Here is a 57,671-nt window from a genome sequence, read left to right as displayed (position 1 = left end):
GTTACAGTTCTTGTTTTCGTGTTTAAAACTGGGTCAATGAAATCTACTTTACCTTTAAACTCTTTATTAGGATAAGCATTGGTTGTTATCATCACTTCCTGTCCTTTTTTAAAGCGGTCAATCTGATTTTCATACACATCAAAGTTTCCCCAAACTGTGTTGAGATTGGCAATTTTTAATAAGGGTTGTCCTTGTTTGATGTAATCGCCTTGCTCTACCAATTTTTCTGTAACAGTACCCGAAACGGTTGCATAAACAGGAAAGTTTTCTTTTACTTTTCCTGTTTCTTCAATCTGGTTGATTTGATTTTCAGAGAGTTTCCATAATTTCAATTTATTACGGACTGCTTTGTATAAAGCAGGTTGAGATTCTTTTAAAGAAGCTGCTGTGATTAATTCTTGTTGTGCTGCATAGAGTTCTGGCGAATAAATGGTTGCCAATAATTGACCTTTACGAACTTCTTCGCCTGTAAAACTCACATTCAAACGTTCAATTCTTCCAGCGAAATAACTTACCTGTACTGCATTGGCTTCTTCGTTTTCGGCAATTTTTCCTGAAAGTTTTATGATTCCATTTTCTACTAAACCATTACCAACCACCGTGGTTTGAATGTTTGCTAAAGCCATAGCATTAGTGGTTAATTTAAACTGATCTGCTGTTAAACCATCTGCTCCACTTTCGGCAGGAATTAAGTCCATCCCACAAATAGGACAATCGCCTGGTTCAGGCTGCATAATTTGTGGATGCATAGAGCAAGTCCACATTTGATTGGTTTGTTCAACTTCATTGTGATTATGGTCTGCTTCTTCTTTTGATGAACCACCGAAAAGCAACCAACCCAATAATAGACCAACTGCTAATAATCCTAAATAGATTAATATTTTATTTGTTTTCATTTTCTAATCGTTTTATCATTGCTTTCATTTCTTCTATTTCCTTGCGTTGTGCTTCAATAATATCTTCTGCCAGTTTTTTTACTTCTGGGTCTTTTATATCTGCTCTTTCACTTGTTAAAATAGCGATAGAATGATGCGGTATCATTGCTTTCATCCAAAGGACATCACCAATTATTGGTGATTGTGCTCTTACTAACCCCAAAGCCCCTATAAACAGAATAAAACTACCTGCAAGAATTGCTATGTTTTTCTTTCTATCATTATACATTTTTCGCATAAAAAACCACATTATTACTGCCATTGTTGAAATCCCTAAACACGTCATATAGAATCGTGTTAGACTAAACCATACGTGGTCTATGGAATAGGTGTTTAAATACATTGTGATGTACATTGCTACAAATGAGCAAGCCAACATTATAAAGAAGGTTTTGTAATTTCCTTTGTTTGAGTGTTCTTTTGAATTTTCCATATTTTTTGATTTTATAGTTAAACTTTTTACTTACTTAATTTTAATATCCTGAATGCACCTTGTATCACCAATCCAAATACAATGATTCCTATAATTAAATCTGGAATACCAGAATGCAGCCAATTGACTAAAACGCCTGCTGTAATTACGCCAAGATTTATTATAATATCGTTAGAGGTAAAAATCATACTGGCACGCATATGTGCTTCTTGACTTTTAGATTTTTGTAAGAGGTACAAGCAAATGCCATTTGCAATCAAAGCAAATACTGAAACTATAATCATTGTTGAAAATACAGGTAAAGCTTCATAGCCTAAAAATCTACGTATTACCTCAACGATTCCGATAATTGCAAGTGTTATCTGAAAATAGCCTGCATATTTTGCAATCCGTTTCTTTTTTAAAACTGTACCACCAACCGCTATTAAACTCAATCCGTAAACAAATGAATCTGCCAACATATCTAAACTATCAGCAACTAATCCCATTGATTTTGAAATAAGTCCTGTACTCATTTCGATAATAAAAAATGCAAAATTGATGATTAGAACTGTCCACAACAGTTTGGATTGACTCCTTGTAGATTCAGTAATAATTGTGTCTGTATCTTCTGAACTGATTAAACTTTCATTTAATTTTAATTCATTTAAGGCATTACCAATTTCATTTACATTTGAATTATGATATAGTGTTAAGATTCTTTCTTCTAAATTAAAATCAAGTTGTTTGATACCATCTATATCAGATAGCTTCATCTTAATTAGATTTTCTTCAGAAGGACAATCCATTTTTGATATTTTGAAAACTGTTTTCTGCATATAATTAAATGTTTTTTGTTCTTAATCGTAATGCGTTACCTATTACCGAAACCGAACTAAAACTCATTGCTAAAGCTGCTATCATTGGCGAGAGTAGTATTCCGAAGAATGGAAACAACACACCTGCTGCAATAGGCACACCTAAAGTGTTGTAGATAAGTGCAAAAAATAGGTTTTGCTTAATGTTCTTCATTACAGCATTACTTAAATTTTTTGCTTTTACAATACCGTGTAAATCGCCTTTTACGAGTGTTATCATAGCACTTTCTATCGCTACGTCTGTTCCAGTTCCCATAGCAATACCGACATCACTTTTAGCCAATGCTGGTGCATCGTTAATACCATCACCTGCCATAGCAACTACTTTTCCGTTTTCTTGTAATTTTTCTACTTCTTTGAGTTTGTCCTCTGGTAACATACTGGCTTTAAAATCTGCAAGATTTAGTTCTGATGCTACTGCTTGTGCTGTATCGTGATTATCACCTGTAAGCATTATAACATCAATCCCTTTATCTTGAAGTGCTTTAATGGCTTTAGCACTTGTTTCTTTTATCTTATCGCCTATAACTACATATCCAACGACGGTTTCATCTATTGACAAATAAGAAACTGTTTTACCCTGTTTTTGGTAAGATTTAGCTTCGTCTTTCATTGTCGATGTAACATCTGCTTTAGCATATTCCATCATTTTAGGATTACCTAATGTTACTTTTTTATCTTTTATTGTCGCTTCAACACCTTTTCCTGTGACTGCACTAAAATCTTCGGACTTTAAAATTTCTGTGTTGTGTTCTTTGCCATATTTAACTGTCGCTTCTGCCAAAGGATGTTCACTATTGGTATTTAATGAAACGATGTATTGAAGTAGCTCATTTTTGTTTAAAGCATCATTAAAAGCTCCAACGGTTTCAACTGTTGGTTTTCCTTCGGTAATTGTTCCTGTCTTGTCAACGATAAGCGTATTTACCTTATCCATTTTTTCAAGAGCTTCAGCATTTTTAATCAATACACCATTTTGAGCACCTTTACCCACACCAACCATTACAGACATTGGTGTTGCTAAACCTAAAGCACAAGGACAAGCAATGATTAGTACTGCAATTGCATTGACAAACGCATACACATAAACTGGTTCTGGTCCCCAAATAGACCATACAATAAATGTGATAATAGAAATAAGAACTACAACTGGCACAAAATAGCCTGAAACTTTATCTGCTAAATTTTGAATAGGTGCACGACTTCTACTGGCATCATTAACCATATGAATGATTTGTGATAATAAAGTGTCACTTCCTACCTTTTCTGCTTTCATTAAAAAGGATTGATTCCCATTAATGGTTCCGCTACTTACTTTATCTTCTTGAGATTTGTTTACAGGAATAGGTTCGCCTGTAATCATAGATTCATCAATAGTTGTTTCGCCTTCAGTTATCACACCATCCACAGGAATTTTATCTCCTGGTTTCACTTTTAGAATATCATTAAGTTCTATCTCGTCAATACTGACTTCAACTTCTTCACCATCTACTATTTTTATGGCTTTATTAGGTGCTAATTTCAACAGTTCTTTTACTGCCGAATTGGTTTTACTATGTGCACGAGCTTCTAACAATTGACCTAAAAGCACTAACGTTAAAATCACAGTTGCTGCTTCAAAATAGACGTGAACTGCACCTGATTCTGTTTTAAATTGACTTGGAAATACGTCTGGAAAGAACATACCAAAAACACTAAACGACCACGCCACACCTGCACCAATCCCAATAAGTGTAAACATATTGAGATTCCAAGTCTTAATGCTTTTATAGGCACGCTCAAAAAACATCCAAGTCGCATAAAATACAACTGGAATGGATAAAGCAAACTGAATCCAATTCCAATATTTCTGTTCCATTATATCGTACAACGGATTGTTATTGAGCATTTCGCTCATAGCCATTAAGAAAATGGGCAAGGTAAATGCTGTGGCAATCCAAAATTTCTTTAATAGCTTTTTATACGTTTTTTCTTCTGCTGAACTATCTGCTTCCATTGGCACTAAATCCATCCCACAAATAGGACACGAACCTGCTTCGTCTTTGACAATTTCTGGATGCATCGGACACGTCCATTGTTCCTTTGAAGTTGCTGATAGATTTTGTTCTTCCACCAAATCCATTCCGCAAACAGGACAATCGCCTGGTTTATCATAAGTTTTATCGCCTTCGCAATGCATAGGACAATAAAATGTGCCTGTACCTTTAGGTTGCTTTTCCTTTTTAGCTTCTGAATGCTGATGGTGTTCACCTTGTTTATGAATGCTATATGTACCACCATCTTTTTTTAAGGCTTCTTGAAATGTTTCTATGGGAATATGTGATTCCATTTCTATGTTAGCTTCTGCCTTATCTAAATCGACTGTTGCTTTTGAAACACCTCCTACTTTAGAGAGCGTTTCCTCAACGTGACTGCGACAACCGTTGCAAGTCATTCCGTGTATGTGATATGTGTGTTTCATTGTTATAATTTTATTTAAAATCTAATTGAAAGTCCACCACCCCAACCATATCGGTTGTTATAATTCCCTTGAATTGAAAAATTTCGAGATAAGATGTACGATGCTCCAATTAACCATTGAGTTTCACCTTCATAAGAATTGTTGTTTTCTAAATCATTGACCCATCCAAAATCCGCTCTATACTCGTATTCTCCTTCGAGAAAAATTCTAGGAAAAATCAATAGTTCTCTGTCCAAACGTATTCTTGGGCGCAGTTGATGGTCCATACTCACATCCACATTAAATCTGTAAGGCGTGAAATATTTAACTCCAACTAATCCTACAGTATTAAATGTATCATAAGAATTTGGTGTAGAAGTTTCAGTATTTACACCTGCATACACACGTACCCAATCATTGAGATATCTGTTATAATTTACTTCTATCTCGGCATTTTGGTTATAATCAAACTCGGCACGTAGTCCAAATTCGTTACGAATGTTGCTTGACATCAATAAAAGTTCATTAAAGTTTGAACCTACACGTGCAGCTCCCCAAGAGTAATAATGGTCAGTTTCATCAATTAGTTTTTGAACTGGATAAGGTTTCATCCTTTCATCGCGTGGTGTATCATAGCTAAATACTCTTGCCATACCACCCATCATATGATATAACACGTGACAATGAAAGAACCAATCACCATATTCTTCGTTATAAAATTCGATGACCACTTTTTGCATAGGTGGTACATTGACGGTATGTTTTAATGGGGAACGTTCGCCATTTTCATTGATGACCCTAAAGTAATGTCCGTGTAAGTGCATTGGATGATGCATCATTGTTAGGTTATTCAAAGTAATTCTAGTAACCTCTCCACCTTTAATTTTAATTTTGTCTGTTTCCGAAAGTGGTATGCCATTCAAACTCCAAACATAACGTTGCATATTACCTGTTAGATTAAGTAAAAGGTCGGTTACAGGTATGTCTGCCTTATAAGTCGTGTTTTCTTTTGCCTTTAAAAAATCATAATTGAAATAGGTTTTACGTGTGTCATAATTAAATGAAGTGGTGTCCTTTTGCATCATCTTATGATTCATTGGCATCACATCCTTTTTCATTTCCATATTCATTTCATTCTCCATCTGTCCATCTTTCATATCCATATTCATCTTCATCCCATATTTCTGCATTAGGACTTCTGGTGTGTTACTGTTTTTATTTCCTACTAAAGCAGGTGCACCCATCTTCATATCCATTTTTGCCATTTGCTTCATCATAGCTACTTTATCTGGTCTGTCTATAACTGTTGCTGGATACAGTTTTCCGCTACCTAAACGAATGGACATATTACCAGAACCATCTTGTGCTGTTGCGGTAATTTCCAATGTGCCTTCTGGAATGGTTACAATCACATCATAGGTTTCGGCAATTGCAAAAAGAAATCGGTTTTTATATTTTGGTGTTACATCCACACCATCACTCGCTACAATCATCGGGTTACCACCACCAAAATCCAGCCAATAATAAGATGAAGCAGATGCATTAATAAAACGTAGTCGTACTTTTTCACCTGCTTTAAACTCTGGATATTCTGCAACTTTTTTACCATTGGCTAAAAACGCAGGATAGTAGATATCTGCAATATCTGCACCTTCCATTCTATCGCGCCAAAATTTGAATTGTGCGCCTAATGCATCTTCTTTTATAACTCTGCTTAATGGTACCGCTGTTCCTTTTTTAACCTGATACCACTCATTTCCTCGTTTAAGGTTTCGCAGTACATTTATTGGTTTTTCATTTGTCCAATCTGAAAGGACTACGACTAAATCCTTATCATAGTCCAAGGTCTTTTCTTTAGGATGAATGACTATTGAGCCATAAACTCCTTTTTGCTCTTGCAACATCGTGTGGGAATGATACCAATATGTGCCAGATTGGTTTATAGGTATTCTATATTGAAATGTAGTGTTTGGTTTTATAGGTGGCGTAGTTAAATAAGGTACACCATCATAAAAATTAGGAAGTATTAAACCGTGCCAATGTACAGAGGTTTCTTCATCCATTTTATTGGTTACGTTAATAATAGCGAGGTCACCTTCATTAAATTCTAATGTAGGACCTGGAATTCCACCATTAATTGTCATTCCTTTGGCGGTTACACCTGAAAGAGTTATTTCATTTTCTTCTATAGTAAGGTTATACTCTTGTATGTTTCGGCCTTCTTCTTTTCTATCTTGACCATTTGTACCAACTTGGGCAAATGCCATTGAAGTTAGAAACAAGAGAAATATTGTGTTAAATGTTTTCATTGTTTACTGAATTAAATAATTAATGATTGTACTTTGCACATAGTAGGTCTTCACAGATTCTATTTGGTTCATTTGAAACTTTAGCTGCAACTCTTGAATATCCAAAACATCATTAAAATCAATCGTTCCTGTTTCATAGCTTTTGATTAAAATGTCTTCTGCATCTTTGGCTTGCTGTAGGTTTTTGGTTTGGGTAGCATAACTTATTCTTGCAGAAATGCGTTCGTTATTCGCTTTGTCTAAAAGCGTTTCCAATGCATTTAAACGTTCCTGTTTTTGAGCAGTAATTTCCTGCTGTTGCAAATCATTTTGTTTGGTTTGGGATTTATATTTCTTATTGAAAATTGGGATAGATACCGAAACCATTGGCATTACAATATCCTTTCCGTTGTCGCTAAAATCCATATTTGGTCTTTCAGCAACATTGATATAATCTAATCCAAAACCAATCATTGGACTGCTTTCTTTTTGATTCAATAATTCTGATTGCTCTATGGATTGATAGAGTTTATCAAATTTTAGTAATTCAGGATGTAATACTAATTTTTCAAAAGTAATATCAAAGTCTTCTGAAGGTATCATTAAACTATCTACCACATTCACGGTAACATCATTATCTCTATTCAATAGATTATTGAAGTTAGTTTGTTCTGCTAAAAACTGTTGTTGCAATACATCTTTTAATTGTTGCATTTCGTTCTGACGCATTTGCAATCGCAACACATCTACTGCGGATGCTTTACCAACCTCAACAGAAGTTAATGCCAACGTCTCATAAGTTTCTAATAGTTTGATGTTTTCAGTTAAAACCTCTTGCTTTGCTTTGTTAGCGTATAGATTATAATAGGATTGTGATACCGAAGCCATTAGTTTTCGCTTTGCGATAACGATGTCCTCGTATTTAGCATCTGCTAATGAACTCACATAATTTTCTCTCGATGTAATGGTTCCAAACCAAGGTAACATTTGTTTAGCAGAGACCTTAAAGCGTTGTGCACCTGTTCGTGTTTCTGGCTCACTCACAAAATAACCAACACCAAATTCGGTATTAGGAATGGTGTTGACCTCGTTTACCTTTTCGGAAGCTCTTTTGTATTGTAACTCAAACTTTTGAATTTCTGGATTGTTTGTTAAGGCTTCATCGATAAGTATTTCTAATTGTTGAGCGTTCGCAAAAAGACTCAAGAAACAAGAGCCAAGAGCCAAGACGATTTTTATTTGTATTGATTTATATTTCATTTTGATGTTCTTTTAAGTTGAACTTCTGCTTTCCAGCTATACAATACTGGTACAACAAACAAAGTGATTAAGGCTATAAGCATTCCACCAAAACTTGGTATTGCCATAGGTATCATTATATCGCTTCCTCGACCTGTAGAGGTTAATACTGGTAATAATGCTAAAATGGTCGTAGCTGTAGTCATTAAACACGGTCTGATTCGTTTTTCACCAGCTTCAACAACTGATGCTCTAACCTGTTTTTTGTTTTCCGGTGTATTTCTACCGAATGTTTGAGTTAAATAGGTTGCCATAACTACACCATCATCGGTTGCAATTCCGAATAGTGCAATAAACCCTACCCAGACTGCAACACTTAAATTAATCGGGTGTATTTGGAATAAATCACGTAGATTTTCGCCAAAGAAATTAAAGTTTAAAAACCATCCTTGACCATACAACCAAATCATAATAAAACCACCTGCAAATGCTACTGCAATACCTGTAAATACCATTAATGACGTACCTACAGAACGGAATTGGAAATACAGAATTAAGAAAATGATGGCCAATGCTAAAGGCACAACAACCGACAAGGTTTTTTCGGCTCGCAACTGATTTTCGTATGTTCCTGTAAATTGGTAGTTAATACCTTTTGGAACTACTAATTCGCCACTATCTATCTTTTGCTGAATTAGAGCTTGTGCGCTTTCAACTACATTGACTTCGGCAAAACCATCTAGTTTATCGAACAATACATAGCCAACTAAAAAGGTATCTTCACTTTTAATGACCTGTGGACCTTGTTCGTAACTTATAGTTGCCAATTCGCTTAAAGGCACAGGACTTCCTTTTTCAACTGGCACATAAATCTGTTGTAAGTCTGTTGGGTTTGCTCGTAATTCTCTTGGGTATCGTACTCGTACACCATATCGCTCTCGACCTTCTACCGTTTGGGTTAAGACCATACCACCAACTGCTACTTTTAATACATCTTGAACATCTTGTATCGAAATGCCATAACGTGCAATTTTCTCTCTATCAATATCAATTAACAAATAGGGTTTACCAACAATACGGTCTGCAAAAACAGCTTCTTTTTTAACACCTTCAGCTTCCTTGATGATGTTTTCTAATTGCACACCAAACGCTTCAATCTGCTTTAAGTCTTGACCTTTTACTTTAATTCCCATAGGTGCTCTCATTCCTGTTTGAAGCATTACCAATCGGGTTTCAATAGGTTGTAGTTTAGGTGCAGAAGTGACACCAGGTAATTTCGTGACTTTTACGATTTCATTCCAAATATCGTCCGGTGACTGTATTTCTGGTCGCCAATTACGGTAGAACTCGCCATCATCGTCTGGAATGAGTTGTTCTTTTGCTTTAAGAGATTGCCACGCTTCACGCTGTTCCGCTCGCAATGACATTCCGTTTTTTAACACATATTCACCATCATCATTGACTTTATAGCGTTGGCGTACTCCGTTTTCATTCAGCATATATTCTGGTTTATACTGAATGATATTTTCATACATCGACAAAGGTGCTGGGTCTAACGCTGATTCTGTTCTACCTGCTTTACCAACTACGGTTTCAATCTCTGGAATACTGGCTACTGCCATATCCAATTGCTGTAAAACACGTTTATTTTCTTCCACGCCAGAATGAGGCATCGAGGTTGGCATTAGTAGAAATGAGCCTTCATTTAATGAGGGCATAAACTCTTTGCCTGTATTTTTCATAATGAAAAAACCTGCAATTACAATAGCCGTTGGTACAGATAAAAACAATAACTTATTATCTAAACACCACCTTAAAATACGTGTGTAGTATTTTATAAATAATGAGAAAACACCTAATAAACCAAAGCAAATAACACTCACAAAAATGAGATTCCAAAAAATGCTTTTATCAACGCCTAATGGTCTCCAATATTCGGCTAACAAGAATACAATAGCTGATACCGAAATAATGATATTGATAAGATTAGCTTGCTTGTCTGTTATCTTACTTTGAAGATTGAGAAATGCTGTAATCCCAAACGCAATTAAAATTAATCCTAACCAATATCCATAGACTATGGCTACGATTCCCAATGCTATTAAAACACCATTTAAAACATATTTAAAAGTGTTTTTGATGTTTTTCTTTCTGAATAAAAATGCAGCAAACGGTGGAATTAAAAACAACGCTACTATTATAGAAGTTGTTAATGCAAAAGTCTTTGTGAAGGCTAATGGTCTGAATAGTTTTCCTTCCGCTCCAATCATTGTAAATACAGGAATGAAACTGATAATAGTTGTCATAACTGCGGTTACGATTGCACCAGACACTTCAGCTGTTGCGTTATAGACTACTGTGTTTATGGGTAACTTTTTATGAGATTCCTCGTCGCTCGTTCCTTGCTCTGTCGGAATGACATTTTCGTTTTCATCCAAATGCCTTATAATGTTTTCTGATAGTATGACACCTACGTCGACCATTGTACCAATAGCAATAGCAATACCTGATAATGCCACAATATTAGCATCAACACCAAAGAGTTTCATCGCAATAAACACCATTAAAACCGCTACTGGTAAAAGTCCAGAAATTAGTATGGAAGCTCGAAGATTAAATACCATAATGATAATTACCAGGATGGTAATTAAGATTTCTAAAGTCAATGCTTCATTGAGTGTACCTAAAGTTTCTTGTATCAGTTCTGTTCTGTCATAAAATGGGACTATTGTTACTTGGGAAGTTCTACCATCCGCCAATACTTTTGAAGGTAATCCTGCACTTAATTCATTAATCTTCTCTTTCACATTATTGATAACTTCCATTGGGTTTGCGCCATAACGAGCCACCACAACAGCACCAACAACCTCTGCACCTTCTTTATCTAATAAACCACGTCTTGTTGCAGGACCTAATGAAACTTTACCAATATCCTTTATCCTAATTGAAGTATAATCTTCTGAAGTGACTACTGCATTTTCGATGTCTGAAATGGATTTCACATAACCCAAACCACGCACTAAATATTCGGCTTGGTTAATTTCCAAAGTCTGTGCACCAATATCCTTATTACTTTCCTTAACCGCTTTTACAACGTGATGCAATCCAATATTATACTGACGCATTAGTTCTGGATTTACGTCCACTTGATACTCCTGAACATAGCCACCAATAGAAGCAACCTCTGAAACACCACTTGCAGAAGATAGAGCATATTTAACATAGTAATCTTGAATACTACGTAATTCGTGTAAATCCCAACCACCTGTTACATTACCGTTCTCATCACGACCTTCAAGTGTGTACCAAAATATTTGTCCTAATCCTGTGGCATCTGGACCTAACGCTGGATTAACACCTTCGGGTAATAAACCACTTGGTAAGGAATTAAGTTTTTCGAGAATACGACTTCTGCTCCAGTAAAATTCTATATCCTCTTCAAAAATGATATAGATGCTTGAAAACCCAAACATAGAGGAACTACGAATGGTTTTCACTCCAGGAATACCCAATAATGATGTGGTTAATGGATAGGTTATTTGGTCTTCTATATCTTGTGGGGAACGACCATCCCACTTGGTAAATACGATTTGTTGATTTTCACCTATATCGGGAATAGCATCTACTGCTACAGGGTTACTTGGCAAAAATCCTGTATCCCAATTAAAAGGTGCATTAACAGTTCCCCATCCAATAAAAAGGACAAGTAGTAAAACTGCAACGAGTTTGTTTTCTATTAAAAATTTGATGCTTTTATTTAGCATATGATTGATTTTAAACAATTAGACAATAGTGTTGTAAAAACACCGAATACAGTAAATTATCCTTACGACATTGCAGTCATAGGATAAAAGAGTCTATTGTTTAAAAATCAAATTAAGTATGTCTCGTCAATCTTGTAGAGTTGCCTTATGACGAGTGGTGGTTTGTATTCTTCGTAGGTAGATACATTACTGTCTAAACCTTCAAAAAGGTTAATGTAAGTATAAACAAATGAAGCGATGAATACTTGTTGCTCAAACGTGATTTTGTCAACTTGCAATTGTAATTCGTCTTGACCTTCAATTGCTAATTGTTTATCATCACAACAATTTTTCTTGGTAATAGAACATTCTTCGGTTGAAGGCTTTTCCATTTCCATTCCGCAACCTTTGGCTTTTTGAAAGATAGCAGATTCTACTAAAGTATCTCCACAATAATGCATATTCACAGTAAATGACATTGTAGAGAATAACAATACAAAAGCCATTAGTAAAGACACTATTTTATGAGATACTTTTTTCATTTATGTTACAAAAGTAACAAATTATAATGATTCTAAATAATTTTAACAATATTTAAGAAAAATAGAAATAACAATTATCGCTCTAAAACCTTAAAATAACTTTTATTTATACTTATAGCAATTTAACTTAAATCAGTTATTAATATTACTCTAGATTGTAGCCTTTACTTTTTTTATTTCCCTAGTTTTAATATTCTTATCGCCCCTTGAATTACTAATACAAAAACAATTGTACCTATAATCAAGTCAGGTTTAGAAGAGTCTAACCAGTTTACTAACAATCCTGCTGAAATAACACCTAAATTGATAATCACATCGTTTGAAGTGAAGATCATACTGGCTTTCATATGCGCTTCTTCTTTGCTCTTTGATTTTTGTAAAATGTAAAGGCAAATTCCGTTTGCGATTAATGCAAAAATTGAAACAATAATCATTGTTGAAAAATTAGGTAGTTTTTCCTCTCCAAAAAATCTTCTTAATACTTCAATAAAGCCTATAACAGCCAATGCTATTTGAAAATAGCCTGCTGTTTTTGCAATCCGCTTTTTCTTTATCACTGTTCCTCCAACTGCAAACAGACTAATTCCGTAAACAAAACTATCTGCAAGCATATCTAAACTATCAGCAACAAGGCCCATTGATTTTGAAATAATTCCAGTTGTCATTTCAATAATAAAAAAGGCAAAATTTATGATAAGAACAGACCAGAGTAATTTCTTTTGACTCTTGTTTTCTTCGAAATTTACTTGTTCAGTATCTTCAGTTGAAATCTTCTTTCCTCCTAAATTTAAATCAATAACTGATTTCTCAATGGAATCTATTTCACCAGTATGAAAAACTGTCAATTTTCGATTTGGTATGTCAAATTTCAAATTAGCTATCTCGGAAATTCCATCCAATTTCATTCGGATAAGATTTTCTTCTGAAGGACAATCCATTTTGGTAATTTCAAATATTGTTTTTTTCATAATATTTAACATCAGCTTTAATTCACATTTGCATTTCTAGGCTTTGATTCTGATTTTTAAAGATAGTTTAATACTTTAAAATTTAAATTCTCATATCCAACGCCTCACTTTTTTTGAATACTTTACGTACTCATTTTCAAACTCTTGTTCTAAAAATTCTTCTTCTAATCTGATTTGTGTATTTATGCTTATTGTCGATAGTGATATTATCAATAGTGTAAAGGCATTTGGAATGACAAAAAACAATCCAATATTCGCAATCATAATTCCAAGAAAGATTGGGTTTCTGGAAATTGAAAATAATCCTTTAGTCACAAGTTTTGTTTTATTCTTTTCATCAATTCCAATTCTCCACGAATTAGCCATTTGTGATTGAGCAATCCAAACTACAATTAGAGAAATAATTAAAAATCCCCAACCAATTATGGATAAAGTTTCATTTTCTATATACCAAAAAGGAAGCAAATATTTATACCACTCAATCTTAAAGGCGTAGATTCCAACAACAATCAACTCGATAAATGATATGGCGGTAAACACCTTTCCATTAAAACCGTGAGCATCATCAGTTTTATTAAAGGTGAATGGATTAATACCTGTTTTAGTTTTTAATAAAATTGACCTGATTATAAATACAAATAGAAAGTAAATTATAAAGAAAATGAATAAAAGCATTGATTCCTATATTAATTATGTTGATACAAAAATGATATAAAAACCAATGCAATGGAAGTGCATTTGTTATCCACTACACTTATCACATATACCCTTTACAACCAAGTTTACATTTTCTGAAATAAAACCATCAGGAACTGTTATTTTCGGAATTTTGTTTTCGGTTAGGCAAATAGTTTTGTTGCAGTTTGTACAATGAAAGTGCAAATGCAAATCAGTTTCAATTTCACAATTACAATCCTTTTCACACAATGCATACTTTGTTATTCCTGTGCCATCATCAATTTGATGGACAATATCTTTTTCCTCAAAAGTTTTAATTGTACGGTATAAGGTAGTTCTATCTGCTTTTTCAAAAGCATTTTCTATATCACTCAATGTTACTGCGACCTCTTTCTCAACTAGGAACTTATAAATTAACATACGCATTGCAGTAATGCGTATGTTTTTTGATTCTAAAACTTGTTCTATTGTTTCCATAATTAATCGTCTTCTTCGTTTCCAAATGGTTTGATTATGAGTCCTACACTAAAAATAAAACCATCTGTAGGTGCATATATTTCTGGGAAAACAGGATTTTCGTGCGGTGGTAAAACCAAAGGTGAAAACCTGCTTTGTCTTCTATCTGTAAAGTTTTCAAAGTTTACAAATACGCTACCTAATTTAAAGTTACGCATCACCAATAAACCCATAGTTACAAAGTCTGTAGTTTCTGTACCATTGGATAAGAATTGTTTTCCTGTATAAAAGGTTTCATAACCAATACGCCATTTTTCAGATTCGTACATTAAAACACTACCTGCGTTATGCTTTGCTGTTAATGGCTTTTGTGGATTGCCAGGTAAATAATTTAGTTTGGTATCAATAAGCGCATAGTTTAAAAACCATCTAAAGTCTTTGTAAGTAAACTTAATATTGGTTTCTGCTCCTTTGCTAAAGATTTCATCTGGTGCATTTTCAAACTGAAATAAACCGTTATCTGTAGAATTTAAAAGCAGTCCATCATTAATAGCAGTCACATAGAATAATTGGTTTATGGAAAAACCAATCTCATCCGATAATCGTGTTTGATAATTCACATCGAAATTAACACCATAAGAACGTTCTGCATCTACTGTAGATTTATCTATAGCAAGCACATTTTCAAAATTGATATACTCTGCTTCTTCTGTAAAAATATCAGGAATCTTATACCCTAAACCTCCACCAATTCTACTTGAAAATCCACTATTGTTTTTATAAAGTAATGAAATTCTTGGAAGTGGAAAGAAACCGAAATCCGTATTATAATCTGCTCTTAATCCTGTTTCTAATATCCAATTATCTGATAAATCATAAATATTATTTGCAAATGCGCCAAAGGTTACATCTTTTTGGTCTCTCTGTAGTGGTGCGTTATCATTTTCATCGAAATTTGAGGTATAAAGATTAGCTCCAACTATCCAATCCGTTTTTTCTGATGCTGTATTATATGTGATTTCAGTAAACGTATTTGTCTGTTTGCCATCAAAATTGAAATCCGGAACGGTTAAATTCCTATCGAAAAAAGAGACACTATTTTTAAACTCTACTGAACTAACGGAATCTAATTGTGTTTGATATACCAATTGACTGCTTAATCGTTTTGAATTGTTTTCTTCTGTATATTGATGAATACCTTCTTCACCACTTTCAATTTTGGTAATATCTCCACCAATTCTATCATCGTACGTTCCGTTTAATCCAAACCAAAGTGTTGTTTTATCTGATGGATAATAAAATAATTTTGGATTGAATGAAATTGATGTTGTTTTTGGTAGGTTACTAAAGCCATCATCTTCTGGGTCGTATGCTTTTTGGTAATGACCAGAACCATAAAGTGATACACCGAATTTTTCATTTCGTTTGCTATAAAATACATTGGCAGTACTTCCTAACGCTTGGGTTTGAGTTAGCATAATATCTAATGCAGGTTCTTCATCTGGTGTTTTAGATACCATATTTACTAATCCTGCAATAGCACCTCCACCATAAAGTGTTGACGAACTTCCTTTAATAATTTCAAATTGTTGTAAGTCTAAAGGTGGTATTTGTAAAATACTTAACCCACTTGAGAAACCACCATATAATGGAAATCCATCTCTTAAAAGCTGTGTGTACCTACCATCTAAACCTTGAATACGAATATTGGTACTCCCACTACTTAATGATGTTTGTTGCATTTGTATTCCTGTGCTTTCACGAAGCACCATAGAAATATTAGTAGGATTCATTATTGCTTTTTCTCCTAATTCCTCTGCACCTATAAACTCTATACGTGTCGGTATTTTTCTAACGGTTCTCGTACTTCTTGAAGATTGCAGTACTACAGCATCTAATTGATTACCACCTTCTTTTAATTTAAAGACTAACGCTGTATTACTTGGAATTTGAATTGTTGTCTCAAATGCTTCAAAGCCTAAAAAGGAAATTATTATTTGATGCTGACCATCTGGTATTTCTGTAAAAGTTGCAATACCATCAAAATCGGTTACTGCTCCTTTTTCTAATGCTTCAAAATAAACCGTTGCGCCCAATAAAGGCTCGTTTTCAGCTTCTGTTAGGATTTTTATTTGTATGTCTGATGTTTGTGCCTGTAACGATAGGCAAAGTATTAATATGAGCTTTATGCTCAATAGGTATTTATTCATTGAATTGTATTTGTAATTAACTAAATAATTGATTTAAAATCGATTTGTTTTAGCTGATTACTTGTGGCGGTTGCCAAATATTGGAAAGGAAGTTAAACCTATAAATAGGTTGATATGTAGAAATTAACTCCGATGAGATTTCAATATTGAGTTTTAAATCAAATGTCTTGATTGATTCGTAAGTAATGGACAAACCACAACAATTGCAGATACACGTAATAGGACAAGAATCGTCACTATCTTCTTGGTGGTTGTGATTAACACTTATCTCGTCTTGGTGTTGGTCTTCTTTATTTTGACCATCAGAACAAGGCTTTGCTGAAAGCAATAGTATAATTAATGATAATATGATTGTTACAAATTTCACAATTACAAAGATAAAAATTTAATGATGCAATGGTTGTGCAATTATTTTATTTAAGCGACAACCTTTGCTTTCTCCTTTAAAGTTTCAAGATGCTTTACCATATTGCTTTTACACCATTCTTCACGAGCTAATTTAGGTGCGTGACCTATCGCTTTGGTTAATTCCTCTGTCATTATAGCCTCAACAATATCTACATATTCTGCTGTGGTAGAAATACTATCGTGTATTGTAAATATTGGTGCATCTGGATATTCTATTGATATGCGTTTTGCTATAACATTTATCATTAAGTAACTCTCAATGCTCTGCAACAATCTTGGAAGTAATGATTTATCTTTACTCTTAATCTGTCTAAACACCTCATACACGTATGGGAACATCTCCTTAAACATCTTCTTTGGTTTTGCATCCTCTTGCCCCAAAAACCTATTATCTGTAAATAGCACTTGAAATACTGCTGTTTTTACTTCCTTACGGTTTGAGAATGTTTCCCCTAAACGTAGACTAAATTGTTGTTCTAAAAACTCATAAAGTGTCCCACTCACCACAAGATTTATATACTGACTAAACTCATTATTCATAAGGGTTTTATCAATATCTCCTAACATAATGTAAGAATCAGTATCGTGTACCTTGATGTGAGATATACTCAATCTATCATCAATCTTACTATCAACCTTATAATTATTACTATTAAAAGAAGAAAAAGGTAGGTTTTCGGGGTCGTCGAATCTGATTGATAACTCTTTTTGTGTATTTGGCTCATTTTTTTGCTCAATCCAGAACGAGCGACTCAACAATATAGTGCTTAAATAAGGTTGGCTATTTTTAATATCTATCGAAATTAATTTTTGGCCATCATACGTTACTGCATTTCTGATAACGCTTCGCATATTAGTAAGATTGGAATGGAACCGATATACATTATCATCGTGCAACAAGTAATAATCTTTACGACTTAATTTTTCTACGCTAATTTTTGCGTGATTTAACTGGTCAATAGGTCTTTTATATTTGACTTCGACCTTACCATAGTTATTAAACTTTTTGGATTGCCACAAAGATTTGTTGTCTTTCTTCAACACATATTCTTCGGCTAAAAACTTATTGACGGAATCAATATCAATTTCCAATTTTTCATCAAACCATTTTGTTAGGTAGTTTAGATGCTTAACTGAAACTGCTCTATTGTTACGCTCCACTTTTAGTTTCCTATGAAAAGTTTGGTCGCTTATAGAATGAATAGCTACTTCGCATCTGTATTCTTCAGTTAGTCTAAACCCTTTTGATTTTGACCCAACAAAGTATTGATTATCCGTTTCTATAATTTTTGCAACATTAATAAGATAGTTTAAGTACTCTTTATAGTTAGAGATTTTGTCCTGTAAGATTTTTGCACTTATAGATACAAAGTCATCATACATTAAATCTTTGTTGTAGAGTGTAAGCGCATTTATTAAGTGAATAACATATAATAGCTTATCTCTTTTATGTTTGTATTTCTTAAAATTAGGTGGATAATCATAAACAATTTGGTCTATGTCTAAATTCTCTGGTATGTATAATCTCATTAAGCACTCTTGTTTTGGGTTAAAATTCTAACTACATCGTCATACTCATAGTACATTGTTTTACCCATTTTGGTAAAGGGTAGTGTACCATTGATTCGTAAATTCTGCAATGTACCTGGTGAGATATTTAATAGCTCACGTACGTCTGCTGATTTTAACCACTTTTTTTGCTCGTTTTGGCTTCCTAAAATTGTCTTAAGTTCTGTAATGATTTCTTGTTTTAGAGTCTTTAAATCATCCTTTGTAATTACTTCAAATGTCATTCTATATAAAAAATATTAATAGGTATTAACTACCTGATTTCTAACATACAATATACGCCAAAATCACCTTTTTTAAATGAAAAGTTATTGACAGTTATTAACGAAATAGGTGAACTTTTTAACAAGAAACTACCTGTATTACAGGCAGTTTCACGTATAAATCTCTATTTTTAGATTAAATTGTTATTGGGCTATCTTATTGGTGTTTGGTCGAGTATTCTTATCAGCAAACTTTTGTTTTAAAATTGCCATATCATCACTTACTTTTCTATCCAATATTTTGGCATAATGCTGTGTCGTTTTAAGTGATTTATGACCTAACATCTTGCTTACAGATTCCATTGGCACACCATTAGACAATGTTACAGTAGTTGCAAAGGTATGACGAGCTAAATGTGTAGTTAAGTTTTTATTAATACCACACAAATCTGCTATCTCTTTTAAATAGGCATTAGACTTTTGATTACTCAATACAGGAAGTAACACACCTTTAGTAACTGCTTCTGGATGGTTCTCGTATTTCTTTATAATTTCTAAAGCGGTTGGAAGTAGTGGAATATTACTACGTGTATCGGTTTTAGTACGCTTTGTCTTTATCCACTTATCACCATCAATACCAAATACCAAATTGTCTTTTGAGAGCTTCTTAACGTCGCTATATGCTAAACCAGTAAAGCAACAGAATATAAAAATGTCTCTTACTTGCTCTAAACGATTAGTGTGTAATTCTTTTTCGAGCATTGTTTGTATTTCTTCTTCTGAAAGAAATTGACGTTCCACTTCTTTTAAACGGACTTTATAATTTAGAAATGGGTCTTTTTTAATCCAATCGTTTGCTATTGCAATACGTACTATCTTTTTAAAATTCTTGATATACTTAATTGTACTGTTATGTCCGCAGTTTCTTACGGTTTTTAAATAGAACTCAAAATCTGTTATATACTTGTGGTCTATTCTGTTTACAGGAATATCGCTTACATTGTATTGATGTTGCATAAACTCTTTCAGATGCTTACATACAGTTTTGTAACGTTCTAAAGTTCCTGCTGAAAACTCTCTACCTACTAATTTTTCAACTTGCTTGTTATGATTTTTAAAGATGGTGATGAGCGTTCTTTGTTTTTCTTCAACACCTAAAAACTTGTTTTTAAGGGTTTCTGTAGTAACCTCTTTGTTATCTTGAATTAAGTCTCTTTGGCTTTGATATACTTTTGTAGTTAGAGAATCTAAATAGGCATTTAGTTCTCGTATATCTTCTGTTCTTCCAATAGCTTTATTGGCTTCAACGCTCCATTTCTCAATCTCAATGGTACGTTTTGTACTAATCTCTGTACGCTTACCATCTATGGTAATACGTAGGTAAATAGGGCATTTGCCCTGTGCATCTACTTTACTCTTTTTTAAGTAGAATAATAATCCAAATGTTTTGTTCATTCTGGTGACCTTTAATTATACATTAATTTACAAAATATCGAGGTCTTTTAATTGATATATTATACTGATTTATAAACAGTTATAAACAATTAGGTGACCTAATTAAGGTTGTAAAAAGGTCACCTAATAGGTCACCAACAGAATGGTTTTTAATACATATTTTGATGTTTTGGGTAAAATAAAAAGTCCCATAAACATTGAGTTTACAGGACTTTCGTCGATTTTGAATAAATCTTGGCGGAGAAAGAGGGATTCGAACCCCCGGAGGTGTGACCCTCAACAGTTTTCAAGACTGCCGCATTCGACCACTCTGCCATTTCTCCAAGTGTCTCATCAGGTATTCCCTGAATGCGGGTGCAAATATAAAATCCTTTTTGTTCTAGGCAAAAGTTTTTCTATAGTTTTTTTAAAAAATTTTATTTAGTTCTTTTAATCATCAGTCTTTCAACATTTAAAAACGCTATTTTTTTTTGCTACCTCTAACGATTAATCATGATGCATTGTGTTAAAGAAATAATAGAAACCTCAATAACTAAGTGAGAATACTATAAATTAGCTGATTCATTATAAAATCACTATTTAAAGAACATACGATTACACGCTCTACCATAAACCAATACGCTTTATAATAGAGCAAAAGCGTAACAACTATTATGGAAAGTTATAAATTTAGGTATGTCCACTCGAGTTAAAACGATTAAAAACATGAAAAAAATTATTAGTATTGTTGGTATTATTTGTGCACTAGGCGCAGTTGTAAGTGCTGCAACGCAATTTTACATCCTAACCTATCCACCTGCCATTATCGCATTTCTCTGTGCTTTATATCTTATTTATATCTCTAAAACCGCACCTACAAAACCAAAAGCAATTCAATATATAATTTTATTAGTTATCATTTCTATCGGTTTAACTATATATAAAGGTACCATAGAGACTTCTGAAGACAACCATACAGAACAATTAGAACCAATTAATATAGAACAGGAAAACGAACCCGAAATAGATTAAATTTTTAAAATTTCTCTCTTTATGTCAGATTTTTTATGAATCATTTATATTATTTTTGTAAAAATCAATAAGTTACATGAAAGTTTTTTTTGCTTCTGTATTACTTTTTGTTGGTTCTTGTGCCACAATTAGACATAGTGAGAAAGTTAACAACCTTAAAAATAGCATCACCTTTGCAGATGAAACGGTTGTTAAAGCCTATTTAAATAGTATACAGTCTGAAGAACTGAAAACACATGTATTTGAAATTTCATCTGATAAGTATAAGGGTCGCATGACCGGAGAAGAAGGTCATAATTTAGTTTGTGATTATATCAGGAAACAATATATGTCTTACCATATTAATGCTCCGCAATCTCATTCAAATTACTACCAAACAGTGCCTAAAAACAACTTTCCTGATGAACTGAACGATTCTCAAAATGTTATAGCCTATATTGAAGGAGCCGAATTCCCTAACGAATTTGTATACATCACAGCACATTCAGATCACGAAGGAGTAAAAGATGGACAAATTTATAATGGTGCTGACGATAATGGTTCTGGCACTGCTGCAGTTTTAGAAATAGCCGAAGCTTTTAGTCAAGCCGTAAAAGAAGGAAATCGTCCAAAACGGAGTATCGTTTTTTTACACGTCACTGCAGAAGAAATAGGACTATATGGTTCTAAATTCTATACAAATCACCCAATATTTCCACTAGACAATGCCGTAGCAACGTTAAATATAGATATGATTGGCCGTGTGGATGACAGACATAAAGACAATGAAGACTATATCTATGTAATAGGTTCTGATAGAATAAGTACCGAACTACATTATATTACTGAACAAGCCAATACCACATTTACAAATCTTCAACTCGATTATAAGTATAATGACGAAAATGATGCCAACCAATATTATTATCGCTCAGACCACTATAACTTTGCACTAAATGATGTACCAGTCATTTTCTTTTTTAATGGAGAGCACCAAGATTATACGAAGCCAACAGATACAGCTGATAAAATTAATTATCCTTTATTAGCAAAGCGTACAAAGTTAATATTCTCAACGGCTTGGTATCTCGCCAATTCAAAAACACGTCTAAAGAAAGAAATTATCTGATGTTAATTTATGTTAAAACAAATTAATGCTGCCATTAAGCCTATTCAATTTTCGTAAATTTAGAGCTAATTTTATTTGAAAGTCAATACAATAATCACTTTCAATTTACACTAACTATCCAATCCTTTTCTTTACATGAAAAAATTACTACTCTTAGGTGTTGCATTTGCTGTTGTAACCAGTTGTGGCACCTCATCCAAAAGCAGTACCAACAAAACTCAGAATACTGTTTCTAAAAAAATTGACCCTTCTATCTATGCCTCTACGATTACGTCTTCTGAACTAAAAACCATGCTATATAAGTATGCTTCAGATGAATTTGAAGGTAGAGATACCGGAGAAAAAGGTCAAAAAATAGCGGTAGAGTACTTAAAACAAAAGTATATTGATATGGCCATCCCTACTCCATTAGGTGGTGACGACTATTTTCAGGAAGTACCACTAGAAAAACGAAAGGTTGCTGAAGCAAAACTTACTGTTAACGGAAAGACGTTTAAGAGTTTTGAAGACCATATTGTTTTAACTTTAACCAATTCTACAAAAACAACTTTAGATCATATCGTATACGTTGGCTATGGTATTGATGATGACCATTATTCCGATTATAAAAATATAGATGTAAAAGGAAAATTTGTTCTGGTAAAATCAGGTGAACCTAAAGATGCTGAGGGCAAATATATAACCTCTGGTACTACGGATGCTACAAAATGGACCAACGGACGTCAATCTATTTTTAGCAAAAGAGAAGCTGCCATCGCCAACGGTGCAAAAGGAATTATTTTAATGGACACCAATCTATTTTCAAGGTATTCCAGTTTTTATCAACGTCAGGCAGAATCTGGCATTGCAGGTCGCTTAGCTTTGAAAACTAATGAACCAGGAATTGTAATGTTAATGGTAAATGAAACTTTAGGAAAAGCCTTAAATAGCACTATTTCTGAAGATGCAACCCCTAAAGTGATTGAAACTAATATCACTTTAGACGTTGAAAATAAGTCAGAATCTATCACATCCGAGAATGTTGTCGCCTACATTGAAGGTAGCGAAAAGCCAGAAGAAATCGTTGTAATATCAGCACATTTAGACCATGAAGGCATAAAAAATGGTGAAATTTATAACGGTGCAGATGATGACGGTTCTGGTACTGTAGCTATTTTAGAAATTGCCCAAGCCTTTAAAATGGCTGAAAAAGCTGGTCATGGCCCTAAACGTTCTATTTTATTTTTACATGTTACAGGTGAAGAAAAAGGCCTTTTAGGTTCTAAACATTATACTGATAACGATCCTATTTTTCCATTAGAAAACACCGTTGCTGACCTAAATATTGATATGATTGGTAGAGTTGATCCTAGTCATGAAGACGAAACAAGAAACTACATCTATCTTATTGGAAGTGACAAGCTAAGTACCGATTTACATACTCTTTCGGAAGAAATGAATAAAAAATATGTAAATATGGAATTAGATTATAAGTACAATGACGACAACGACCCTAACCGTTTTTACTACAGATCTGATCACTACAATTTTGCAAAGAACAACATTCCTGTTATTTTTTACTTTAACGGAACACATGCCGATTATCATAAGCCATCGGATACACCAGATAAAATTGAATACGATTTATTAGAGACCAGAACCAAACTTGTTTTCTATACCGCTTGGGAAGTTGCTAATAGAGATAAGCGTCTCGTTGTTGACAAAGCCACTTCGAAGTAATAAAATAATTTTCATAAATCATAAAAAGGTCTTTCATTGAATGAAAGACCTTTTTATTAAAACACATATTAAAGACACAAAAAAAGCTTCTCTTTTCAGAGAAGCTTTGCATTTTGGGTGGAAGACCGGGTTCGAACCGGCGACTTTCGGTACCACAAACCGACGCTCTAACCAGCTGAGCTACAACCACCATTTTAAATTGGATTGCAAAGATAATTTATTTGTCATCTCTTGCAAATTGTTTTTGAAATTATTTTAAATCAAATAACGATTCTACAGCCACAAAACGTTCAACTGTATAGCCCTCAGCATGTTCCACACCAATTAATCTTCCTAAATTTCGAGCTCGATAATCTACACTATCAGTAAAGTTTTTGCTAGATATCGGAGTTTCAGGCTCTTTGCTATTGGGATCAAAAAATTGAGTTTTGTATGCTAATACAGATTTTTCCTTTTTTTCCATAAAACCAGAGACATCTACAACCACATCTGGAATAATATCTTTCCATTGTATATAATGATATACTACTTTTGGTCGCCATGGTTCTTGCGATTGTTTTTCATCATTATAAAATGTTTCAATTTTTTTTAAACCACTTAAAAAGCAAGCGTCACTGACCAACTGACTTCCTTTTGGGTGATCAATATGTCTATCGTCTATAGCATTACAGATAATGATTTCGGGTTTATAGTAACGAATCATCTTTACAATCTCTAACTGATGAGCTTTATCATTAGTAAAGAATCCATCGGCAAATCTCATATTAATTCTAGACTGCACACCTAATATTTTAGCAGCATTAAGAGCTTCTTCATCACGGGTTTCTGCTGTACCTCGAGTCCCTAACTCTCCTCTAGTTAAATCTATAATACCTACTTTCTTTCCCCTAGAAACTTCTTTTGCTAAGGTCGCTCCACACCCCAATTCAACATCATCTGGATGTGCTCCAATAGCCAAAATATCTAATTTCATATGTGTTTTAGTTTTTTCTAAGTATCAAAAATATTAAAAAGAAGGTAGATAATCACTTTCTTTTTAATGCGCAAACGGTTTCGATTGAATTTATTCTTTAATTTCTTAAAATTCTGTAGTCAAAATTGAAAAATTAGCAATACTGACAAAGTATGACTTTCGTCATAAATATTACTTCCTATAGCCTATACCTTTACCATATAACTAAAGATAACGTACTAATGACCTTAATGTTAGCCATATTAATTATTACTATTTCCTTATTCATTTGGGGAAAATTTACGCCAGATATTATAGCCTTACTTTCAATGTTAAGCTTGTTTGTTTTTGGCATATTAGATTTAACAGAAACACTTAGTGGGTTTAGCAACCCAACTGTAATTATGATTGCAGCCTTGTTTATTATAGGAGAAGGGTTGTCTCAAACAGGTTGGACTGCTTTAGCTGGTGAAAAGTTTATTAAACTAGCTGGTAAAAGCAAGATGAAACTATTATTATTAACCACTTTTGGTTCTGGACTACTATCTGGAGTGGTCAGCAACACCGGAACCGTAGCAACCTTAATGCCTGTAACCATTGCTTCTGCTTGGAGTATTGGAACGCTACCATCTAAAATGTTAATGCCAGTTGCTTTTGGTTCTAATACAGGTGGTTTATTAACCCTAACCGGTACACCTCCAAATATTATTGTAAACAACACCATGTTAGAGCATGGCTTGGAAGGTTTTTCATTTTTTGAATTTGGATTAATTGGATTACCTCTTCTATTATTAACACTACTTTATTTTAAATATATTGGTTATAGACTTTTACCAAGTAACAAAACAAACAACAAACCTGTAGATATTAATACCACACTTCATCAATGGATTGAGGCCTATAAAGTAGATGGCGAATATTATAGACTTAGGGTAAGATCTGTATCTCCTTTGTTGAATACGAAATTAGGTGATTGGAATTTTGAAAAAGAACACGGTATAACTATTCTTCGTATTAAACGAAGACACCCTAATCTTTTAAAAGGGAATACTCCTTTTATTGAATTACCAACAAATGATACAGAATTTATGTATCACGACATCATTACCGTTAAAGGTAGTACAGAAGCGATAAACGTTTTAATGATTAAATTCAGATTAGGATTACTCCCTTTAAATTCTTTAGCGAATGAATTGAAAACCAATCTCATTAATCAAGAAGTAGGTATGACTGAAGTTATTGTAACTCCTCAATCTGCACTTATTGGTAAAAACATAAAATCTAGTAACTTCTTTGAACGCTACAATGCTCAACTTCTCGCCACTTCTAGAAACGGAAAACCAATACATGACACCGAAATTAGAGTAAAAGCCGGTGATGCCTTTTTAATTAGAGGACAATGGAGTGCTATTGAAGAGTTACAAACACAATACGAACATTTAGTAATCTGTGGTAGTCCGGAAGGAATGGCGAAAACAGTAACCAACCTTACGGCGAAATCCTATATCGCTCTAGCGTCCTTAATTTTAATGATTGCTATGCTTGTTTTCGAAATTGTTCCTGGAGCTGTAGCTGCATTAATTTCTGCAGGTATAATAATGATTACAGGTTGTGTTCCTATGGTGAAAGCCTACAAAGGTATTAGCTGGATAAGTGTTGTTATGATTGCTGCAATGATTCCTATGGGAATCGCTCTACAAAAAACAGGTACAGCAGAACTGATTGCTAATGGCTTAGTAGACACGTTAGGAAGCTTACACCCAGTAGTACTTTTGGGTGGTGTCTTTTTATTGACTACAACGTTTAGTCAAGTCATTAATAACTCAGCTACGGCAGTCTTAATGGCACCAATTGTAATTATTGCTGCAGAAACACTCAACATCTCAGCAGCACCATTTATGATTGTAGTCGCGATCAGTGCTTCAACTGCATTTTTAACTCCTGTTGGGACCACAACAAACGCAATGGTTATGACCGCAGGCAATTACAAATTTAAAGATTACTTAAAGGTAGGCGCACCATTGCTTCTACTCTTCTTAATAACATCATTATGCTTAGTGCCATTAATATGGCCATTTTAAAACGAATGCGAAATTAAAAAATCTTATATCATGGAAACATTAGTAAACAATTCAATTATGAAAACCAGAGATCTCACCAAGTATGGACTAAAAGATACCAAAGCCCATTGGAATCTGTCTCCAGAAGAATTACAAGCCATTACTATCGAAAAAGGCATGGGAAAAGAAACGTCTAACGGCACACTCGCTATAAATACAGGTAAGTTTACTGGACGTTCCCCTCAAGATCGATTTATTGTAAAGGATGATTATACCGTTGATAAAGTATGGTGGGGAAAAACAAACAAGGCCATAGCTCCCAACAATTTTGACAAATTGCAAGAAGAAATCACAAACTATTTAAGCGGAAAAGAAATCTATGTTAGAGATGCTTATGTATGTGCTGATCCAGAATACAAAACCAATGTAAGAACCGTTACAGAATATCCGTGGTCTAATATGTTTACCTATAACATGTTCTTAAGATCAGAGGAGTCAGAATTAGAGAATTTTGAAGAAGAATGGTTGGTACTTTGTGCACCAGGTTACGAAGCTCCAGACCCTAACGCTTTTGGCTTACGTCAGGGAAACTTCTCCATACTTAATTTCACTAAAAAAATTGCTCTAATTGGTGGTTCTGCTTATACAGGTGAAATTAAAAAAGGAATTTTCTCTTCATTAAATTTTATTCTTCCTGTAGAAAAAAATGTATTACCAATGCACTGTTCTGCTAACGTGGGTGAAGATGGAGACACTGCTATTTTCTTTGGGTTATCTGGTACAGGTAAAACAACATTATCTGCGGATCCTAACCGAAAATTAATTGGCGATGATGAACACGGATGGACGGCAGAAAATAACATCTTCAACTTTGAAGGAGGATGCTATGCAAAAGTTATTGATTTAACTGAAGAAAAAGAACCAGACATCTTTAGAGCCATTAGACCAGGTGCTATTCTTGAAAATGTGATATTTAAAGATAATGGTGAAGTCGATTATATGGACAGTAGCATTACACAGAATACGCGTGTAAGCTATCCTATTTATCATATAGATAATATTCAAAAACCTTCATACGCAGAGAACCCAAAAAACATTTTCTTCCTTACCGCGGATGCCTTTGGTGTGTTACCTCCGGTTTCAAAATTAACACCAGGACAAGCTGCATACCACTTTATCTCTGGTTATACTGCTAAAGTGGCAGGCACTGAAGCTGGTATTACAGAACCAGTACCATCATTCTCAGCTTGCTTCGGAGAACCATTTATGCCATTACACCCAACGGTTTACGCAGAAATGTTGAGTAAAAAAATGCAAGATGCAAATGTCAACGTTTGGCTAATTAATACAGGCTGGAGCGCAGGACCTTACGGAGTTGGCTCTCGTATAAAACTAAAATACACAAGAGCTATGATTACCTCAATTCTTAAAGGTGAATTAGATAACGTAGAATTTGAACAACATCCAATATTTGGGTTGTTTATGCCCAAAACCTGCCCTAATGTTCCTGATAATATCTTAGATCCTATGAATACTTGGGAAAACAAAGGACAATACATTAGTAAATCTATTCAGTTGGCGCACTCTTTCCACTTGAATTTTGAAAAATTTGCTAGTGAGGCTTCAGAACAAATTATTGAAGGAGGTCCATTAATTGATGAACATCATCATTTACACGACCACATCTAAATATTTCCATGCCAATTAAGAGCCTAGAAATAGGCTCTTTTTTTATTCTACAATTATTATATTATGAGAATTACAATATTTTATTTTGTGTTATTTATTATAAGCATCAAGACATTAACATCACAGAACAACGGTGAAAACGAATTTGGTTCTTGGTACGAAATTACGAGTTCTAATAGAATTAGTAATAAGTTTAGTATCAGTGGTTCCTTTACCAGTTGGAATTATCAATTACCTGCTAAAAATTCCCATTTACTTTTAGGAATTGTTGGTCTAAATTATCAAATCAATCCAAAATTATCTGTTGGTGTAAGTTATGCTTACGGTGAGATAGAATCTTTTAACAAAATCAACGATATACCAGCTACAATAGATCATAGAATAATAGAACAAGTGGTATTCAATCACAAATCAAATAAAGTGAGTTTTTCTCACCGATTTCGTTTGGAACAACGTTTTTTAACTTACCCTCAAGAAAACTTATTAAAACATCGCATTCGCTATCGTTTTAAGATTAAAACTCCACTTAATCGTTTATTTTACTTGTCAACTTATGATGAAATTCATTTCAATTTAAATTCATTTGACTTTCAACAAAATAGAGCTTTTGCTGGTCTAGGAATTACCATAAACAAAAATATGACAACAGAGATTGGTTATGCCAGACATGCGTTTAAGACAAAAAGTTTCAATCGATTATCGCTTCAACTCAATCTAAAATGTGATTTTAACAAAAAAAAACACCGACTAGAATAGCGTTTTAATAACTCACCTTGTCTATGGCAAAATTAATATCACGTTTTAAATCTTTGACATCTTCTATTCCAACAGAAAAACGAATTAATTGGTTGCTAATCCCAACACTATCACGTTCTTTTTGACTCAATAAAGCATGAGAAGTTAAATGAGGAGATAACATGGTACTTTCTACTCCGGCTAAACTCATAGAGGATTTAATCAGTTTTAATTTTTTCTGAAAATCAAGCGCATCAATGTCATTCTGAAGCTCAAAAGATAACATTGCACCAAATCCATGCATTTGAGATTTAGCAAGTTCATGTTCTGGATGCGATTTTAAACCAGGATAGTATACTCTTGAAATTTTAGGATGCTGCTCTAACCACTTGGCTAACTTCATAGCATTTTTGGTTTGCGCTTTTACGCGCAGACCTAGAGTTTTCATGCTGCGTTCTAACATCCAAACCGTCATATCGCTTAGGCTACCTCCAAGATTTTTACCAACATTCCAAATACGCTTCATATGTACTTCTGAGCTTGCTACAGCACCTGCTAAGATATCACTATGACCTCCAAAATATTTTGTAGCAGAATGCATTACCATATCTATACCCAAATCCATAGGATTTTGGTTTACAGGAGAAGCAAAAGTATTATCAATAGACGTAAATATACCTTTCGATTTTCCTAGTTTGGCAATCCCCTCAATATCTGTAATTGTTAATAAGGGATTTGAAGGAGTTTCAATATGAATCAATGTCGTATTTGACTGAATTGCAGCTTCAAAATCCTCTACTTTATAACCATCGGTAAACGTATAGTCGATACCATATTTAGGAAATTCTTCTTTAATGAAATTTAAAGTGCCACCATATAAGGTATTCTGTACCACTAAATGATCACCTTGTTTTAAAAATGCTAAAAACATAGTACTAATCGCAGCCATACCCGAACCAAAAATCATAGCCATTTCTGTATGCTCTAAAGCTGCTATTTTCTTAGCTAAATGTTCTTGGTTTGGTGTATTAAAATAACGTGGATAACGTTTTACATCAACATCTAAAAACTCGTAAGACGAGCTTAAATACATTGGCGATACAGCACCTTTAAATTGTTCGTCCTTTACTTCTCCAATATGCGTACATATGGTATTTAATCCAAATTTCTTTTGAGACATAGCAAATAATTATGATGTATAAATTTAATGAAAAAGAATACAAAACCTACAGATATGTCTAAACAAAAATGGGTTGACCATCTCATACGATTATCAACCCATTTCCATTGCAATCGTATTGCAGTTATTTATAATACTTCTTGTATTTTCTATAAGAAAAGAATCCTATTATAGCAATGATACCAAGCGTAATCGCTATAAACTGAAAGCTTAAAATTTGATCACCACTAGCATATGAATGCAATCCGGAAAGATAGAAGTTAACACCAAAATATGTCATTAGAATACTAGCAAAAGCTAGAATAGACATAAAATTATATATCCAACGCCCTCTTAGACCTGGCACTAAACGCATGTGAATAACAAACGCATAAATCATAATACTAATTAAAGCCCAGGTTTCTTTTGGATCCCAGCCCCAATAACGTCCCCAACTTTCGTTTGCCCACATTCCACCAAGGAAGTTTCCGATGGTTAACATCACCAAACCTACAGTTAAAGCCATTTCGTTAATAATAGTAAGCTCTTTAATATTAATAAGCATGCGCTCTTTATTTTCTTTTGTAGTAAAGATCATTAAGAATAAGACTACGATTCCTAATATCATTCCTAAAGTAAAAGGACCGTAACTTGCTACAATTACAGAAACATGAATCATTAACCAATAACCTTGTAATACGGGTTGTAAATTTGCAATTGCAGGATCCATCCAATTCCAATGTGCAATCATTAATATCATTGAAGTTACAAAAGCACCTGCGGCTACCGTTAAACTAGAGGTACTAAATTTAGCCACTACAGATGCTGATTTGTCAGAAGCCTCAGATGTTTTCGGTTGATCTTTTCGTTTAGTAACTCCGACAATAAAACCGAAAAGCATGGTGGACCAAGCGACATAAATCATAGATTCATAAGCATCACTCCAAGGTGCATGCCCAGACAAGTACCATCTCCATATTAATCCTAAAGTGTGTAAAACAAATAATAAAGCTATAACACCTAATAAAACATTTATAGCTGTTTGAATCCATTTGCTTCTATATTTAAAAATCTGAATGATAATAAATACAAACAATAACGCACCTGCATACATGTACCAGCTAAATAAACGCTTAAAAATATCGTAATCGTTATATAAGATTTCGGCATTAATTTTATCATCGCTTAGCATAACTTCACTACCAAATTGTTGCTGCGTTTTTTTAATGCCTTTAAGTAAATTTTCTGCTTTAGAAAAATCACCTGTTTGCTTAGCATTATTCAACGTGACTAAATAAGCACTGAAACCATTATTAATAAAATTACCGTATAACGTATCTTCTATTTTCTCTCGATAGCCTTCCTCTCTAAATTCTAATGACGAAATCCATTTGTTATTCTCATCATTTGGCACAGGGAATATTTTGATAGAACGACCTTCAATAGCATTGTACAACAAATTAACTCTTGAATCGGCTTCCTTTACCTCTTTTTGAAATCCATTTGGGTTGGTTGTTTTATAAGCTTCTTCTAAGTATGGTGCTAGTTTATATCGTCCTTCTGGTGTAAAGAAGTCTACAAGTCGTGAGTATTTCTCGTCATAATCTAAACCTATTATAGACCTTATAGAATCGGCTTTTCTTGGTTTTAAATAGATAATGGGAACATTATACCATAGCATTGGACTTTCTTGAATCGATAAAAATACCTGATCAGCATCAAAATCTTCATAAACATCACTTTTACTTAATTTACGAAGCATTTCTGAAGCATAAGTATGCATAGGCATCATACGACCACTATAATCCTGAATGACCATTTTTGAAAACTTCTTCGCATGTTCCTTTGGCGTAATATGTACGCTTAAAATAGAATCTATTTGAGCCTTATCCGTTTTGTTTTGATGATTATGGCCGTCATCTTCTGAATGTACTTGAGCAAAACCAGAGATACTAATTAGAAGTAAAATCATGGTCATCATTTTAGCCTTCTTCTCTTTTATCTTAGCTAACCTTTTTCTGATATCATCAAAACGTGTGTTTTTAACAAATAGAATAGCCAACATTGACAGATATAATAGTATATATCCTGCGTAAGTTATGTATGTACCCCAAAGATCGTGATTTACAGAAAGCACAGTTCCTTTTTCATCCGGATGGAAACTTGCTTGAAAGAAACGAAATCCTCTATGATCTAAAACATGATTCATGTACACGCGATAATCAAAGTCACCATCTTCTTTATCAATAACAGTAATTTTACTTTCATAAGACGAATAGGCATTCTCTGTACCTGGATATTTTTCGGCAATAAAATCGTTGAGTTTAATTTCAAAAGGCAGCTTTAATATTTTTGGACCGTATTGCAGAGCCATTTCTAAACCACCAATCTGAAATTCTTTCATAGCCGTATAGTTGCCAGGTCCTCCAATAATACCCACTTTTTTAGTCTCTCCATTTGCAGATACATTAAGAATAAGGCCATCGGGATCTGCATCACTTCTTAAAAGTTCTGGCTTTCTCACTACTCCAAAATCTCCTTTTACAATAGGTTTTGGCATAACCAATTGCATATTGCCAATAATATATCTAGAACGTAAAATAAGAGGTTGTAAACTATCCTTTACTAATTTCCCTGTGGCACGTGTTGCCATGGTCATATACTCACCCTCGTATGGAGACTGTATAAACAATCCGTCTTCCGTTTCTGTGATATTAATAGCTCCTTCTTGAAACTTATTTAATGTCACTAAAACATTATGCAGGTTTGCAACTTGTCCGTCTTCTAAAAAGTGATTATGTGGTCCACTTTGTCCAGCTTCAACAATTTTTAAATAACGATTTCCTGTTTCGTTAGGGATAATATCTTCTTCTGCACCTTCAATAAATTCTTCAAGTTTAACTGTAACTTCTGTATCACCATATTGAAACGTTTTATCAAATTCATTATCTAATCGCGAAGAAAAATCTACTTCTTCTTCTATACGTCGCTGCTGTAATTGACCGTTAACTTTATAGTTACCCAATATACGACCACCAAGATATGTTTTTTGAGAAAAGAACTCGCTTTCAGTAGCGCCTTCTCTTATAGGCATCATCCCTTCGTAACCAATATAGCGTGTTACAAATGCGCCTAAAAGGATAAGAATAAATGACAAATGCAAAATTAAAGTTGCCCATTTCTCCTTTTTTAAAAGCTTATACCTAAAAATATTACCAATAAAATTGATTACAAAAAACACCATTATGGCTTCAAACCACCATGCATTATATATTAGCGTTCTTGTGTATGGAGTTGGCGAGGTATCCATATTTCTATCTAAAATAGTACCCGTTGCCATAGCAACGGCGAAGGCTATAAATAAAAAGGCAGTAAGTTTAGTAGAAAAAAGGAAATTAGCGATTTTTTTTTGCATAGCTATAGGCTTTTTTAAGCGGTGCAAAGATATGTTTTTTTAATTACTCAATGTTTCCATTTATATGCTAAAACATGTTAAAATTGCAGCTTTAAATCCGACTAACTTTTTACATTTGACTTGAGCATCTTATTTTGCTCAGCCATTAACTCTTTTAAATCGGATAGCAATTCTATATCCTTAGGTGTCGCTACCGTTTTATCTTTAGCATCTTGAGCTTTATTTTTAAGTCTATTCATAAATTTCACGATTATAAAAACGGTAAATCCTATGATTAAAAAATCTAAAAATACTTCTAACAATTTTCCGTAAGCTATAGCAACTTCGCTTGTTGTTATTGCTCCGGTAGCATCGGTTATTTCGTCGCGCAAGACGAATTTTCGGTTCCCAAATTTTACTCCATCTGTAAGTAAAGATAATGGAGGTAGAATAACTTGTTTTGCTAAGACGTCTATGACTTTATTAAAAGCTGCACCAATAATGATACCAATGGCCATATCCATCATGTTTCCTTTTACTGCAAATTCTTTAAATTCATTAATAAGTTTCATCTGTGTTTTTGGTTTTAGGGTTTAAAAACACAAATTTAGGAAGTTAGCATCTAAAGCCTAAGTATTTCTTGCTTCAAAAATATTCATGTACATAAAAGTTCCCATTTTACGCGCTCTACGTTTTGCATTTTCGGCGTAATCTCCTTCAAATAATTCGTTAATTGTTTCAAACCATAAATTTAACCAAAGGCCAAAATGCACTTCAGTAATACTGTGGTTAAAGGCGGCATCGACCTTTGTATGTGCCTCTAGTGGGTTGCCGTAATATTTTGTTTTTAAAAATAAACTCGATTCCCAAAACGTAGTAAGGCGCTCTAAATGTTCATTCCAATCTGTTATTGTGGCATTGAAAAACGGCCCTAATTTTTCATCTTTTCTGACTTTCTCATAAAATTTAGACACCAATAAAAATATATCTTCTCTGTTTTTTATATCAGTTTTGCTCATCTTGTTTTAATTGATGTAATTTTAATTTAACCATTTGACAGTGAAATAATTTACTAAAAATACTCTATTTCACTTAAATGCAAACGTATTATTTTTGATACTCAAAGTTATCTTTTTAATCTTATACTTATGATTTTAAAATAAGAAATCTTAGTATTTTTACACCATGATATCAGTTGTATTACTCGGCGCAGGAAATGTTGCCACGCATATATATAAAGCCTTTTCAAATTCTGAAAACATTTCGGTTACACAATGGTATAATCGCACACGTGCTTCTATTTCGTCGTATGCCAATGATGTGGATATTACAGACCAGCTAGAGGCATTAAAAGAAGCCGACATCTATATTATAGCTGTTAGTGATGATAGCATTGCGCAATTATCTTCAGACTTGCTATTTACCGATCGGTTTGTTGTGCATACCTCAGGAAGTGTGGCCATGCATGATTTAGATAAAAAGAATAAAATTGGTGTGTTTTATCCGTTGCAAACCTTTTCTAAAACTGCTGAAATTGATTTTACCGAAGTTCCGATTTGTATTGAAGTGTATGAAAAAGAAAATCTACAACTCTTAAAAGATTTAGCAAAAGCAGTTGGTTGCAAGCCTCACAAAATTACAACAGAACAACGACAAACCCTACACTTAGCTGCAGTATTTGTTAATAATTTCACCAATCAATTGTATAGAATTGGTCATGAAATTTGTGAGACTAAAAATATTGAGTTTCAAATCTTACACCCTTTAATTGCGGAAACCGCAAAAAAAATTCAACAAATGTCACCTTATATGGCCCAAACAGGTCCTGCTAAACGCAATGACAAAAAAACCATAAAACGGCAGCTAAGACTTATAGAAAAAGACGAACATGAGGCAATTTATAAAATGCTTACCTCTTCCATAAAAAAAACCCATAACATCTCTAGTGATTACAAGGTAAAAAGATGATAACATCTAATGCGACCTTTATTGAGCAGCAGTCTCCTTATTATAAACTTAATGAATCCTTTTGCTTAAATTTTGAAAAATTTAATGCATGGTCTTATGTATTGCATGGCAAAATTACAACTCCTAAACCATGGATTTTAGAGTATAAAAAGTCTACTTTTACATCCGATCGTTCTTTAATATCTTTAAAAAATAAAAACCTGTTTGTTTCTGTTATTTGGAAAACCCAAACAACGGATACTAAAACGTTTAGCATAAGAAGAAAACATTCTACTGATAATATTGTTGGTATATTTAATTCTAATTTTAAATGTCTTGAAAATCACAAAAACTATATTTTAAATGCAAAAAATCAATCTAAGACTATCCAAGAAGTTATTAAAACAGTTCATCCTTTATTAGTTTCAAATGAAGTATTTCAAATTTCACAAAAAAATGGAATTCTAAATATTGAGTTACGAACAGACCTTCATTATTTTAATATATTTAACCAATTAACCAAATTAAACCTTTGAAAACAAGCTTATGAGCGACGATAAAAGTTACAAAGAATATTTAGCAGACATTACCACATTTATTTTTGATGTTGATGGTGTACTTACTGATGGCACTATAACTGTAACAACCGATGGCGAAATGCTACGAACTATGAACATAAAAGATGGATTTGCTTTAAAAACAGCAATTGATGCGGGTTTTAACCTCTGTATTATTTCAGGTGGATCAAATGAAGGGGTTCGCAAACGTTTAGCTGGCTTAGGCATAAAAGATATTTTTCTAGGAGCACATCATAAAATAGAACAACTTAACAGCTATTTAGAGAGTCATGATATTTCTAAATCTCAGGTATTATATATGGGAGATGACATACCTGATTTTCCTGTAATGAAATTGGTTGGTATGCCGTGTTGTCCTCAAGATGCCGTCCCTGAGATTAAAGGTATTTCTAAATATATTTCTCATAAAAATGGTGGAAAAGGTGCCGTAAGAGATGTTATTGAGCAGGTACTGAAAGTGCAAGGCAAATGGAATGGTAATTTTGACGCTAAATATGACTAAATTGTACCTCGTTACAACTCACATCGTTTAATTTTAACATAATGTCTGGAGGAAGAAGGCACAGTACAGGATTTGGTTACATTGGTTTTGGTAATAGTCAATCGACTTTTAACCAAAAATCAGCGATTCCTTTTTCTAAATACAAGGAAAAACTAGACCTTGAAGCACATCTTCACTACAAAATGCATTTTTTGCATAAAGACTTAACTACAGAAGACAAACAGAAAATTAAAAACAAAATAAGACAGCAAGAGCTTAAACTATTTAGAAAAACAGCCATTATTAGCGTTATTGTATTTTTGATTATTGCTTTAATTGCCTATTACCTCATTACTAAAAGATTATCTCACTAAAATATTAATGAATTACTTTTTTAATTTAATCCGTTGGAAAAATCTACTTATAATTGCTTTAATGCAATATGTAATAAAGTATGGTTTGTTATTGCCTTTTCAAGAAAGTCATGGTGTCCTTATTACCTTAAGTGACTTTAATTTTTTTCTACTAGTATTAGCGACTGTTTGCATCGCAGCTGGTGGTTATATAATTAATGACATCTACGATATTGAAACTGATAAAATCAATAAACCGAAGCAGCTCATTATTAACAAACATATCTCAGAAAAAAACGCGACAACCTTATTCGTTGTTCTCAATATTATAGGTGTTGGCTTAGGCTTTTATTTATCTAATGGCATAGGAAAACCCACTTTTTTCGTTGTCTTCTTTATAACCTCTGCACTACTCTATTTGTACGCTTCGTACTTAAAACAAATTGCCGTTGTCGGCAACGTCATTGTATCAATAGTAGTAAGTTTAAGCATCTTATTAGTTGGCGTATTTGAGTTAATTCCGGTGATGAATGTACATAATAAAGCTGTTCAAACGACATTTCTAAACATTATAAGAGACTATGCTTTTTTTGCTTTTATGATTAATTTAATTAGAGAAATCGTAAAGGACTTTGAAGATATAGATGGGGATTATAAAGCAGGTATCCAAACTTTACCTATTGTTTTGGGAAGAGAACGCAGCTCTAAAATTCTATTTATACTTTCGTTAGTTCCTATATTTTCAATTGTGTATTATGTGATCACCTATTTGTTTAAACAGCAAATTGTTGTCGGTTATTTCTTGGTTTTAGTGGTCGCACCATTAATTTATGTAAGTATAAAAATCTTTAGCGCCAAAAACAAGACTGATTATAAACACATCAGTCTAATTTTAAAATGGGTAATGCTTGCAGGTATTCTATCTTTAATGCTCTATAAATTTATTATTCTAAAGTAAAATGTTAAACGATAAAATTAAGGACTTTAATATTATTTTGGCTTCAGCATCACCGCGTCGTCAGGCATTTTTAAAAGCCATGGATCTCAATTTTGAAATTAGACTAAAACCTATTGAAGAAATTTATCCTGAAAATTTAAAAAAAGAAGAAATCACAGATTTTTTATCAAAACTAAAATCTGAACCCTTTTTAGAAACTCTTCAGACTAACGACATTTTAATTACGAGCGATACTATTGTATGGCTAGAGGGTAAAGCGCTTGGCAAACCTAAAGATGAAGCTGAGGCTTTCCTTATGATAAAATCACTAAGCAACAAAACACACCAAGTAGTAACCTCTATCTGTTTTACACATAAGTCTATGCAAGATGTTGTTAATACTATCACTAAAGTTACATTTAAAGCCCTTACCGATGCAGAAATTAATCATTACATAAGCACTTATCAACCTTTAGATAAAGCAGGTGCATATGGTATACAAGAATGGATTGGAGCCATTGGAATCACAAGTATTGAAGGCTCGTATAATAATGTAGTGGGCTTACCTACACATTTACTTTACAAAACGTTAAATAGCATTGCGGACCGTAATTAGAACCTTATCTTTAGTGTAAACTACGATTAACTATTCTGTACTTCATTTTAGTAAGCTACAGGCACTAAAACAGACCTAAGCGTTATGAAAAGAATTACACTACTTAAACCCCATTATGCAATAGCCATATTGCTGATAATTATTACTTCTTGCAAAGAACATACTATTACGGCAACAGCACCAGAAACACATATAACATCTAAAACCGATGAATTACCTCCAAAAACACCATTGAGTTCAGATTTTAAAGAGTATTGGTATAACGGTGAAGCCGAAATTACATCGTATAAATTAGAGCAGGCACGTTACGGTGAAATAAGAAAAGGGACAGCTGTATTAGTTTTTGTTACGGAAGATTTTTTACCAGAACAACAGGTAAAAGCCGACAACTATAGTAAAAATAATATTCCTGTTTTAAAACTCAACGCTACTAAAAATTTTAATACCGGTATTTATCCGTATTCCATAATGCAAAGTACATTTTACCCTGTCGCTAACAATCAGCATGCTATTAAAATTTCGGCATCAATCCAAGAATGGTGTGGCCACGTGTATACGCAATTAAACAATCGGGAAGTATTCAAAATACAATCGCATTCCTATTTTCAAGGAGAGGCTGACCAAAACTTTAATCTTGAAAAAACTTGGACAGAAAATGAATTATGGACCAAGTTAAGGATTGATCCAAAAAGTCTTCCAGTTGGACAAATATCTGTGATTCCGTCTTTAGAATCCACACGTCTTCACCACAATGTATTACAACCTCAAGAAGCTATAGCTTCACTAAAAGCTGATCGCTATACGATATCATTTCCGGAGTTAAATAGAACATTAACCATACAATTCAATCCTAAGTTTCCTTTTAATATTGAAGGCTGGGAAGAAACTACCGTGAACACAACCAGTTCTAAATCCGAAACGTTAACAACCAAAGCAACTAAATTAGAAACTTTAAAATCTGATTATTGGAACAAAAAAACTAATGCTGATGAGAAACTTAGAGATACCTTAAAGCTACAATAGGCTCCACTTATTTTGTACTTTAAAATTAATGGCATCGCCAAATACACCTTACATGAAATTACTTATCAACACCTATCAGGACCAAATTATATATACGCTTGCACTATTAATTACGCTTTTTATTATAAGAAAGATCATTGTTATTACGGTCAAAAAAATAGGAACAAAAAGTGGCACTACTGAAGCTAGAGCAGGCTTAATTGGTCGTTACGTTACTGTAACATTGGTTTTATTAGCCATCTTAATAGAAGCTTTTATTCTCGGTGCAGAAACCCGAGACGTTACCCTTGTTTTTTCTTCAATATTTGCTGTGTTGGGTATTGGTCTTTTTGCAATTTGGTCTATTTTGAGCAATATTACATCTGGTGTTATTATGTTTTTCTCGTTTCCTTATAAGGTCGGTGATAAAATAAAGATTCATGATAAAGACGACCCGATTATAGGAATTATAGAAGATATCAGAGCTTTTCAAATTCATATTAAAGATGATTATGGTAACTTAATCACTTACCCTAATAATCTAATTCTACAAAAAGCCGTAACTTTAATACAGAAAGACGCTTTAGACGACAGTAGTATTTAAAATTTATGAGGAAGAAAACCGAAAAAAAACGCACACATAACTACAAAAAACACATAGGGAAAGCACCTGGTACTTTAGTGTACACTGGAAAAAAAGCGGAAAAAAAACTACTCATTGAGTCTTTTGATTACACAAAAGAAGCACTAACTGAAAATACACTTACCAATATCCAAGACGCTAAGTCATATAAAGAAACTAATTCTGTAACTTGGATAAATATTGATGGATTAAATGCTCTCGAAGAGATAGAGTCCATTGGAAAACAGTACAATTTACATCCACTTGTTTTAGAAGATATAGTAAACACTACACAACGTCCTAAAATAGACGAATATGATGATTACCTATTTATCGTCCTTAAAATGTTGTACTATGATAAGGATGAAAATGTGGTTATAGAACAAGTTAGTTTGGTCTTAGGACCAAATTATGTACTGTCATTTCAGGAATCTGAAGGTGATGTATTTGATACCGTTAGAGAACGAATAAGACATGGTAATGGACGCATTAGAGGTTTAAAATCAGATTATTTACTATATGCTTTAATCGATGCTGTTGTAGACCACTATTTTAGTATCATTGAAACGCTTGGTAATAAAATTGAAGATTTAGAAACAGACTTATTTCAAGGCCAAGCCAAAGACAATATTAATATTGAAGTACAACAATTAAAACGTGAAATTTTAAAAGTACGACGTGCTATATTTCCGCTTCGCGAAATTATAAATCGTGTAGAAAAAGGAGAACACCCTTTAATTTACGAACGAACGTTAACGTACTATAGAGATATCTATGACCATCTAATTCAGGTTTCAGAAAATATAGACATCTATCGCGAAATGATATGGAGTTTAATGGATATGTATATGACAACCATTAGCAACAAAATGAATGAAGTGATGAAAGTACTCACAATAATTTCAACCATATTTATTCCATTAACTTTTCTGGCAGGTATCTACGGAATGAATTTTGACCACATGCCAGAACTCCATTACAAATACAGTTACTTCATTCTTCTTGGTGTTATGTTTGTAATGTTCATACTAATGTTGGTGTATTTTAAGCGAAAAAAATGGTTGTAACTTTAATTTAATAAAATAGTCATAGAGAAAAAGGTGCTTCAATTTCTAAAAGGAATTTCTATGCTATAAAAGACAACAAATCACCTAAAAATTTCAGGTATTTAAATCGTTAAAAAAATCTAAAAGAAAGTATAGAGCTTACTATCTTTTCTATATTTGAAACACATCTAACTAGTCAACTCATGTTTCAACTTAGACTCTGTCTAGTGCTTTTTTTAAGCTCTATCGTTTCATTAAAAGCGCAACAACCAAAAACCTACAATTCTTCAGAAATTTACGAAGCTGTTCAAAAACTAAACGTTTTGGGATCGGTACTTTATATAGCCGCACATCCTGATGATGAAAACACGCGTTTAATTTCGTATATGTCTAACGAAGTTAAGGCACGTACGGCTTACTTATCTTTAACTCGTGGAGATGGAGGTCAAAACCTTATTGGTCCAGAAATTAGAGAACTTTTAGGTGTTATAAGAACACAAGAATTATTAGCTGCAAGACGTGTAGATGGTGGCGAACAACGCTTTTCTAGAGCCAATGATTTTGGCTATTCAAAACATCCGGATGAAACCTTAGAAATTTGGGACAAAGATGAAGTTTTAGCAGATGTTGTTTGGACTATTAGAACATTTAAACCCGATGTTATTATTAATCGATTCGACCACAGACGAGCAGGAAAAACCCATGGTCATCACACCGCTTCAGCAATGTTAAGCATGGAAGCGTTTGATCTGGCAGATAATAACGATGCCTACCCAACACAACTTGAATACACAGCAACTTGGCAACCCAAGCGTTTATTTTACAACACCTCTTGGTGGAGATATGGAAGTCAAGAAGCGTTTAATAAATTAGACAAAAGCAATATGCTCTCATTTGATGTTGGAGTCTACTACCCTTCTAAAGGCATGTCTAATAACGAAGTGGCTGCCTTAGCTAGCAGTCAGCATTTGTGTCAAGGATTTGGTCGTTTACTACAACGTGGTTCTCAACAAGAATACATTGAATTTTTAAAAGGTGAAGCACTAAATGATAGTGACAATATTTTTGAAGGTATCGATACGTCATGGAACCGTGTCGCTGGCGGAAAAGCCATTGGAACTATTTTAAAATCTGTAGAAACTGATTTCAATTTTAAGAATCCTGCCTCACATCTACCTCAACTATTAGAAGCCTACAAACTACTTCAATCTATAGAAGATGAGCACTGGAAAGCCATTAAAACCAAAGAGCTAAAAACTATTATCGAAGCTTGCACAGGCTTATATCTCGAAGCTTCTGCAAATACACCTAATGCAGCACCCAATGCTGTTGTTAATTTAGAAATGGAAGTGGTAAACCGAAGTACTACAAATATTAATTTAGTGTCCTACACACTTTCCGCATTACACACCGGAGTCACTAAGAATATGTCTTTAGTATCTAATCAAAAACTAAATTTTGAAGAAAGTATCACCATTCCGAGTAATAGTAACTACACAACACCGTATTGGCTAAATAAGCAAAGCACCTTAGGAATGTACAGTGTAACCGATCAAAATTTAATTGGTTTACCGGAAACTCCGAGAGCCGTTTCCGTAGATTTTAATCTATTAATTGAAGGTACTCCTTTAACTATTACTAAGCCTGTCGTTTACCGCTATTCTAAGCCAGATAAAGGTGAATTATATCGTCCTTTTGAAATTATTCCTGTGGCTTCCGCTCGTTTAAGTGATGACGTTTATATCTTTGAAAACAACCAGCAAAAAGACATCGAAGTAACTGTAAAAGCAGGTAAAAATCATATTGAGGGTTATGTAGAAATGGCATATCCTAATGATTGGCAAGTATATCCTAAAAAGCAACGTATTGCAATTACTAATAAAGGAGATATTCAAAAAGTAATTTTTACAGTAATTCCTCCAAATAACCAAAGCGAAGGCTTAATAACACCAATGGTAAACATTGATGGCGAAGTATACACCGACGAGATTATAGAAATTGATTACGCTCATATTCCATACCAAACCGTATTAATGCCAAGTAAAAGTAAAGTGGTACGTTTAGACATCAAAAAACAAGGTAATAATATTGGCTATATTGAAGGTGCCGGAGATGTGGTTCCTGAAAGTTTAAGACAAATTGGTTACGACGTTACCGTTATTGCACCCGAACAAATTTCACCAGAAAACCTTGACGACTTCGATGCTATTGTAGTAGGTATTAGAGCTTATAATATTCTAGAAGATCTTGTATTTAAACAACGTTTTTTGTTAGAGTATGTAAAAGAAGGTGGTAACTTAATCATTCAATACAATACCAATAGAGGTATTAAAGTCAATAATTTAGCTCCATACGACTTGCATATTTCTAGGGACCGTGTTACCGATGAAAATGCTGAAATTCGCATCTTAGAGCCCAATCATCAGATTCTGAATTATCCAAATAAAATAGACCAAAACGATTTTGAAGGTTGGGTTCAAGAACGCGGCTTATATTTTCCAGATAATTGGTCCAAAGAATTTACACCATTGTTGGCATCAAATGATAAAGGTGAAAACTCAAAAGAAGGAGCACTGCTTGTTGCAAAATACGGTAAAGGAAACTATATTTACACAGGCCTCAGTTTCTTTAGAGAATTTCCGGCAGGTGTTCCTGGTGCCTATAGACTTTTTGCAAATCTGCTTTCTGCTGGTAAACAAGACGAAGCGTCATTAAAAAACTAGCCAATTTAGATATAACACCTTACAAACCTAACCACTAACTAATGAGTAAGCCAAACCAACAACAACCGAAACAAAAATGGAGTAAAATGTACACTGCGGTATTAATTGCTAATGCGCTTTATATCATCATATTTTACTTTATCACAGCTTCATTCGCTTAAAACAATAAAATGCAGCAAACTTTAGATTGGATTGATTGGACAGTTTTAATAGTAACGTTAGCAACCATTGTGGGCTACGGAACTTGGAAAACAAGAGGACGTAAAAATGCACAAGACTATATAAAAGGTGGTAATACATCTCAATGGTGGACTATTGGCTTATCTGTAATGGCTACACAAGCAAGTGCCATAACCTTCTTATCTACCACAGGTCAGGCTTTTGCTGACGGCATGGGATTTGTTCAATTTTATTTTGGACTTCCGATTGCTATGGTTGTTATTTGTCTGGTATTTATTCCTATTTACCATCGGCTTAAAGTCTATACCGCATACGAGTTTCTAGAGAACCGTTTCGATCTTAAAACCCGAAGTTTAACAGCCATCCTCTTTTTAATTCAACGTGGTTTAGCAGCCGGAATTACCATTTTTGCACCTGCTATTATTTTATCAGTCGTTTTAGGTTGGAATATTGTAACACTCAACATTATAATTGGTGTACTCGTAATTATTTATACCGTATCTGGTGGAACCAAAGCCGTAACCGTTACTCAAAAACAGCAAATGTTTGTGATTTTCGCTGGTATGATTGCGGCATTGTTTATCATCATTAATTTAATCCCTGAAGAAGTTTCGTTTAGAGATGCCATTGATATTGCTGGTGCCACAGGAAAAATGAAAGTTTTAGATTTTTCATTCGATTTAGAAAATAGATATACTGTTTGGACAGGCCTTATTGGTGGAACATTCTTAATGCTCTCCTATTTCGGCACAGATCAAAGTCAAGTGCAGCGTTATCTTTCTGGTAAATCACTGAAAGAAATGCAAATGGGACTTCTGTTTAATGGTATGCTAAAAGTACCAATGCAATTCTTTATTCTACTTGTAGGTGTTATGGTATTTGTGTTTTATCAGTTTAACCCTTCGCCTTTAAACTTTATAGACAAATCGGAGCAAACTGTTTTAGCTTCAGACTATGGCGATGACTATAGAGCACTTCAAGATAAACAAACCACATTATTTAATGAAAAACAAAACGTGAGTTTAGCTTTATCTAAAAGTGAAGATGCCAGTTTAAAAAACAGATTATTTCAGCTTGATAGTATTGAAAAAACCTACCGAGCAGAATCTAAGTTTTTAATTAAAAAAGCCGTTGACGCTGAATACACAGCAACTTATAATACTTTACAAAATGAAGTCGAAGCCTTAAAAGCGAATCCCGAAAGTGAAGCCTATCTTTCAAAATCTGCAGACTTAAAAGCATTGTATAAAGATGCCGCAAAAGACACGCAGACTAATGATAGAGATTATATGTTTATTCGATTTATATTAAACAATTTACCTACAGGACTCATTGGTTTGTTACTTGCTGTTATTTTATCAGCTGCCATGTCTTCTACTGCTTCCGAAATTAATGCGCTTGCAACCATTACGTCTATTGATTTATATGGAAGAAACTTAAAAGAAGATAAAGGAGATGATCATATGGTGAAAATGACCAAATGGTTTACTTTAGGTTGGGGAATTGTGGCCATTATTATTGCTTGTTTTGCAGATTTAGCGGAGAACCTAATCCAGTTGGTTAATATCATTGGTTCTATCTTTTATGGTAATGTCTTGGGGATATTTCTATTGGCTTTCTTCTTTAAATATATTAAAGGAAATGCTGTTTTTGTCGGAGCATTAATTACACAAGTTATAGTAGTTATCGGATGGTGGCTAGATTGGATGCCGTACTTATGGCTCAATTTATTTGGTTGTATTGTTGTAATTACAATAGCTCACATTTTACAAGTACTCTCTCCTAAAAAAGCCATTTAATGCATAATAAAACTATAAATTGGGGAATTATCGGAGCTGGAAAAATAGCTTCTAAATTTGCTACCGATCTAAATAAGGTTTCAAATTCTAACTTATATGCCATTGCTTCTCGAAATCTAGATAAAGCACAACAATTTGGTAGAACTTTTAATGTAGATAAGGCGTATGGCTGTTATGAAGATTTAGTTACAGATCCTCAAATCGATGCAATTTATATAGCGACACCACACAGTTTTCATAAAGCACATTCTATGTTATGCTTAAATCACCAAAAAGCAGTATTATGTGAAAAGCCTTTTGCCATGAACTTGCAAGAAGTTGAAGACATGATTCAACTGTCAAAAGAAAAAAGTACACTTTTAATGGAAGCCATGTGGACCGTTTTCTTGCCACATTACCAATATACGTTAGACTTACTTAAAAAAAAGCATTTCGGTAATATCCTGAAGCTTGAAGCTGATTTTGGTTTTCACCCTAAGTATGATGAATCTTCAAGAGTTTTTGATAAATCCGTTGGAGGAGGTAGTTTGTTAGATATTGGAATTTACCCAGTATTTGCTGCACTTTCATCGTTAGGAAAACCAGATAGCATTGAGGCTAATGCTCAGTTTTTCGATTCTGGTGCAGATTCTGAATGCCTTATTAAATTTAAATATAACAAGGTTACTGCACATTTAAAAAGTACATTATTGGAAAAAACAAATACCGAAGCCATATTTCATTGCGAACACGGCACCATAAAAATAAATGGCCGTTTTCATGAGCCGTCATCTATCACATTAATTGATCATTTAGGAAATTCTAACTTAATAGAATTCGATTATAACACCATTGGCTATAGTTACGAAATTGAGCATTTTAATCAACTCATTAGAACTGGTAAAACTGAAAGTGATATTATGACTTTTGAAAAAAGCAAACAATTGATTGGAACTCTAGATCAAATTAGAACATTGATTGGTTTAGAATACACACCATAAAAAAAGCGCAACTAAAAAATTTAGTTACGCTTCTGAATTTAATATATATTTAGAATTACTTCGCCCCCCATTCTTTTAAAGAATCTTCATTCATTTTAACATAGTCAGCATTTTTTGCCTCTTTTGAAGCTGCCAATGATTTTTTTGCTATCGCAATGGCTTCCTTCTTGTTTCCAGCCTTAGCGTAGATTAAAGATTGCTTACGTAACTGCCAAAACGTTGGTTCTTTAGTCATTGACATAGACTTATCAATCCACTCTTTTGCTTTTACGATATCTTTACCTTCTTCTAAATTATATACCGCAGCAGCATAATAATCGTTTGCAGAAGGACCTGACATTACTTTATCAATTGCAGCAGATACTGCTTTATCTGTATGTACTTTAAATTCTACACCAACATAAGTTTTCTCCCACATAATGCCAATAACAGCAGAACTACTGGTAATATCATCGATAGAAATAGTAAATGATTTAATATCCATTTCAATTGGGTACACAGGTGTTGTAACACGTACAGCAACTTTAGACTCATCTAATTCAGCTGGTGCTCCACCTCCATTAAAATCTGTATAAAATACAACATCCCAAGATTTAGCTTGTGGTATTGTAAAAATAGCGTAAGTTCCCGCTTTAAGATCTGTACCATCTATTATAACATCTTCGCTAAATGTAACCTTAGTTCTTGCATTGGCTCCAGTTCTCCAAACTTTTCCATAAGGTACAAGTTCTCCAAAAATAACTCTACCTCGCATAGCAGGACGAGAATACTCAATAGAGACATCAGTTAAACCAACAACTTGCTCAATCTTTGCTGCTGGACTTGGTTGTGGTGTTTCAATTTGTGCATTTACGGAAAACATTAAAGTTAAAGCAAATGCTAATAGTACTAATTTTTTCATTTTTTTTTGTGTTAAGTGTTCTTAATTTTCACTTGTAAAATTACGACTTAACCTAAGCTAGAGATGTTAATAAAATCTTAAAGTCAACCATAGACAACCTTCCGAATTAAAAATAATTAATAAAATAATTTGAATTCACATCCTTTCATCGTAATATTGCAATATAATAATATTACAAACTATGGGAGTCACTAAATCAGAAATTTTTACAGTAGGCCAAAATGAAATATCTAGCATCGCTAAAGTTCTTGGTCATCCGGCAAGAATAGCAATTCTTGAACACTTATTTAAAATTGATTCGTGTATTTGCGGTGATTTAGTAGATGAAATTGGTTTAGCACAACCCACAATTTCTCAACATTTAAAAGAATTAAAGAAAATAGGACTAATTAAAGGCAATATTGAAGGCACAAGCGTTTGTTATTGTATTGATAAAGAAAATTGGTCAGCTATGAAAACGACCTTCTCTACCTTTTTAGATAAAGATCTCGAAGACACTAATACATGTTGTTAACATTATAAAAATTGACATTTATGAAACTATCAGAAATTAAATCAAAATTAAAAGCATTAGATACTATTGCGTTTCAGTTACCAAACGGAGATTTAGTACCAAGACATTTCCACGTTACCGAAGTAGGTAAAATATCAAAACATTTTATTGATTGCGGTGGCACAGTACGTACCGAAAACGTTGCTAATTTTCAACTTTGGGAAGCTGACGATTACGATCATAGATTACATCCTGAAAAATTACTAAGTATTATTGAGCTTTCAGAAAAAGTATTACAAATTGAAGACTTAGACATAGAGGTAGAATACCAAGGAGAGACTATCGGAAAATATGGTTTAGACTTTAATGGAGAGCATTTTTTACTGACCACAAAACTTACAGATTGTTTGGCAAAGGATAAATGTGGAATTCCTGAAGCAAAACCAAAATTAAAATTATCGGAATTACAAGATCAAGCCGCTTCGTGTTGTGGACCTGATTCTGGATGTTGTTAATCATTAATTTTTTACACAAACATTATGATATACCAATCTATTGAAAGCCAAATAGAACAATTAAATTTTGATTCTATTGCTGCAGAACGAAAAACTATTTTACAACCACTTATAGATTTTATTCAAGAAAAAGTAAGTGAGAATGCTATTATAAACTTAAATTTTATTTGTACACATAATTCGCGTCGCAGTCATTTATCTCAAGTTTGGGCCCAGGTTATGGCTACTTATTTTGATATTAATAATGTGTATTGTTATTCTGGCGGAACAGAAGCGACAGCGCTTTTTCCTGTGGTTGCCAAAACGCTTGAAAACACTGGATTTAAAATTGAAATGCTATCTAACGGTAGGAACCCAGTTTACAGTATTAAATTTTCGAAAAATGCACATCCTGTTATTGGTTTTTCAAAAACCTTTGATGCACAATTTAACCCGATGTCATCGTTTACAGCAATCATGACCTGTTCTAGTGCAGATCAAGGCTGTCCATTTATTGCAGGCGCAGAGAAACGAATACCCATTACATATGAAGATCCAAAAGCATTTGATGATACGCCACAGCAATTGGAAAAATATGAGGAACGTAGCCTTCAAATTGCTACTGAACTAAAATATGTGTTTTCAAACATTACAAAATAATTACCATGACAGCAATCAAGAAAAAATTAAGCTTTTTAGATAATTATCTTACATTATGGATTTTTATAGCCATGGCTATAGGCGTTGGTATCGGCTTTTTTGTCCCCTCATTTCCTGAATTAGTGGAATCTTATAGTAGCGGAACCACTAACATTCCGATCGCTATTGGGCTCATTTTAATGATGTATCCTCCATTGGCAAAAGTGAATTACGCCTTACTACCAAAAGTGTTTAAAGATGTCAAAGTCTTATCTATTTCTTTGGTTTTAAACTGGGTGCTTGGTCCTGTTTTAATGTTTATTTTGGCCATTACTTTTTTAAGAAACTATCCTGAATATATGGTTGGCCTAATCTTAATAGGTTTGGCACGCTGTATCGCTATGGTTTTAGTTTGGAATGATTTAGCAGAAGGCAGTAGTGAATACGGAGCTGGTTTGGTTGCTTTGAATAGTATATTTCAAGTGTTTGCATACAGTTTTTATGCCTACTTGTTTATTACGGTCCTTCCTCCCTATTTTGGTTTTGAAGGCGCCATCGTAGATATTTCTATTGCGACCATTGCCGAGAGTGTTGCCATTTATTTAGGTATTCCGTTTTTATTGGGTATTCTTTCGCGTTTAATTTTGGTAAAACTTAAAGGTGAAGACTGGTACACTACCAAATTTATTCCCGCCATTTCTCCAATGACCTTAATTGCGTTATTATTTACTATTGTAGTTATGTTTTCACTCAAAGGGGAGCTTATAGTGGAAATCCCAATGGACGTTTTAATTATTGCAGTACCTTTATTAATATACTTTGCATTAATGTTTCTTATCGGGTTTTTCGTCAGTAAAGCCATGGGAGCCACTTACGATAAAAACGCAGCAATCGCCTTCACTGCGGCTGGTAATAACTTTGAATTAGCCATTGCTGTAGCAATCGCTGTCTTTGGATTGAATTCTGGACAAGCTTTTGCAGGCGTTGTTGGACCATTGGTAGAAGTACCTGCTTTAATTCTGTTGGTAAGAGTCGCATTTTGGTTACGTAAAAAGTACTATCTACCTAAAGCCACCTCATAACATACCACGATATCAGAAATTGCTGTTAAATTTTGTTTAACTAATAGATTGAATCGTTAAACATTCCGTATTTTTACATTGTAAATTAATTACAATGGCAAAAAAGAAAAATTTAACGCAAACAGATATCATTTCATTTTACATGGATTACGTGTTAACCCATGATAAAAAACCAAATTCGGTATATGCCTTTGCAAAGGATAACAATTTTGAAGAACAGAAATTCTATGATTTTTTTAATTCTTTTGAATTACTAGAACAATCAATATTTAAAGTATTTTTTGATAATACTATAAGCGTGCTACACAAGAGTGAAGATTATCATTCATTTGAGGCACGCAATAAATTACTTAGCTTCTATTTTACGTTTTTCGAAGTATTAACGGCAAATAGAAGCTACGTGATTCATGCCCTTAAGTCAGATAAAAATAAACTTAAGTCTTTAAAAACATTATCCCTTTTAAGAAAAAACTTCACTGATTACATTGGGCATTTAGGCATTAAGACTATCGACCTCAAGCAAGAAAAACTTGAAGACCTAAAACACAAAGCTTTAAAAGAATCGGCGTGGGTGCAATTGTTAATCACCATGAAATTTTGGTTAGATGACACCTCTGCCTCATTTGAAAAAACAGATGTATTTATTGAAAAGTCCGTACAGGCTAGTTTTGATGTTATCGATACCACTCCTTTAAAAAGTCTTATTGACTTTGGTAAATTCTTATACAAAGAAAAAATACACTCCAACTAGATGAAAACAATAGATAGTATTCCAATTACAAAAATTTCTAGAGCCACTAAATTGGTGTCTACAGGAGCCAAAGTGGGTGTGAATTATTTAAAGTATTACGGTGATAAAATGGTGAATTCTGAAGAAGATGCCAAAGCACGCCTTAATCAGAATAATGCCGAGGATATTTACGATAGCTTAAAAACCTTAAAAGGAAGTGCGCTAAAAGTAGCACAAATGTTGAGCATGGAAAAAAGCATATTGCCTCAGGCTTATGTCGAAAAATTTTCGTTGTCTCAATTTTCGGTGCCACCACTATCGCCACCTTTAGTTATAAAAACATTTAAAAAATATTTTGGGAAACATCCCGAAGATTTATTTGATACTTTTAACGCAACTTCAGTTAATGCTGCCAGTATTGGCCAAGTCCATATTGCAGAGAAGAATGGGAAGAAATTTGCTGTGAAAATCCAATATCCTGGAGTTGCGGAAAGTATTGCATCAGACTTAGCTTTGGTTAAACCCATTGCTATTAAGATGTTTAATATCAAAGGAAAAGATTCTGATAAATATTTTAAAGAGGTTGAAAACAAACTCACAGAAGAAACCAATTACATCTTAGAAATTGAACAAAGTATAGCGGTTGCAGACGCTTGTAAACAAATTCCTAATTTAAAATTTCCTAAGTATTATTCAGATTTATCGTCTGAACGCATCATTACTATGGATTATATGAAAGGCGAACACCTTTCAGAATTTGTAACGCACAATACTGATGAAGCCTTAGCCAATCAGGTAGGCCAAGCCCTTTGGGATTTCTATATGTTTCAAATTCACAATTTAAGAAAAGTACATGCAGACCCGCATCCTGGAAATTTCTTAATATCAGCATCTGGCGATTTAATTGCGCTCGATTTTGGTTGTATGAAAACCATTCCCGAAGATTTCTACATTCCGTATTTCGAACTAGCTGAAAAAGAATGCATAGACAATCAAAAATTGTTCATGGAGAAATTATACGAACTAGAAATTCTTAGAAAGGATGATTCAGAGGAAGAAATAAAATTCTTTAGCGCTATGTTTCATGAGTTGTTAAGCTTGTTTACAAAACCTTTCCATGTTGAGGCATTTGATTTTTCAAATCCTGATTTTTTCAATCAAATTTCAGAAATGGGTCAACGGTATTCAAAAAGTACTGAACTTAGAAACATGAATGGCAATAGAGGTTCTAAACATTTTATTTACATCAACAGAACCTTCTTTGGTTTGTATAATTTAATGTTCGATTTAAAATCTAAAAACGTTAAAATCAATAATTTTAAAAATCTGTAGATGGCACTATTTGCAAAATTCAAATGATAATGCGCATATTAATCACAGGTACAACCGGCTATATTGCCAAAAGACTCGCACTTCAATTACTTGAAGATAAGCACGAATTAGTCTGTTGCGTACGTGATTTAAACCGAATTCCAGATGAAATTGAAGACCATCCGTTATGTTCTTTTATAAAGGTAGATTTCTTAAAACCTGAAGATGCTGAAATTCCAAAAGACATCGATGCTGCGTATTACTTAATTCATTCAATGGCTACGAGTTCCGATGATTTTGAAGATTTAGAACAACAATGTGCTCAAAATTTTAAAGACCTCGTTGAACCAACCCACTGTAAACAAGTCCTTTTTTTAAGTGGCATTGTTAACGATGCGTCGTTATCTAAACATTTAAAATCGAGATTAAAGGTTGAAAACACATTAAAGTCTGAAACCTATGCACTTACCACATTTAGAGCAGGCATCATTGTTGGTAGCGGAAGTGCATCATTTGAAATTATAAGAGATATCGTAGAAAAGTTACCGTTTATGATTACGCCAAAATGGCTCAATACAAAAACACAACCCTTAGCCGTTCGAGATGTACTCAACTTTTTAGCAGGTGGTTTAGGTAAAACCGAATTGTATAATAATTCTTATGATATTTTCGGTCCGGAAGTACTGACTTACAAGGAAATGCTACTTCAATTTGCTGAAGTTAGAGGCTTAAAACGATACATTCTTACCTTACCTGTATTAACACCAAAACTTTCGTCGTATTGGTTATATTTTGTTACCTCTACGTCGTTTAAATTAGCTGCTGCTTTGGTAGATAGTATGAAGGTTGAAGTAATTGGCAAACCAAGCAACATCAACAACATTATTGGTATTGAACCCATGGATTATAAAACTGCTGTGGATTTAGCTTTTCAAAAAATCGAACAAAATGCTGTAATATCCAGTTGGAAAGATGCTGTGAGCAGCGGACGATTTAAAGACCAATTATCTAAGCATATTGAGTTACCAAAATTCGGCTGTTTTAAAGACGTCAAGCAACGTAAAGTGACTGACGAAGCATTTACATTGAATAAAATCTGGGCTATTGGTGGCAGAAATGGCTGGTACAGCTTTAATGGTTTATGGAAACTAAGAGGTTATATGGACAAGCTTTTTGGTGGTGTTGGTCTAAGACGTGGCCGAACAAGCGACACCTATTTAGAAGCTGGCGACGCACTAGATTTCTGGCGCGTCTTATATGCTAACAAAGAAGAAAAACGATTGTTGCTATTCGCAGAAATGCGTTTACCTGGCGAAGCGTGGTTAGAGTTTAAAATTGTAGACGACCAATTACACCAACGTGCTGTTTTTAGACCTAAAGGTATTTGGGGACGTTTGTATTGGTATGCCGTTTTACCGTTTCATGCCTTTGTTTTTAATGGTATGATTAACGCTTTAGTAAAAAAATGAGAATAAAAACACTCCTGAAGTCCCCTCAAGGGGACAATAGTAACAGATAAACTTTGAAGGATTGTCCCCTTGAGGGGACTTTAGGGGTGTAAATACTATAGAACAGTTTTAATGACATGCCAAAAGGAATTAAAAAGAAAAATTTATCACAGAAAACATGTGTGTCTTGTAATCGTCCTTTCACATGGCGTAAAAAATGGGCACGTGATTGGGAACACGTAAAATATTGTAGCGACAGTTGCAGAAAACACAATAGGCTCATACACTTTAAATCCTATAATGGATACTAAGAGATCAGCTTTTAACCAGAATTTAAATATAACCTATTTTCTTTCAAATAAGAGGCTTTCGCTACTAGTAATGAAAGTTACGAGATAACAAAACGACTAAGTTAACCAATTGAAATTTAAGCTTGCAAAGTAATTTAGGTGGTTACTGACAAAATGACTTATAGAGTCTTAATACTGTGTTAATTTTTGTTTAACATTTTACAAAATTACTTAAACATTTATTATATTTGAGGCGTTATGATAATAAATACTACACATTTCAATGCAGACCATAAACAGATTATAGCTGACTTAGTTGGCAGTCCGTTTAGTTTGGTACAGAAATTGAAAATGAACGGTGTAGGTTCTAAACGCATGATTATTGATAAAGTGAGTCCTAATATGCAATCCATGATGAATGTGGTTGCCGATATAAATTATGGAAACATAGAATTGCGTCCTAAAGGTATTGTAATAAGAATAAATAAAGGATTATGCAATTTTGCTTGGATTATTCCTTATTACCATCTCGTTATTTATAAAATCAATGGATCTAGTATACATGCGCAAGGAAAATTTGTGCAATTTAGACCTGATAAAACTTTTAAAGAGAATAGGAAGTTTTTTGATAAAATGATAGACGAAAAGGTAAAGTACGATATGCTTTACGCAATGCCTAAAGAACTATGAATTTAGAACTTAAAGACATTGATCGAATTATTGAAATGGAGTGGGAAGACAGAACACCGTTTGACGCTATTACATTTCAATTTAATCTAAAAGAACAAGAGGTTCTTAATTTAATGCGAAGAGAATTAAAACCTAGCAGCTTTAGACTGTGGAGAAAGAGAGTCCAAGGTAGAGCCACTAAACATCTTAAAAAAAGAACATTTGAGGAGGGCAGATTTAAATGTTCGAGGCAAAGAACAATAACAAACAACTCTATTTCAAAACGTTAACACGTGCTTTGATTTAAGCTTAGAGTACTTAAAGACAGCACATTAAAAAGACACTATGATTACAGAAAAAAATACCGAATTAAACGGTCTTACTCTTAATGGATTTAGTAAAGAAGATATCGGTGACGACCATTTATTTACAAGTTTAGACACACCCATGAAAGCTAATGCTTTTGGGATGTCTAATGATGAAAAGAAAAAACGCATATCTATTTTATTTTCAGAAATAATGGATGTTATAGGTTTAGATTTAACCGATGACTCATTGCAAGGCACACCAGATCGTGTAGCTAAAATGTATGTCGAAGAAATATTTTCGGGTTTAGACCCTAAAAACAAGCCAAAAGTGGCACTTTTTGATAATAAATATCAATATAATCAGGTATTGGTAGAAAAAAATATTACCTTTTACTCTAATTGCGAGCATCATTTTGTGCCTATTATCGGAAAAGCGCATATTGCCTACAAATCATCTGGTAAAGTTATTGGTCTGTCAAAACTCAACAGAATCGTTCAATACTTCGCAAAGCGACCACAAGTTCAAGAACGATTAACCAACCAAATTGCAAACGAATTAAAAACGGTTTTACAAACCGAAGATGTTGCTGTAATTATAGACGCCAAACATTTATGTGTGTCCTCTAGAGGCATTCAAGATGATACGTCTACAACAGTAACAACATATTATGGAGGCGAATTTAACAACCCTTCAAAAATTTTAGAATTACAAAACTATATAAATAATTAAGCTATGGAATCAACAATTGAAAAAGCTATAGAATTTGAAAACAGAAAGTTTTCTTTTAAAACAACAAGCGATAGAATTCTGGCTGCACGAGAAGCAAAAGATCTCATTTTAGAGATTAACGAATTATACAAAGAGAAGAAAGATGCCAAATTAATGGATTTAATGAAGCGTCTTACTGTGATTAAGCAGAAAATTGAAAAACGATTAAAGGGTAGACCCTTAACAGCGACATCATAAATTTAAATTATGAAACGATTAATTGTTATAGGAGGCAGCAAAGGTATAGGTAATGCTATTATCTCATCTTTGCTGCCCTCTTATGACAACATCGTGAATATTAGTCGTACTTCACCCCAGAATACCCATCCTAATTTAAAACATTACGATTGTGATATTCTTAAAGACGACTTACCCGATTTTGATAAAGTAGACGGTTTGGTATATTGCCCAGGAAGCATCAATTTAAAACCGTTTAACCGACTTCACGTTGATGATTTTAAAACGGATTTTAATATTAATGTGATTGGTGCAGTTAAAGCCATTCAGAAGTATATCCCAACTTTAAAACAAGGCAAAAATCCTTCTGTTTTATTATTTAGTACAGTAGCTACCAAATTAGGCATGCCATTTCATGCAAGTGTGGCCGCATCAAAATCAGCAGTTGAAGGTTTAACCAAATCTCTAGGTGCAGAATTAGCTCCAACCATTCGTATTAATGCGATTGCACCAACGGTTACAAACACTAAGTTGGCTTCAAAATTATTGCGTAATGAACGAATGGTAACTAATATGAATGAACGCCATCCCTTAAAAAAATATCTTCAACCTGAAGAAGTTGCAGATATGGCAGGATTTCTGTTATCAGACAAAGCGGCTTCCATGTCCGGGCAAGTTTTTGAAATGGACTGTGGTATTGTAAGTTTTAAACTTTAAGACACTTATAAATTATTTAAACAATTAACTCTATGATAGCAGCTGCTACGCAATCCGTGTACAATATCGCAATTAATAGTATTCAAGGTCAACCTATAGATTTACATCAGTTTAGAGGTAAGAAAATT

At 33.6% G+C, this 57,671-nt stretch carries 54 protein-coding genes and 2 tRNA genes (2 of these 56 running past the window's edge); 32 read left to right on the top strand and 24 right to left on the bottom strand.

Translation table 11 applies throughout. The annotated features are described in order from the left end of the window. The 17 genes from C8N41_RS09080 to C8N41_RS09000 form a co-directional block, all read right to left on the bottom strand. Nucleotides 1–896: the 5' portion of an efflux RND transporter periplasmic adaptor subunit gene (locus C8N41_RS09080; protein WP_115839040.1), read on the bottom strand. The gene continues 883 nt to the left of window position 1, outside the view; the window shows 896 of its 1,779 coding nt (coding positions 1–896); its start codon is at nucleotides 894–896; its stop codon lies off the left edge, out of view. Beyond that, nucleotides 883–1,368 carry a DUF305 domain-containing protein gene (locus C8N41_RS09075; RefSeq protein ID WP_106678902.1) on the bottom strand — a complete coding sequence of 162 codons (486 nt, stop codon included), beginning with the start codon at nucleotides 1,366–1,368 and terminating at the stop codon, nucleotides 883–885. Before C8N41_RS09075 ends, C8N41_RS09080 begins: the two co-directional genes overlap by 14 nt. Nucleotides 1,369–1,394: 26 nt before the next feature. Next, a complete protein-coding gene (locus C8N41_RS09070; RefSeq protein WP_027879802.1) occupies nucleotides 1,395–2,186 on the bottom strand; it encodes a cation transporter in 792 nt (263 codons plus the stop codon). 4 nt (nucleotides 2,187–2,190) lie between these two features. Further along, a complete protein-coding gene (locus C8N41_RS09065; protein ID WP_115839039.1) occupies nucleotides 2,191–4,686 on the bottom strand; it encodes a heavy metal translocating P-type ATPase in 2,496 nt (831 codons plus the stop codon). A 14-nt stretch (nucleotides 4,687–4,700) separates the two neighbouring features. Then, nucleotides 4,701–6,974, bottom strand: coding sequence for a multicopper oxidase domain-containing protein (locus C8N41_RS09060; RefSeq protein WP_036122979.1), 2,274 nt, complete (start codon nucleotides 6,972–6,974; stop codon nucleotides 4,701–4,703). A gap of 3 nt (nucleotides 6,975–6,977) precedes the next feature. After that, a complete protein-coding gene (locus C8N41_RS09055) occupies nucleotides 6,978–8,213 on the bottom strand; it encodes a TolC family protein (protein ID WP_115839038.1) in 1,236 nt (411 codons plus the stop codon). Then, entirely contained in the window at nucleotides 8,210–11,956 is a 3,747-nt protein-coding gene (locus C8N41_RS09050) for an efflux RND transporter permease subunit (RefSeq protein ID WP_115839037.1), read from the bottom strand. Before C8N41_RS09050 ends, C8N41_RS09055 begins: the two co-directional genes overlap by 4 nt. A gap of 107 nt (nucleotides 11,957–12,063) precedes the next feature. Then, nucleotides 12,064–12,477, bottom strand: coding sequence for an HYC_CC_PP family protein (locus C8N41_RS09045; RefSeq protein WP_115839036.1), 414 nt, complete (start codon nucleotides 12,475–12,477; stop codon nucleotides 12,064–12,066). A gap of 173 nt (nucleotides 12,478–12,650) precedes the next feature. Next, on the bottom strand, nucleotides 12,651–13,445 hold the full coding sequence (locus C8N41_RS09040) for a cation transporter (protein WP_115839035.1): 795 nt from the start codon (nucleotides 13,443–13,445) through the stop codon (nucleotides 12,651–12,653). Between the two features lie 90 nt (nucleotides 13,446–13,535). Then, nucleotides 13,536–14,120 carry a methyltransferase family protein gene (locus tag C8N41_RS09035; protein ID WP_115839034.1) on the bottom strand — a complete coding sequence of 195 codons (585 nt, stop codon included), beginning with the start codon at nucleotides 14,118–14,120 and terminating at the stop codon, nucleotides 13,536–13,538. A 66-nt stretch (nucleotides 14,121–14,186) separates the two neighbouring features. Next, entirely contained in the window at nucleotides 14,187–14,600 is a 414-nt protein-coding gene (locus tag C8N41_RS09030; protein WP_115839033.1) for a Fur family transcriptional regulator, read from the bottom strand. A gap of 2 nt (nucleotides 14,601–14,602) precedes the next feature. Then, complete coding sequence (locus C8N41_RS09025) at nucleotides 14,603–16,789, bottom strand: TonB-dependent receptor (protein ID WP_115839032.1); 2,187 nt, start codon at nucleotides 16,787–16,789, stop codon at nucleotides 14,603–14,605. A gap of 49 nt (nucleotides 16,790–16,838) precedes the next feature. Beyond that, nucleotides 16,839–17,156: a DUF6660 family protein gene (locus tag C8N41_RS17225; protein ID WP_115839031.1), complete on the bottom strand. Its 318-nt coding sequence runs from the start codon at nucleotides 17,154–17,156 to the stop codon at nucleotides 16,839–16,841. Nucleotides 17,157–17,206: 50 nt separating this feature from the next. Continuing rightward, the gene (locus tag C8N41_RS09015; RefSeq protein ID WP_115839030.1) at nucleotides 17,207–18,727 is read right to left on the bottom strand and encodes a hypothetical protein; all 1,521 of its coding nucleotides are present in this window, start codon (nucleotides 18,725–18,727) and stop codon (nucleotides 17,207–17,209) included. Continuing rightward, nucleotides 18,727–18,990: a helix-turn-helix domain-containing protein gene (locus C8N41_RS09010; RefSeq protein WP_115839029.1), complete on the bottom strand. Its 264-nt coding sequence runs from the start codon at nucleotides 18,988–18,990 to the stop codon at nucleotides 18,727–18,729. Before C8N41_RS09010 ends, C8N41_RS09015 begins: the two co-directional genes overlap by 1 nt. A 183-nt stretch (nucleotides 18,991–19,173) precedes the next feature. Continuing rightward, complete coding sequence (locus C8N41_RS09005; RefSeq protein WP_115839028.1) at nucleotides 19,174–20,424, bottom strand: site-specific integrase; 1,251 nt, start codon at nucleotides 20,422–20,424, stop codon at nucleotides 19,174–19,176. A 235-nt stretch (nucleotides 20,425–20,659) separates the two neighbouring features. Further along, a tRNA-Ser gene (locus C8N41_RS09000) sits at nucleotides 20,660–20,747 on the bottom strand. A 382-nt stretch (nucleotides 20,748–21,129) separates the two neighbouring features. On the opposite strand from C8N41_RS09000, the gene C8N41_RS08995 reads away from it, so the two are divergent. The 3 genes from C8N41_RS08995 to C8N41_RS08985 all read left to right on the top strand — a co-directional run bounded on the left by C8N41_RS08995 (nucleotide 21,130) and on the right by C8N41_RS08985 (nucleotide 24,262). Beyond that, nucleotides 21,130–21,435, top strand: coding sequence for a hypothetical protein (locus C8N41_RS08995; protein ID WP_115839027.1), 306 nt, complete (start codon nucleotides 21,130–21,132; stop codon nucleotides 21,433–21,435). Between the two features lie 76 nt (nucleotides 21,436–21,511). Then, nucleotides 21,512–22,543, top strand: coding sequence for a M28 family metallopeptidase (locus C8N41_RS08990; protein WP_115839026.1), 1,032 nt, complete (start codon nucleotides 21,512–21,514; stop codon nucleotides 22,541–22,543). 135 nt (nucleotides 22,544–22,678) lie between these two features. Beyond that, a complete protein-coding gene (locus C8N41_RS08985) occupies nucleotides 22,679–24,262 on the top strand; it encodes a M28 family peptidase (protein ID WP_115839025.1) in 1,584 nt (527 codons plus the stop codon). A 115-nt stretch (nucleotides 24,263–24,377) separates the two neighbouring features. Here the strand turns inward: C8N41_RS08985 and C8N41_RS08980 are convergent. Both C8N41_RS08980 and bshB1 read right to left on the bottom strand, forming a co-directional pair. Continuing rightward, nucleotides 24,378–24,453: transfer RNA gene (locus tag C8N41_RS08980), tRNA-His, on the bottom strand. A 59-nt stretch (nucleotides 24,454–24,512) separates the two neighbouring features. Next, nucleotides 24,513–25,235: a bacillithiol biosynthesis deacetylase BshB1 gene (bshB1, locus tag C8N41_RS08975; protein ID WP_115839024.1), complete on the bottom strand. Its 723-nt coding sequence runs from the start codon at nucleotides 25,233–25,235 to the stop codon at nucleotides 24,513–24,515. Between the two features lie 152 nt (nucleotides 25,236–25,387). Here bshB1 and C8N41_RS08970 point away from each other — a divergent pair, with 152 nt between their 5' ends. From C8N41_RS08970 to C8N41_RS08960, 3 genes are all read left to right on the top strand, one after another. Then, nucleotides 25,388–27,295, top strand: coding sequence for an SLC13 family permease (locus C8N41_RS08970; RefSeq protein WP_244266701.1), 1,908 nt, complete (start codon nucleotides 25,388–25,390; stop codon nucleotides 27,293–27,295). Between the two features lie 30 nt (nucleotides 27,296–27,325). Then, a complete protein-coding gene (gene pckA / locus C8N41_RS08965; protein ID WP_115839023.1) occupies nucleotides 27,326–28,963 on the top strand; it encodes a phosphoenolpyruvate carboxykinase (ATP) in 1,638 nt (545 codons plus the stop codon). Between the two features lie 63 nt (nucleotides 28,964–29,026). Continuing rightward, nucleotides 29,027–29,719: a DUF2490 domain-containing protein gene (locus C8N41_RS08960; RefSeq protein ID WP_115839022.1), complete on the top strand. Its 693-nt coding sequence runs from the start codon at nucleotides 29,027–29,029 to the stop codon at nucleotides 29,717–29,719. A 4-nt stretch (nucleotides 29,720–29,723) separates the two neighbouring features. Here the strand turns inward: C8N41_RS08960 and C8N41_RS08955 are convergent, their stop codons facing one another. The 4 genes from C8N41_RS08955 to C8N41_RS08940 all read right to left on the bottom strand — a co-directional run bounded on the left by C8N41_RS08955 (nucleotide 29,724) and on the right by C8N41_RS08940 (nucleotide 35,270). Further along, nucleotides 29,724–30,878 (bottom strand): trans-sulfuration enzyme family protein, encoded by a 1,155-nt coding sequence (locus tag C8N41_RS08955; RefSeq protein WP_115839021.1) that lies wholly within the window; start codon nucleotides 30,876–30,878, stop codon nucleotides 29,724–29,726. Between the two features lie 124 nt (nucleotides 30,879–31,002). After that, nucleotides 31,003–34,272 (bottom strand): cytochrome c biogenesis protein CcsA, encoded by a 3,270-nt coding sequence (gene ccsA / locus C8N41_RS08950; protein WP_115839020.1) that lies wholly within the window; start codon nucleotides 34,270–34,272, stop codon nucleotides 31,003–31,005. A 101-nt stretch (nucleotides 34,273–34,373) separates the two neighbouring features. Further along, on the bottom strand, nucleotides 34,374–34,823 hold the full coding sequence (gene mscL / locus C8N41_RS08945) for a large conductance mechanosensitive channel protein MscL (protein WP_115839019.1): 450 nt from the start codon (nucleotides 34,821–34,823) through the stop codon (nucleotides 34,374–34,376). A gap of 57 nt (nucleotides 34,824–34,880) precedes the next feature. Beyond that, complete coding sequence (locus tag C8N41_RS08940) at nucleotides 34,881–35,270, bottom strand: group III truncated hemoglobin (RefSeq protein ID WP_092443700.1); 390 nt, start codon at nucleotides 35,268–35,270, stop codon at nucleotides 34,881–34,883. 166 nt (nucleotides 35,271–35,436) lie between these two features. Between C8N41_RS08940 and C8N41_RS08935 the strand changes: the two genes are divergently transcribed. The 12 genes from C8N41_RS08935 (at nucleotide 35,437) to C8N41_RS08880 (ending at nucleotide 47,515) form a co-directional block, all read left to right on the top strand. Continuing rightward, nucleotides 35,437–36,219, top strand: coding sequence for a Rossmann-like and DUF2520 domain-containing protein (locus C8N41_RS08935; protein ID WP_115839018.1), 783 nt, complete (start codon nucleotides 35,437–35,439; stop codon nucleotides 36,217–36,219). Then, complete coding sequence (locus C8N41_RS08930) at nucleotides 36,216–36,734, top strand: hypothetical protein (protein ID WP_115839017.1); 519 nt, start codon at nucleotides 36,216–36,218, stop codon at nucleotides 36,732–36,734. The genes C8N41_RS08935 and C8N41_RS08930 overlap by 4 nt, the downstream gene beginning before the upstream one ends. Before the next feature lie 10 nt (nucleotides 36,735–36,744). Continuing rightward, nucleotides 36,745–37,278, top strand: coding sequence for a KdsC family phosphatase (locus C8N41_RS08925; RefSeq protein WP_092443706.1), 534 nt, complete (start codon nucleotides 36,745–36,747; stop codon nucleotides 37,276–37,278). Between the two features lie 41 nt (nucleotides 37,279–37,319). Continuing rightward, nucleotides 37,320–37,631 (top strand): hypothetical protein, encoded by a 312-nt coding sequence (locus C8N41_RS08920; RefSeq protein WP_115839016.1) that lies wholly within the window; start codon nucleotides 37,320–37,322, stop codon nucleotides 37,629–37,631. Nucleotides 37,632–37,638: 7 nt separating this feature from the next. After that, nucleotides 37,639–38,568 carry a geranylgeranylglycerol-phosphate geranylgeranyltransferase gene (locus C8N41_RS08915; RefSeq protein ID WP_115839015.1) on the top strand — a complete coding sequence of 310 codons (930 nt, stop codon included), beginning with the start codon at nucleotides 37,639–37,641 and terminating at the stop codon, nucleotides 38,566–38,568. Between the two features lies 1 nt (nucleotide 38,569). After that, nucleotides 38,570–39,163 (top strand): Maf-like protein, encoded by a 594-nt coding sequence (locus C8N41_RS08910; protein ID WP_115839014.1) that lies wholly within the window; start codon nucleotides 38,570–38,572, stop codon nucleotides 39,161–39,163. Between the two features lie 84 nt (nucleotides 39,164–39,247). After that, nucleotides 39,248–40,186, top strand: coding sequence for a septum formation inhibitor Maf (locus C8N41_RS08905; RefSeq protein WP_115839013.1), 939 nt, complete (start codon nucleotides 39,248–39,250; stop codon nucleotides 40,184–40,186). Nucleotides 40,187–40,238: 52 nt separating this feature from the next. Continuing rightward, nucleotides 40,239–40,769 (top strand): mechanosensitive ion channel domain-containing protein, encoded by a 531-nt coding sequence (locus C8N41_RS08900; RefSeq protein ID WP_092447693.1) that lies wholly within the window; start codon nucleotides 40,239–40,241, stop codon nucleotides 40,767–40,769. A 5-nt stretch (nucleotides 40,770–40,774) separates the two neighbouring features. Further along, entirely contained in the window at nucleotides 40,775–41,854 is a 1,080-nt protein-coding gene (corA, locus tag C8N41_RS08895; RefSeq protein ID WP_115839012.1) for a magnesium/cobalt transporter CorA, read from the top strand. Nucleotides 41,855–42,036: 182 nt separating this feature from the next. Next, nucleotides 42,037–44,556: a PIG-L family deacetylase gene (locus tag C8N41_RS08890; protein WP_115839011.1), complete on the top strand. Its 2,520-nt coding sequence runs from the start codon at nucleotides 42,037–42,039 to the stop codon at nucleotides 44,554–44,556. Between the two features lie 170 nt (nucleotides 44,557–44,726). Then, complete coding sequence (locus C8N41_RS08885; RefSeq protein WP_115839010.1) at nucleotides 44,727–46,535, top strand: sodium:solute symporter; 1,809 nt, start codon at nucleotides 44,727–44,729, stop codon at nucleotides 46,533–46,535. Continuing rightward, entirely contained in the window at nucleotides 46,535–47,515 is a 981-nt protein-coding gene (locus C8N41_RS08880; protein ID WP_115839009.1) for a Gfo/Idh/MocA family protein, read from the top strand. Before C8N41_RS08885 ends, C8N41_RS08880 begins: the two co-directional genes overlap by 1 nt. 55 nt (nucleotides 47,516–47,570) lie before the next feature. Here the strand turns inward: C8N41_RS08880 and C8N41_RS08875 are convergent, their stop codons facing one another. Beyond that, a complete protein-coding gene (locus C8N41_RS08875) occupies nucleotides 47,571–48,416 on the bottom strand; it encodes a DUF2911 domain-containing protein (RefSeq protein WP_115839008.1) in 846 nt (281 codons plus the stop codon). Between the two features lie 181 nt (nucleotides 48,417–48,597). Between C8N41_RS08875 and C8N41_RS08870 the strand changes: the two genes are divergently transcribed. The 14 genes from C8N41_RS08870 to C8N41_RS08805 all read left to right on the top strand — a co-directional run. Continuing rightward, complete coding sequence (locus C8N41_RS08870) at nucleotides 48,598–48,930, top strand: ArsR/SmtB family transcription factor (protein ID WP_092443726.1); 333 nt, start codon at nucleotides 48,598–48,600, stop codon at nucleotides 48,928–48,930. A 20-nt stretch (nucleotides 48,931–48,950) separates the two neighbouring features. After that, the gene (locus tag C8N41_RS08865) at nucleotides 48,951–49,424 is read left to right on the top strand and encodes a DUF6428 family protein (protein WP_115839007.1); all 474 of its coding nucleotides are present in this window, start codon (nucleotides 48,951–48,953) and stop codon (nucleotides 49,422–49,424) included. Nucleotides 49,425–49,448: 24 nt separating this feature from the next. Then, nucleotides 49,449–50,063: an arsenate-mycothiol transferase ArsC gene (locus tag C8N41_RS08860; RefSeq protein ID WP_115839006.1), complete on the top strand. Its 615-nt coding sequence runs from the start codon at nucleotides 49,449–49,451 to the stop codon at nucleotides 50,061–50,063. A gap of 5 nt (nucleotides 50,064–50,068) precedes the next feature. After that, complete coding sequence (gene arsB, locus C8N41_RS08855; protein WP_115839005.1) at nucleotides 50,069–51,124, top strand: ACR3 family arsenite efflux transporter; 1,056 nt, start codon at nucleotides 50,069–50,071, stop codon at nucleotides 51,122–51,124. A gap of 94 nt (nucleotides 51,125–51,218) precedes the next feature. After that, nucleotides 51,219–51,875, top strand: a complete 657-nt coding sequence (locus C8N41_RS08850) for a TetR family transcriptional regulator C-terminal domain-containing protein (RefSeq protein WP_115839004.1) — start codon at nucleotides 51,219–51,221, stop codon at nucleotides 51,873–51,875. Then, complete coding sequence (locus C8N41_RS08845) at nucleotides 51,876–53,186, top strand: ABC1 kinase family protein (protein WP_115839003.1); 1,311 nt, start codon at nucleotides 51,876–51,878, stop codon at nucleotides 53,184–53,186. It abuts the gene before it with no gap. A gap of 29 nt (nucleotides 53,187–53,215) precedes the next feature. Next, a complete protein-coding gene (locus tag C8N41_RS08840) occupies nucleotides 53,216–54,634 on the top strand; it encodes an SDR family oxidoreductase (protein WP_115839002.1) in 1,419 nt (472 codons plus the stop codon). A 116-nt stretch (nucleotides 54,635–54,750) separates the two neighbouring features. Then, nucleotides 54,751–54,924: a DUF2256 domain-containing protein gene (locus C8N41_RS08835; RefSeq protein ID WP_092443742.1), complete on the top strand. Its 174-nt coding sequence runs from the start codon at nucleotides 54,751–54,753 to the stop codon at nucleotides 54,922–54,924. Nucleotides 54,925–55,161: 237 nt separating this feature from the next. Next, a complete protein-coding gene (locus C8N41_RS08830; protein ID WP_115839001.1) occupies nucleotides 55,162–55,593 on the top strand; it encodes a hypothetical protein in 432 nt (143 codons plus the stop codon). Continuing rightward, on the top strand, nucleotides 55,590–55,862 hold the full coding sequence (locus tag C8N41_RS08825) for a TIGR03643 family protein (RefSeq protein ID WP_115839000.1): 273 nt from the start codon (nucleotides 55,590–55,592) through the stop codon (nucleotides 55,860–55,862). Before C8N41_RS08830 ends, C8N41_RS08825 begins: the two co-directional genes overlap by 4 nt. Before the next feature lie 55 nt (nucleotides 55,863–55,917). Beyond that, a complete protein-coding gene (folE, locus tag C8N41_RS08820; protein WP_092443748.1) occupies nucleotides 55,918–56,610 on the top strand; it encodes a GTP cyclohydrolase I FolE in 693 nt (230 codons plus the stop codon). A 3-nt stretch (nucleotides 56,611–56,613) separates the two neighbouring features. Continuing rightward, nucleotides 56,614–56,847, top strand: coding sequence for a hypothetical protein (locus tag C8N41_RS08815; RefSeq protein ID WP_092443750.1), 234 nt, complete (start codon nucleotides 56,614–56,616; stop codon nucleotides 56,845–56,847). Between the two features lie 9 nt (nucleotides 56,848–56,856). Next, nucleotides 56,857–57,543: an SDR family NAD(P)-dependent oxidoreductase gene (locus tag C8N41_RS08810; RefSeq protein WP_115838999.1), complete on the top strand. Its 687-nt coding sequence runs from the start codon at nucleotides 56,857–56,859 to the stop codon at nucleotides 57,541–57,543. 32 nt (nucleotides 57,544–57,575) lie between these two features. Beyond that, on the top strand, nucleotides 57,576–57,671 hold the 5' portion of the coding sequence (locus tag C8N41_RS08805; protein WP_115838998.1) for a glutathione peroxidase. The gene runs 393 nt beyond the window's last position; the window shows 96 of its 489 coding nt (coding positions 1–96); it begins with the start codon at nucleotides 57,576–57,578; its stop codon lies beyond the right edge, outside the window.

The organism is Winogradskyella sediminis (assembly GCF_003387355.1).
Lineage (GTDB): Bacteria > Bacteroidota > Bacteroidia > Flavobacteriales > Flavobacteriaceae > Winogradskyella > Winogradskyella sediminis.
Note: the sequence above shows the minus strand (reverse complement) of the source record. Positions and strands in the feature narration are given on the sequence as shown.

Excerpts from the sequence above, each read along its gene's own strand:
- ccsA (WP_115839020.1), bottom strand. The coding sequence starts at position 34,272 with ATGCAAAAAAAAATCGCTAATTTCCTTTTTTCTACTAAACTTACTGCC.
- C8N41_RS08875 (WP_115839008.1), bottom strand. The coding sequence starts at position 48,416 with ATGAAAAAATTAGTACTATTAGCATTTGCTTTAACTTTAATGTTTTCC.
- folE (WP_092443748.1), top strand. The coding sequence starts at position 55,918 with ATGATTACAGAAAAAAATACCGAATTAAACGGTCTTACTCTTAATGGA.
- C8N41_RS09065 (WP_115839039.1), bottom strand. The coding sequence starts at position 4,686 with ATGAAACACACATATCACATACACGGAATGACTTGCAACGGTTGTCGC.
- corA (WP_115839012.1), top strand. The coding sequence starts at position 40,775 with ATGAGGAAGAAAACCGAAAAAAAACGCACACATAACTACAAAAAACAC.
- C8N41_RS09050 (WP_115839037.1), bottom strand. The coding sequence starts at position 11,956 with ATGCTAAATAAAAGCATCAAATTTTTAATAGAAAACAAACTCGTTGCA.
- C8N41_RS08830 (WP_115839001.1), top strand. The coding sequence starts at position 55,162 with ATGATAATAAATACTACACATTTCAATGCAGACCATAAACAGATTATA.
- C8N41_RS08920 (WP_115839016.1), top strand. The coding sequence starts at position 37,320 with ATGTCTGGAGGAAGAAGGCACAGTACAGGATTTGGTTACATTGGTTTT.
- C8N41_RS09040 (WP_115839035.1), bottom strand. The coding sequence starts at position 13,445 with ATGAAAAAAACAATATTTGAAATTACCAAAATGGATTGTCCTTCAGAA.
- C8N41_RS08870 (WP_092443726.1), top strand. The coding sequence starts at position 48,598 with ATGGGAGTCACTAAATCAGAAATTTTTACAGTAGGCCAAAATGAAATA.
- C8N41_RS09070 (WP_027879802.1), bottom strand. The coding sequence starts at position 2,186 with ATGCAGAAAACAGTTTTCAAAATATCAAAAATGGATTGTCCTTCTGAA.
- C8N41_RS09025 (WP_115839032.1), bottom strand. The coding sequence starts at position 16,789 with ATGAATAAATACCTATTGAGCATAAAGCTCATATTAATACTTTGCCTA.
- C8N41_RS09055 (WP_115839038.1), bottom strand. The coding sequence starts at position 8,213 with ATGAAATATAAATCAATACAAATAAAAATCGTCTTGGCTCTTGGCTCT.
- arsB (WP_115839005.1), top strand. The coding sequence starts at position 50,069 with ATGACAGCAATCAAGAAAAAATTAAGCTTTTTAGATAATTATCTTACA.
- C8N41_RS08860 (WP_115839006.1), top strand. The coding sequence starts at position 49,449 with ATGATATACCAATCTATTGAAAGCCAAATAGAACAATTAAATTTTGAT.
- C8N41_RS09005 (WP_115839028.1), bottom strand. The coding sequence starts at position 20,424 with ATGAACAAAACATTTGGATTATTATTCTACTTAAAAAAGAGTAAAGTA.
- C8N41_RS08880 (WP_115839009.1), top strand. The coding sequence starts at position 46,535 with ATGCATAATAAAACTATAAATTGGGGAATTATCGGAGCTGGAAAAATA.
- C8N41_RS08890 (WP_115839011.1), top strand. The coding sequence starts at position 42,037 with ATGTTTCAACTTAGACTCTGTCTAGTGCTTTTTTTAAGCTCTATCGTT.
- C8N41_RS08845 (WP_115839003.1), top strand. The coding sequence starts at position 51,876 with ATGAAAACAATAGATAGTATTCCAATTACAAAAATTTCTAGAGCCACT.
- C8N41_RS08985 (WP_115839025.1), top strand. The coding sequence starts at position 22,679 with ATGAAAAAATTACTACTCTTAGGTGTTGCATTTGCTGTTGTAACCAGT.
- C8N41_RS09045 (WP_115839036.1), bottom strand. The coding sequence starts at position 12,477 with ATGAAAAAAGTATCTCATAAAATAGTGTCTTTACTAATGGCTTTTGTA.
- C8N41_RS08960 (WP_115839022.1), top strand. The coding sequence starts at position 29,027 with ATGAGAATTACAATATTTTATTTTGTGTTATTTATTATAAGCATCAAG.
- C8N41_RS09035 (WP_115839034.1), bottom strand. The coding sequence starts at position 14,120 with ATGCTTTTATTCATTTTCTTTATAATTTACTTTCTATTTGTATTTATA.
- C8N41_RS08955 (WP_115839021.1), bottom strand. The coding sequence starts at position 30,878 with ATGTCTCAAAAGAAATTTGGATTAAATACCATATGTACGCATATTGGA.
- C8N41_RS08815 (WP_092443750.1), top strand. The coding sequence starts at position 56,614 with ATGGAATCAACAATTGAAAAAGCTATAGAATTTGAAAACAGAAAGTTT.
- C8N41_RS08840 (WP_115839002.1), top strand. The coding sequence starts at position 53,216 with ATGCGCATATTAATCACAGGTACAACCGGCTATATTGCCAAAAGACTC.
- C8N41_RS09010 (WP_115839029.1), bottom strand. The coding sequence starts at position 18,990 with ATGACATTTGAAGTAATTACAAAGGATGATTTAAAGACTCTAAAACAA.
- C8N41_RS08910 (WP_115839014.1), top strand. The coding sequence starts at position 38,570 with ATGTTAAACGATAAAATTAAGGACTTTAATATTATTTTGGCTTCAGCA.
- C8N41_RS08835 (WP_092443742.1), top strand. The coding sequence starts at position 54,751 with ATGCCAAAAGGAATTAAAAAGAAAAATTTATCACAGAAAACATGTGTG.
- mscL (WP_115839019.1), bottom strand. The coding sequence starts at position 34,823 with ATGAAACTTATTAATGAATTTAAAGAATTTGCAGTAAAAGGAAACATG.
- C8N41_RS09060 (WP_036122979.1), bottom strand. The coding sequence starts at position 6,974 with ATGAAAACATTTAACACAATATTTCTCTTGTTTCTAACTTCAATGGCA.
- C8N41_RS08850 (WP_115839004.1), top strand. The coding sequence starts at position 51,219 with ATGGCAAAAAAGAAAAATTTAACGCAAACAGATATCATTTCATTTTAC.
- C8N41_RS08810 (WP_115838999.1), top strand. The coding sequence starts at position 56,857 with ATGAAACGATTAATTGTTATAGGAGGCAGCAAAGGTATAGGTAATGCT.
- C8N41_RS08935 (WP_115839018.1), top strand. The coding sequence starts at position 35,437 with ATGATATCAGTTGTATTACTCGGCGCAGGAAATGTTGCCACGCATATA.
- C8N41_RS08995 (WP_115839027.1), top strand. The coding sequence starts at position 21,130 with ATGAAAAAAATTATTAGTATTGTTGGTATTATTTGTGCACTAGGCGCA.
- C8N41_RS08900 (WP_092447693.1), top strand. The coding sequence starts at position 40,239 with ATGAAATTACTTATCAACACCTATCAGGACCAAATTATATATACGCTT.
- C8N41_RS08905 (WP_115839013.1), top strand. The coding sequence starts at position 39,248 with ATGAAAAGAATTACACTACTTAAACCCCATTATGCAATAGCCATATTG.
- C8N41_RS09030 (WP_115839033.1), bottom strand. The coding sequence starts at position 14,600 with ATGGAAACAATAGAACAAGTTTTAGAATCAAAAAACATACGCATTACT.
- C8N41_RS09015 (WP_115839030.1), bottom strand. The coding sequence starts at position 18,727 with ATGAGATTATACATACCAGAGAATTTAGACATAGACCAAATTGTTTAT.
- C8N41_RS08970 (WP_244266701.1), top strand. The coding sequence starts at position 25,388 with ATGACTTTCGTCATAAATATTACTTCCTATAGCCTATACCTTTACCAT.
- pckA (WP_115839023.1), top strand. The coding sequence starts at position 27,326 with ATGGAAACATTAGTAAACAATTCAATTATGAAAACCAGAGATCTCACC.
- C8N41_RS08940 (WP_092443700.1), bottom strand. The coding sequence starts at position 35,270 with ATGAGCAAAACTGATATAAAAAACAGAGAAGATATATTTTTATTGGTG.
- C8N41_RS08825 (WP_115839000.1), top strand. The coding sequence starts at position 55,590 with ATGAATTTAGAACTTAAAGACATTGATCGAATTATTGAAATGGAGTGG.
- C8N41_RS08930 (WP_115839017.1), top strand. The coding sequence starts at position 36,216 with ATGATAACATCTAATGCGACCTTTATTGAGCAGCAGTCTCCTTATTAT.
- C8N41_RS08990 (WP_115839026.1), top strand. The coding sequence starts at position 21,512 with ATGAAAGTTTTTTTTGCTTCTGTATTACTTTTTGTTGGTTCTTGTGCC.
- C8N41_RS09075 (WP_106678902.1), bottom strand. The coding sequence starts at position 1,368 with ATGGAAAATTCAAAAGAACACTCAAACAAAGGAAATTACAAAACCTTC.
- C8N41_RS08925 (WP_092443706.1), top strand. The coding sequence starts at position 36,745 with ATGAGCGACGATAAAAGTTACAAAGAATATTTAGCAGACATTACCACA.
- C8N41_RS08915 (WP_115839015.1), top strand. The coding sequence starts at position 37,639 with ATGAATTACTTTTTTAATTTAATCCGTTGGAAAAATCTACTTATAATT.
- C8N41_RS08865 (WP_115839007.1), top strand. The coding sequence starts at position 48,951 with ATGAAACTATCAGAAATTAAATCAAAATTAAAAGCATTAGATACTATT.
- bshB1 (WP_115839024.1), bottom strand. The coding sequence starts at position 25,235 with ATGAAATTAGATATTTTGGCTATTGGAGCACATCCAGATGATGTTGAA.
- C8N41_RS08885 (WP_115839010.1), top strand. The coding sequence starts at position 44,727 with ATGCAGCAAACTTTAGATTGGATTGATTGGACAGTTTTAATAGTAACG.